The organism is Dactylosporangium sp. CS-033363 (assembly GCF_050942475.1).
Lineage (GTDB): Bacteria > Actinomycetota > Actinomycetes > Mycobacteriales > Micromonosporaceae > Dactylosporangium.
In genome coordinates, this window is sequence record NZ_CP192032.1 from 4,184,397 (window position 1) to 4,241,636 (window position 57,240).

General features: G+C 72.8%; 48 protein-coding genes and 2 pseudogenes (1 of these 50 cut by a window edge). 32 read left to right on the top strand and 18 right to left on the bottom strand.

Annotated elements, in window-relative coordinates; all coding sequences use genetic code 11:
* The first annotated feature begins 48 nt into the window (after positions 1-48).
* Complete coding sequence (locus ACQPZ4_RS19405) at positions 49-2,166, top strand: DUF6896 domain-containing protein (protein WP_433066578.1); 2,118 nt, start codon at positions 49-51, stop codon at positions 2,164-2,166.
* Here the strand turns inward: ACQPZ4_RS19405 and ACQPZ4_RS19410 are convergent, their stop codons facing one another.
* Positions 2,167-3,057 carry an SDR family oxidoreductase gene (locus tag ACQPZ4_RS19410; protein WP_433062868.1) on the bottom strand — a complete coding sequence of 297 codons (891 nt, stop codon included), beginning with the start codon at positions 3,055-3,057 and terminating at the stop codon, positions 2,167-2,169.
* An 85-nt stretch (positions 3,058-3,142) separates the two neighbouring features.
* On the opposite strand from ACQPZ4_RS19410, the gene ACQPZ4_RS19415 reads away from it, so the two are divergent.
* The 4 genes from ACQPZ4_RS19415 to ACQPZ4_RS19430 all read left to right on the top strand — a co-directional run bounded on the left by ACQPZ4_RS19415 (position 3,143) and on the right by ACQPZ4_RS19430 (position 7,826).
* Positions 3,143-3,979: a helix-turn-helix transcriptional regulator gene (locus ACQPZ4_RS19415; RefSeq protein WP_433062871.1), complete on the top strand. Its 837-nt coding sequence runs from the start codon at positions 3,143-3,145 to the stop codon at positions 3,977-3,979.
* Positions 3,980-4,067: 88 nt separating this feature from the next.
* Positions 4,068-4,604: a fascin domain-containing protein gene (locus ACQPZ4_RS19420; RefSeq protein WP_433062874.1), complete on the top strand. Its 537-nt coding sequence runs from the start codon at positions 4,068-4,070 to the stop codon at positions 4,602-4,604.
* A 147-nt stretch (positions 4,605-4,751) separates the two neighbouring features.
* Entirely contained in the window at positions 4,752-6,548 is a 1,797-nt protein-coding gene (locus tag ACQPZ4_RS19425; protein WP_433062877.1) for a ricin-type beta-trefoil lectin domain protein, read from the top strand.
* A gap of 93 nt (positions 6,549-6,641) precedes the next feature.
* A complete protein-coding gene (locus tag ACQPZ4_RS19430) occupies positions 6,642-7,826 on the top strand; it encodes an acyltransferase family protein (protein WP_433062880.1) in 1,185 nt (394 codons plus the stop codon).
* Here ACQPZ4_RS19430 and ACQPZ4_RS19435 read toward each other — a convergent pair.
* Positions 7,750-8,781, bottom strand: coding sequence for a fatty acid desaturase family protein (locus tag ACQPZ4_RS19435; protein ID WP_433062882.1), 1,032 nt, complete (start codon positions 8,779-8,781; stop codon positions 7,750-7,752). The genes ACQPZ4_RS19430 and ACQPZ4_RS19435 overlap by 77 nt on opposite strands.
* A gap of 109 nt (positions 8,782-8,890) precedes the next feature.
* Here ACQPZ4_RS19435 and ACQPZ4_RS19440 point away from each other — a divergent pair, with 109 nt between their 5' ends.
* The 5 genes from ACQPZ4_RS19440 (at position 8,891) to ACQPZ4_RS19460 (ending at position 12,864) form a co-directional block, all read left to right on the top strand.
* Positions 8,891-10,198 (top strand): sensor histidine kinase, encoded by a 1,308-nt coding sequence (locus ACQPZ4_RS19440; protein ID WP_433062885.1) that lies wholly within the window; start codon positions 8,891-8,893, stop codon positions 10,196-10,198.
* Positions 10,150-10,785, top strand: coding sequence for a response regulator transcription factor (locus tag ACQPZ4_RS19445; RefSeq protein WP_433062887.1), 636 nt, complete (start codon positions 10,150-10,152; stop codon positions 10,783-10,785). The genes ACQPZ4_RS19440 and ACQPZ4_RS19445 overlap by 49 nt, the downstream gene beginning before the upstream one ends.
* A gap of 92 nt (positions 10,786-10,877) precedes the next feature.
* Positions 10,878-11,330 carry a hypothetical protein gene (locus ACQPZ4_RS19450; protein WP_433062889.1) on the top strand — a complete coding sequence of 151 codons (453 nt, stop codon included), beginning with the start codon at positions 10,878-10,880 and terminating at the stop codon, positions 11,328-11,330.
* 44 nt (positions 11,331-11,374) lie between these two features.
* On the top strand, positions 11,375-12,094 hold the full coding sequence (locus ACQPZ4_RS19455) for a DUF4386 domain-containing protein (RefSeq protein WP_433062891.1): 720 nt from the start codon (positions 11,375-11,377) through the stop codon (positions 12,092-12,094).
* A gap of 44 nt (positions 12,095-12,138) precedes the next feature.
* On the top strand, positions 12,139-12,864 hold the full coding sequence (locus ACQPZ4_RS19460) for an SDR family NAD(P)-dependent oxidoreductase (protein WP_433062893.1): 726 nt from the start codon (positions 12,139-12,141) through the stop codon (positions 12,862-12,864).
* An 84-nt stretch (positions 12,865-12,948) separates the two neighbouring features.
* Here the strand turns inward: ACQPZ4_RS19460 and ACQPZ4_RS19465 are convergent, their stop codons facing one another.
* From ACQPZ4_RS19465 to ACQPZ4_RS19490, 6 genes are all read right to left on the bottom strand, one after another.
* Entirely contained in the window at positions 12,949-13,326 is a 378-nt protein-coding gene (locus ACQPZ4_RS19465) for a hypothetical protein (protein WP_433062896.1), read from the bottom strand.
* 9 nt (positions 13,327-13,335) lie between these two features.
* Positions 13,336-14,118: a restriction endonuclease fold toxin-2 domain-containing protein gene (locus ACQPZ4_RS19470; RefSeq protein ID WP_433062898.1), complete on the bottom strand. Its 783-nt coding sequence runs from the start codon at positions 14,116-14,118 to the stop codon at positions 13,336-13,338.
* A complete protein-coding gene (locus ACQPZ4_RS19475; protein WP_433062901.1) occupies positions 14,115-15,590 on the bottom strand; it encodes a PrsW family intramembrane metalloprotease in 1,476 nt (491 codons plus the stop codon). Before ACQPZ4_RS19475 ends, ACQPZ4_RS19470 begins: the two co-directional genes overlap by 4 nt.
* Positions 15,587-15,835, bottom strand: a complete 249-nt coding sequence (locus ACQPZ4_RS19480) for a hypothetical protein (RefSeq protein WP_433062903.1) — start codon at positions 15,833-15,835, stop codon at positions 15,587-15,589. The genes ACQPZ4_RS19475 and ACQPZ4_RS19480 overlap by 4 nt, the downstream gene beginning before the upstream one ends.
* A gap of 87 nt (positions 15,836-15,922) precedes the next feature.
* Positions 15,923-19,219: a BTAD domain-containing putative transcriptional regulator gene (locus ACQPZ4_RS19485; RefSeq protein ID WP_433062906.1), complete on the bottom strand. Its 3,297-nt coding sequence runs from the start codon at positions 19,217-19,219 to the stop codon at positions 15,923-15,925.
* A gap of 96 nt (positions 19,220-19,315) precedes the next feature.
* Complete coding sequence (locus ACQPZ4_RS19490; protein WP_433062909.1) at positions 19,316-20,623, bottom strand: esterase/lipase family protein; 1,308 nt, start codon at positions 20,621-20,623, stop codon at positions 19,316-19,318.
* Between the two features lie 158 nt (positions 20,624-20,781).
* Here ACQPZ4_RS19490 and ACQPZ4_RS19495 point away from each other — a divergent pair, with 158 nt between their 5' ends.
* Together ACQPZ4_RS19495 and ACQPZ4_RS19500 are read left to right on the top strand one after the other, a co-directional pair.
* Complete coding sequence (locus ACQPZ4_RS19495) at positions 20,782-21,987, top strand: C40 family peptidase (RefSeq protein ID WP_433062912.1); 1,206 nt, start codon at positions 20,782-20,784, stop codon at positions 21,985-21,987.
* 92 nt (positions 21,988-22,079) lie between these two features.
* Positions 22,080-23,093 (top strand): LacI family DNA-binding transcriptional regulator, encoded by a 1,014-nt coding sequence (locus ACQPZ4_RS19500; protein WP_433062915.1) that lies wholly within the window; start codon positions 22,080-22,082, stop codon positions 23,091-23,093.
* Here the strand turns inward: ACQPZ4_RS19500 and bglS are convergent, their stop codons facing one another.
* On the bottom strand, positions 23,094-23,849 hold the full coding sequence (bglS, locus tag ACQPZ4_RS19505) for a beta-glucanase (RefSeq protein ID WP_433062918.1): 756 nt from the start codon (positions 23,847-23,849) through the stop codon (positions 23,094-23,096).
* 204 nt (positions 23,850-24,053) lie between these two features.
* On the opposite strand from bglS, the gene ACQPZ4_RS19510 reads away from it, so the two are divergent.
* Entirely contained in the window at positions 24,054-25,055 is a 1,002-nt protein-coding gene (locus ACQPZ4_RS19510; protein ID WP_433062921.1) for a glycoside hydrolase family 26 protein, read from the top strand.
* A 127-nt stretch (positions 25,056-25,182) separates the two neighbouring features.
* On the opposite strand, the gene ACQPZ4_RS19515 is transcribed toward ACQPZ4_RS19510, so the two are convergent.
* Together ACQPZ4_RS19515 and ACQPZ4_RS19520 are read right to left on the bottom strand one after the other, a co-directional pair.
* Positions 25,183-25,665: an L-rhamnose mutarotase gene (locus ACQPZ4_RS19515; protein ID WP_433062923.1), complete on the bottom strand. Its 483-nt coding sequence runs from the start codon at positions 25,663-25,665 to the stop codon at positions 25,183-25,185.
* Between the two features lie 53 nt (positions 25,666-25,718).
* Positions 25,719-27,416 (bottom strand): RICIN domain-containing protein, encoded by a 1,698-nt coding sequence (locus ACQPZ4_RS19520; RefSeq protein WP_433062926.1) that lies wholly within the window; start codon positions 27,414-27,416, stop codon positions 25,719-25,721.
* Between the two features lie 150 nt (positions 27,417-27,566).
* Here ACQPZ4_RS19520 and ACQPZ4_RS19525 point away from each other — a divergent pair, with 150 nt between their 5' ends.
* From ACQPZ4_RS19525 to ACQPZ4_RS19540, 4 genes are read left to right on the top strand one after another with little or no spacing between them, the layout of a single operon-like run.
* Positions 27,567-29,027: a rhamnulokinase gene (locus ACQPZ4_RS19525; protein ID WP_433062929.1), complete on the top strand. Its 1,461-nt coding sequence runs from the start codon at positions 27,567-27,569 to the stop codon at positions 29,025-29,027.
* A 54-nt stretch (positions 29,028-29,081) separates the two neighbouring features.
* Entirely contained in the window at positions 29,082-29,909 is an 828-nt protein-coding gene (locus tag ACQPZ4_RS19530) for a DeoR/GlpR family DNA-binding transcription regulator (RefSeq protein ID WP_433062931.1), read from the top strand.
* On the top strand, positions 29,906-30,958 hold the full coding sequence (locus ACQPZ4_RS19535; protein ID WP_433062934.1) for a Gfo/Idh/MocA family protein: 1,053 nt from the start codon (positions 29,906-29,908) through the stop codon (positions 30,956-30,958). Before ACQPZ4_RS19530 ends, ACQPZ4_RS19535 begins: the two co-directional genes overlap by 4 nt.
* Complete coding sequence (locus ACQPZ4_RS19540; protein ID WP_433062937.1) at positions 30,955-31,995, top strand: LacI family DNA-binding transcriptional regulator; 1,041 nt, start codon at positions 30,955-30,957, stop codon at positions 31,993-31,995. Before ACQPZ4_RS19535 ends, ACQPZ4_RS19540 begins: the two co-directional genes overlap by 4 nt.
* Here the strand turns inward: ACQPZ4_RS19540 and ACQPZ4_RS19545 are convergent.
* Genes ACQPZ4_RS19545 through ACQPZ4_RS19555 form a run of 3 tightly spaced genes read right to left on the bottom strand, consistent with a single transcriptional unit; the run spans position 31,988 to position 34,777 of the window.
* Positions 31,988-32,923 carry a sugar ABC transporter substrate-binding protein gene (locus tag ACQPZ4_RS19545; protein WP_433062939.1) on the bottom strand — a complete coding sequence of 312 codons (936 nt, stop codon included), beginning with the start codon at positions 32,921-32,923 and terminating at the stop codon, positions 31,988-31,990. The two genes, ACQPZ4_RS19540 and ACQPZ4_RS19545, sit on opposite strands and share 8 nt — an antisense overlap.
* Positions 32,924-32,942: 19 nt before the next feature.
* Positions 32,943-33,743 (bottom strand): ATP-binding cassette domain-containing protein, encoded by an 801-nt coding sequence (locus tag ACQPZ4_RS19550; RefSeq protein ID WP_433062942.1) that lies wholly within the window; start codon positions 33,741-33,743, stop codon positions 32,943-32,945.
* A complete protein-coding gene (locus tag ACQPZ4_RS19555; RefSeq protein ID WP_433062945.1) occupies positions 33,740-34,777 on the bottom strand; it encodes an ABC transporter permease in 1,038 nt (345 codons plus the stop codon). Before ACQPZ4_RS19555 ends, ACQPZ4_RS19550 begins: the two co-directional genes overlap by 4 nt.
* Positions 34,778-35,247: 470 nt before the next feature.
* Here ACQPZ4_RS19555 and ACQPZ4_RS19560 point away from each other — a divergent pair, with 470 nt between their 5' ends.
* Positions 35,248-36,576, top strand: coding sequence for an enolase C-terminal domain-like protein (locus ACQPZ4_RS19560; protein WP_433062947.1), 1,329 nt, complete (start codon positions 35,248-35,250; stop codon positions 36,574-36,576).
* 50 nt (positions 36,577-36,626) lie between these two features.
* Here the strand turns inward: ACQPZ4_RS19560 and ACQPZ4_RS19565 are convergent, their stop codons facing one another.
* Together ACQPZ4_RS19565 and ACQPZ4_RS19570 are read right to left on the bottom strand one after the other, a co-directional pair.
* The gene (locus ACQPZ4_RS19565) at positions 36,627-37,883 is read right to left on the bottom strand and encodes a glycoside hydrolase family 27 protein (RefSeq protein ID WP_433062950.1); all 1,257 of its coding nucleotides are present in this window, start codon (positions 37,881-37,883) and stop codon (positions 36,627-36,629) included.
* 69 nt (positions 37,884-37,952) lie between these two features.
* Positions 37,953-38,687: a FadR/GntR family transcriptional regulator gene (locus tag ACQPZ4_RS19570; protein ID WP_433062953.1), complete on the bottom strand. Its 735-nt coding sequence runs from the start codon at positions 38,685-38,687 to the stop codon at positions 37,953-37,955.
* 182 nt (positions 38,688-38,869) lie between these two features.
* Here ACQPZ4_RS19570 and ACQPZ4_RS19575 point away from each other — a divergent pair, with 182 nt between their 5' ends.
* From ACQPZ4_RS19575 to ACQPZ4_RS19600, 6 genes are all read left to right on the top strand, one after another.
* Complete coding sequence (locus ACQPZ4_RS19575; RefSeq protein ID WP_433062955.1) at positions 38,870-41,071, top strand: glycoside hydrolase family 95 protein; 2,202 nt, start codon at positions 38,870-38,872, stop codon at positions 41,069-41,071.
* Complete coding sequence (locus ACQPZ4_RS19580) at positions 41,068-42,549, top strand: alpha-N-arabinofuranosidase (protein WP_433062957.1); 1,482 nt, start codon at positions 41,068-41,070, stop codon at positions 42,547-42,549. The genes ACQPZ4_RS19575 and ACQPZ4_RS19580 overlap by 4 nt, the downstream gene beginning before the upstream one ends.
* Before the next feature lie 264 nt (positions 42,550-42,813).
* Positions 42,814-44,136, top strand: a complete 1,323-nt coding sequence (locus tag ACQPZ4_RS19585) for an ABC transporter substrate-binding protein (protein ID WP_433062960.1) — start codon at positions 42,814-42,816, stop codon at positions 44,134-44,136.
* 2 nt (positions 44,137-44,138) lie between these two features.
* A complete protein-coding gene (locus ACQPZ4_RS19590) occupies positions 44,139-45,077 on the top strand; it encodes a carbohydrate ABC transporter permease (protein WP_433062963.1) in 939 nt (312 codons plus the stop codon).
* Complete coding sequence (locus ACQPZ4_RS19595) at positions 45,074-45,967, top strand: carbohydrate ABC transporter permease (protein WP_433062966.1); 894 nt, start codon at positions 45,074-45,076, stop codon at positions 45,965-45,967. The genes ACQPZ4_RS19590 and ACQPZ4_RS19595 overlap by 4 nt, the downstream gene beginning before the upstream one ends.
* Positions 45,964-46,812 (top strand): amidohydrolase family protein, encoded by an 849-nt coding sequence (locus tag ACQPZ4_RS19600; protein ID WP_433062969.1) that lies wholly within the window; start codon positions 45,964-45,966, stop codon positions 46,810-46,812. Before ACQPZ4_RS19595 ends, ACQPZ4_RS19600 begins: the two co-directional genes overlap by 4 nt.
* Here ACQPZ4_RS19600 and ACQPZ4_RS19605 read toward each other — a convergent pair.
* Complete coding sequence (locus ACQPZ4_RS19605; protein WP_433062972.1) at positions 46,801-47,484, bottom strand: FadR/GntR family transcriptional regulator; 684 nt, start codon at positions 47,482-47,484, stop codon at positions 46,801-46,803. The genes ACQPZ4_RS19600 and ACQPZ4_RS19605 overlap by 12 nt on opposite strands.
* A gap of 138 nt (positions 47,485-47,622) precedes the next feature.
* On the opposite strand from ACQPZ4_RS19605, the gene ACQPZ4_RS19610 reads away from it, so the two are divergent.
* From ACQPZ4_RS19610 to bioB, 8 genes and pseudogenes are all read left to right on the top strand, one after another.
* Positions 47,623-48,537, top strand: a complete 915-nt coding sequence (locus ACQPZ4_RS19610) for an aldo/keto reductase (RefSeq protein WP_433062975.1) — start codon at positions 47,623-47,625, stop codon at positions 48,535-48,537.
* A 17-nt stretch (positions 48,538-48,554) separates the two neighbouring features.
* A complete protein-coding gene (locus ACQPZ4_RS19615; protein ID WP_433062977.1) occupies positions 48,555-49,553 on the top strand; it encodes a zinc-dependent alcohol dehydrogenase in 999 nt (332 codons plus the stop codon).
* Positions 49,550-50,299 carry an SDR family oxidoreductase gene (locus ACQPZ4_RS19620; protein ID WP_433062979.1) on the top strand — a complete coding sequence of 250 codons (750 nt, stop codon included), beginning with the start codon at positions 49,550-49,552 and terminating at the stop codon, positions 50,297-50,299. Before ACQPZ4_RS19615 ends, ACQPZ4_RS19620 begins: the two co-directional genes overlap by 4 nt.
* A 5-nt stretch (positions 50,300-50,304) precedes the next feature.
* Positions 50,305-50,907 (top strand): annotated as a pseudogene (locus ACQPZ4_RS19625) (LacI family DNA-binding transcriptional regulator); the annotation flags it as partial.
* A gap of 43 nt (positions 50,908-50,950) precedes the next feature.
* Positions 50,951-51,346 (top strand): annotated as a pseudogene (locus tag ACQPZ4_RS19630) (substrate-binding domain-containing protein); the annotation flags it as partial.
* A 91-nt stretch (positions 51,347-51,437) separates the two neighbouring features.
* On the top strand, positions 51,438-52,814 hold the full coding sequence (locus ACQPZ4_RS19635; RefSeq protein WP_433062982.1) for a glycoside hydrolase family 30 protein: 1,377 nt from the start codon (positions 51,438-51,440) through the stop codon (positions 52,812-52,814).
* Between the two features lie 58 nt (positions 52,815-52,872).
* Positions 52,873-53,943, top strand: coding sequence for a diguanylate cyclase domain-containing protein (locus ACQPZ4_RS19640; RefSeq protein ID WP_433062984.1), 1,071 nt, complete (start codon positions 52,873-52,875; stop codon positions 53,941-53,943).
* A gap of 132 nt (positions 53,944-54,075) precedes the next feature.
* The gene (bioB, locus tag ACQPZ4_RS19645) at positions 54,076-55,152 is read left to right on the top strand and encodes a biotin synthase BioB (protein WP_433062987.1); all 1,077 of its coding nucleotides are present in this window, start codon (positions 54,076-54,078) and stop codon (positions 55,150-55,152) included.
* A gap of 4 nt (positions 55,153-55,156) precedes the next feature.
* Here the strand turns inward: bioB and ACQPZ4_RS19650 are convergent, their stop codons facing one another.
* Positions 55,157-57,240, bottom strand: partial view of an amino acid adenylation domain-containing protein gene (locus tag ACQPZ4_RS19650; protein ID WP_433062990.1) — the final stretch only. Its footprint extends 6,631 nt past the window's final position; 2,084 of the gene's 8,715 nt are visible here — the last part of the coding sequence; the start codon falls outside the window, past its right edge; it ends in the stop codon at positions 55,157-55,159.

The following is a 57,240-nucleotide window of genomic DNA, read 5'->3' on the forward strand; positions in this document are numbered from 1 at the left end:
ATGCGTCCGCGGAGCGTCGTTCTCACCTACGTTGCCGCGTTGAACACGGTGCTACCCATCGTGCGCGGCGCGGAGCTGACGGACCGCAAGGGCGTCGTCGCGGGCCTGGAGTACGAGCGGCACGGATTCGGCATCCTGGTCGTGGACGCGCGCGGCCGCATGGTCGACTTCGACCTCGCCGCCGACGGTACCGCCATCTTCGACGCCTGGCGGGTGGCCCAGTTCGCCGGCCGGTTCGCGGATCTGGAGGCCTTCGCGGCCGCGTGCCAGGATCTCGTCGAGGACCACGTCCTCGTCGAGGCGCGTCCCGGCTGGTTCTCGGCCCCGCCCGTCGACCCGCTGGCGGCCTCGCCGTCCGCGGCCGAGGCGGATGCCGCCTGGGACCGCATCTTCCAGCGGACCTTCGGTGCGAACACGTACTGGCCGGCGCTGGACTACCTGCGTCCCCGCGTCGCCGGAGCCGTGCCGCACTTCGTGGCGCTGGCCGAGTCGGCCCCGCATCGCCGGGCGACGGCCCTGGCCGCGGCCGGGCGGGCCGCCGACCCCGAGCGCTCGTTCCGGCCCTCGCCGGAGGCGCGCGCCGCGCTGCGGCCCCTCGCGGCGCGGATCGTGCCGCTGCTCGACGACCCGGACACCGAGGTGCGGGCCGCCGCCGTCTACGCCCTGCACCAGGCCGAGGGCGACCCGGCCGAGCTGTGGCGCCGGCTGGCGGTGGAGACCGAGCCGGAGGTGCGGGCCGCGTTGATCCTGGCGCTCGGACCGGCCGCGGTGTCCTCGCCCGTGCCGGACGGCCCGGAGGCGGCCGCGGCCGCCCTGGTGCGCGCCCGCGCCGGACTGCCGATCGAGCCCGGCGCGGCGGCGTTCGAGGTGCCCGTCGACTGGCGGCGGCGCGAGTCGACCCTGGCCGACCTGCTCCTCGCGACGAACGGCGGTCTCCTCGACGCACTCCCGCCCACGGTGCGGGTCGCGCGGGCGGTGGAGGACTGCGCGCGCTGGTACCGCTCGGCGCGGATCTGGGCGGCGCCCTGGGCCGGGCCACTGCTCCGGCACGACGACCCGGCGGTGCGGGCGGCGGCGGTCGACGCGATTGCCGCGACCGGTGAGCAGGCCGCGCCGTGGGCCGACGACCTGGCGCGGGTGGCCGAGTCGGACGCGGGTCGCGAGAAGGCGATCTGGGTGCTGGGTCGGCTGGGTGATCCCCGCTGGGCGACGCTCGGCGGCTGGACCGAATGGACCTGGCCCGAGCCGTCCGCCGCGCAGACCGAGGCGGTCGGCCGCGTGCTGGCGGCGGCGATCGAGGCCGGCGACGTCGAGTGCGTGACGACGATATCCTTGCGGGTGCGGTTCTCGGCGGCATGGGCCGCCGGCCTGGTGCCGCCGCTGCGAAGAGCCCGTGCCCTCGCGCCGAAGGAAGTGACGTGGACGCTGGTCTGCCAGAACGCGGCGGAGGCGGCCGACCTGCCCGCGCTGCGGTTGCTGGCGGCCGACGGGTTCGCGGCGGCGGCCGTCGTGTGCTGGCGAATGACCGGCGACCGCTCGGTGGTGGTCGCGGCGATCCGCAAGGCGATCGAGGACTGGGAATGGTCCCTGATCACCCATGGGCTGACGGCCGCGGCTGAGGCCGGTGTGGCCCTGCCGGAGCTGCTGGAGACGCTGCGGGACTTTCAGCGGACCGATGACGCCCCGGCGATGGTCCACGAGGCGAAGCTCGCCGCGTTCCGGGTCCTGCTCGCGGCCGGTGAGCCCGAGGATCGGATCCGGGCCAGTGTCCGCGCGATGATGGACCAGGACGGCAGCAGCGCCAACCGGGCCGCCGCGCTCGTCGTCGAGCGCGGCTGGACCGACCTCACCGGTGACCTGCTCGACGTCCTCCGCTGGACCATCCGTCCGGGCCCGGCGGCCGAGGCGCTGTGGCGGCTGGGCGTGCCCACCGAGGACCTGGTGCCGAGCCTGCTGGCGGTCGTCGCGAGCGGCATCGACCCGGTCGGGGCGGTGCGGGCCATGGTCACCATCGGCGCGACGGCGACCGGCCCGCACCTGGCCGAGCTGGCCGAGCGGGACCGTGCCATCGAGTTCGGCACCAGCTCCGAGCGCATGGCCTGGGACGACGAAGCCGTCTGCCGCACCCTGCGCGCCGCGGCCGCCGCCCTGGCCGCGCTCGGCTGACTACCGGGTCAGCTTCTCCGAGAGGTCCCAGAGGCGGGCCGCGTCCTCCTCGCTGCGCAGCGGGGCGTACAGCTCCTGCTCCGCCGGGGCGCCCGCGAGGTGTTGGAAGCCGCTCGGCCCGTACAACCGCCCGCCCTTGGCTTCGGGAGCGGTGGCCGCGTAGAGCGCCGGCAGCGCCGCCGACTCGATCGTCCCGAACAGGATTCCCCGGCGGCCCAGCGTGCGGATCAGCCGGCCGCCGAGGGTCGGGCGGGGGCGGCCCATGCCGGGCTGGGCCTGCAGGAGGTTGGTCGCCGCCACGCCCGGGTGGGCCAGGTTGCTCGTGATGCCCCAGCCCGCGGCCCGGCTGCGGCGGTCCAGCTCCAGGCCGAACAGGCCCAGCGCGATCTTCGACTGGCCGTAGGCGCGCATCCCGTCGTACGAGCGTTCCCAGTTCGGGTCGTCCCAGTTCACGGTTCCCTGGCGGGCGGCCACGCTGATCTGGGACGTGACCGTCGCCCGCCCCGCCTGCAGGAGCGGCAGGAGGTGGTTGACGAGGGCGAAGTGGCCCAGGTGGTTGGTGGCGAACTGCAGCTCGAAGCCGTCCGCGGTGGTCTGGCGGGACGGCGGGGTCATGACGCCCGCGTTGTTGACGAGCAGGTGGATCGGGCGGTGCTCGGCGAGCAGCTCCGCGCCCAGGGCGGCCACCGACGCCAGCGACGACAGGTCGAGCCGGCGCAGGGAGACGGCGCCCGGCATCGCCGCGATGGCCGCTTCGCCCTTGCCGGTGTTGCGGACGGGCATGATGACTTCCGCGCCGGCGCGCGCCAGGCGGGTGGCGATGCCGAGGCCCACGCCGTCGCTCGCGCCGGTGACGACGGCCAGTTTGCCGGAAAGGTCGGTGAGGTCCATGCGTCCAGGCTGCGCCGGCTACGCAGGGTTATCCACGGCCTCTCGATCCCAGGCTACGGGTCCGCGGCGGTGGTACAACGGAGCCATGATCGATCGGGCGGGGCTGGCCGAATTTCTGCGGCGGCGCCGGGAGGCGTTGCAGCCGGAGGACGTGGGGCTGCCGCGCGGGCAGCGGCGGCGGACCAGCGGGCTGCGCCGGGAGGAGGTGGCGGCGCTCTGCCACATCTCGGCCGACTACTACAGCCGGCTCGAGCGGGAGCGGGGGCCGCATCCGTCGGAGCAGATGATCGGGTCGATCGCGCAGGGGCTGCACCTGACGCTCGACGAGCGTGACCACCTGTTCCGGCTGGCCGGGCACCATCCGCCGAGCCGGGGGACCGGCGGGGACTACATCAGCCCGGGCATGCTGCGGATCTTCGACCGGCTCGCGGACACGCCGGCCGAGATCGTGACCGAGCTGGGGGAGACGCTGCGGCAGACGGCGCTCGGGGTGGCGCTGACCGGGGACAGCACGCGGTACACGGGGCCGGCCCGGAGCATCGGGTACCGGTGGTTCACCGATCCGGCCTGCCGGGCCATGTACCACCCGGACGACCACGGGCTGCACTCGCGCGTGTTCGCGTCCGGGCTGCGCTCGACCGTGGCGCTGCGCGGGCCCGAGTCGTGGGCGGCGCATCTGCAGCGGCTGCTGCTCAAGGAGAGCGCGGAGTTCCGGGCCGTGTGGGACGAGCATGAGATCGGCGTCCGGTACGCGCACACCAAGCGCTACCTCCACCCCGAGGTGGGGCTGCTCGAGGTCGAATGCCAGTCGCTGCTCGACCCCGACCAGGCCCACGCGCTGCTGGTGTACACGGCGATCCCGGGCAGCGAGAGCTACGAGAAGCTGCGGCTGCTGTCGGTGATCGGCACGCAGCTGGCCTGAGCCGGGAATCGGACAGATCCCTGCGATGGCACGGGATGGCACGCGTCCGGCCTTGAGGGTGCCGAGCGGCGCCCACGAGGGAGACATCATGAACATCCGCGGCAAGCTGCTCAGCGTGGTGGGTACGGTCACGGCCGCCGTGGCGGCGATCCTGGTGACGCCGTCCGCCGCGCACGCCGCCATCGATCCGTTCACGTGCTTCATCCAGACGGCCGACGGGCACTACGTCACCGCGGTCGGCGGGGGAGGCCGCACGACGGACGTCATGCATACCAACGCCACCCGGCCGAGCACGTGGGAGCGGTTCACCAAGGTGCCGCAGGGCGACCTGTTCGGCCACTTCGCGCTGCGCACGTTCACCGGCAACTACGTGACGGCGGTCAACAGCGGCGGCCTGAACACCACCCAGGTGTCGGACGTCCTGCACACCGACGCGACGCGGATCGGCACGTGGGAGCTGTTCTCCACGTTCAGCCTGTCCGACGGTACCGTCGGCATCCGGGTCTTCGACAACCACTTCCTGGCCGCGCTCAACGGCGGCAACCGCACGACGAAGGTCTTCGACTCGGACCGCGCGAACCTCATCATCCCGGACACGCACTTCCGCTTCACCTGCGGCGTCTGATCAATCTCTGCGAACACTGAACAAAGTTCAACAATTCACTGTTGGACATTGTTCGATGGCGATGAGACGCCACACACTGGGCATTCCTGACCCGTCCGCCAGCGGGAGATGTCCATGATTCGATTGAAGTTCAGGCCGCGACGCAGGGTGTTCGCCATCGTGGCGGGCGCCCTGCTCGTCGTCGGCATCGGTACCGCGCCCGCCTGGGCGCAGCAGCAACAGCAGCAGGGCCCGCCGGATCCCACGATCCCGGCCAACGATCACGCGCGGGGGCTCAACTACGACGGGTTCAAGGTCGGCACCGGGCGCTGCAAGGGCCTCTTCGAGGTCAAGAACGTCCCCGGCGCCTGTACCCACGGTCCGGACGCGGCGTTCGCCGGCATGGACGTGACCAAGTCGGTCGCGCCGCTCGCCGAGGCCAAAAGCGCAGTACAAGCCGCGAACATCGTCTGTGACGGGGACGGCCAGTCCGGCAACCGGGTGCAGGTCCTGTACGTGCGCGGGTCCAGCAACGCCGACCGGCTCGGGCAGTACCTCGGCTCGATCCGGACGTGGACGCAGGGTGTCGACGACATCTACAGCGCGTCCGCAGCCCAGACCGGCGGCACGCGCCATGTCCGGTTCGTGACCGACAGCTCCTGCAACATCTCGGTCACCAGCGTGGCGATCGCCAACAGCGCGCTGAGCGACTTCGGCGCCTCGGTGCAGGCCATCCAGGCCCAGGGCTACAACCGCAGCGACCGCAAGTACCTCATGTACGTCGACGCGACCGCGCTGTGCGGCGTGGCCTACGTGACCCTCGACGACCGCCCCGGCCAGGACAACTACAACAACTCCGGGGCGAGCTTCAGCCGCGTGGACTCGGGCTGCTGGAGCTCGGGGCCGGCGGCGCACGAGCTGACGCACGCGATGGGTGCGGTGATGAGCAGCTCGCCGAACCATACGGCGTACGGCCACTGCACCGACGACTACGACATCATGTGCTACAACGACGGGCCCGGCACCGTCATGCGCATCGTCTGCGGCGACCAGGCCCAGGACAACCGCCTGGACTGCAACAAGGACGACTACTTCAACACCAACCCGCCCGCGGGGTCGTACCTCGCGACGCACTGGAACACGGCCAACAACCGCTTCCTGATCACCAGCGGCGGAAGTTCCGGCGGCTCGGGCGCGGCGGGCACGATCACCGGGCCCGGCGGCAAGTGCGTCGACGTGAGCGGCGACGACACCGGCAGCAACGGCACCGCGGTGCAGTTGTGGGACTGCCAGTCCGGCGCGGTCGACCAGCGCTGGACGCACAACGCGAACGGCTCGCTCGCCACGCTCGGCCGGTGCCTGGACATCAACGGCAACGGTACGGCCAACGGCACGCAGGTCGAGCTGTGGGACTGCAACGGGGTCGGCGGCCAGAAGTTCGTTCAGCAGGCCGACGGCTCGCTGCGCAACCCGCAGTCCGGGCGATGCCTGGACGCGCCCAACGGCAACACGGGCAACGGTACGCGGCTGCAGATCTGGGACTGCAACGGTTCCGGGGCGCAGAAGTTCGCCGTGAACGGCGGCGGCACCGTCAACGGCCCCGGCGGCAAGTGCGTCGACGTGGCCGGCGACGACAACGGCAGCAACGGCACCGCGGTGCAGTTGTGGGACTGCCAGGCCGGCGCGGTGGACCAGCACTGGTTCCACAACGCCAACAACTCGCTGCGGACGCTGAACCGGTGCCTGGACATCATCGGCAACGGCACGGCCAACGGCACCCAGGTCGAGCTGTGGGACTGCAACGGGGTCGGCGGCCAGGCGTGGGTCCAGCAGGCCGACGGCTCGCTGCGCAACCCGCAGTCCGGCCGCTGCCTGGACGCGCCGAGCGGCAACACGGCGAACGGCACCCGGCTGCAGATCTGGGACTGCAACGGCAGCGCGGCGCAGAAGTTCGCGCTGAGCTGACGGAGGAAACACCAGGAGGCCGTCCCGAATCGGGGCGGCCTTCCTGCTGTGCCCGGAACTCATTAAGGTGTCCGCTACAACGGGGAGGTTGACGTGCGCCTGGAACAGGCCTACGAGCACCAGCGGGACAATGCGTTCGGGTTCCTGCGGCTGTGCTTCGCGCTGCTGGTCATGGTCGGGCACGCCGGCGTGATCGGGTGGGGGCCGGGGCACGAGCCGGTCCGGATGCTGCTCGACACCGGCGGCGTGGCGGTCACCGGATTCTTCGGGCTGTCGGGTTTCCTCATCTCGCGCAGCGGCCGGCGCACCGGCCCGGTGCGGTTCACCTGGCACCGGATGCTCAGGATTTTTCCCGGGTACTGGGTGTGCCTGCTGGTCATGGCCTTCGTGCTCGCGCCCCTGTTGTACTGGTACGAGCACAACACGGTCGCCGGCTTCCTCACCGCCGCGGACGGCCCGGTCGGCTACGTGCTCAACAACGTCCTGACCGACCAGGGCCAGGGCGACATCTCCGGCGTGACCCGCGAGGCCGCGTTCGCCGGCGCGATCAACGGCTCGCTGTGGACGCTGAAGACCGAGCTGACCTGCTACCTGCTGGTGCTCGGGCTGGCGGTGACGACCCTGCTGCGGCGAGCCCGCTGGGTCGTGCCGGCCTTCGCGGCGGTGCTGCTGGCGGTGATCGTGGCGGATACGGTACGGGGCCCGTCCGAGCCCGGCCCGCTCGCCGACGGCCACTCGGTGCACGTGCCGGTGCTCGGCTGGTTCCGCCTGTTCTACCTGGTCGTCTTCGTGCTGGCGTTCGTGCTGGGGATGACCGCCGACCTGTACCGGTCGGTCATCCCGCTCAACGACGTGCTCGGCGTGGCCGCGCTGGTGCTGGTGGCGGCGTCGCTGTGGCTGGACTGGCCGCTGTTCGGCCCGTGCATCGTGGCGTTCGTCTACCTGCTGCTGTGGGCCGGCGTCCGGCTGCCGAAGGTGCTGCGCCGGGTCGGCCGGCGCAACGACTACTCCTACGGCGTGTACATCTACGCGTTCCCGATCCAGCAGGCCCTCGCGATCGTGGGCCTGCCCCGGTTCGGCTGGACGGTGTACCTGCTGACGTCCGTGATCGCGGTGGCCGCGGTGGCCGCCGGCTCCTGGCACCTGGTCGAGAAGCCGGCGCTGGGGCTCAAGGACTGGACGCCCCGCCGCCGCCCGCCGGTCAGCGGCCGGCGTGCTCGGCGCGGGCCGGTGCCCCGACCTCGTGCAGGTACCGAAGCGCCTGCCGGTATGACGTGATCAGGCCGGTCTGGGCGTAGGGGACGCCGATCTGCTCGCAGTACTGCTGCACGATCGGCTGGGCCTTGCGCAGGTTGGCGCTCGGCATGCCCGGGAACAGGTGGTGCTCGATCTGGTAGTTCAGGCCGCCGAGGGCCACGTCGGTCAGCCAGTTGCCGTGCACGTTGCGGGACGTGAGCACCTGCTTGCGCAGGAAGTCCTCGTCGCCGGTCGGGTGCGGCATGCCCTTGTGGTTGGGCGCGAACGTCATGCCGAGGTAGACGCCGAAGATCGCCTGGTGCACGAGGACGAAGGCGAGCGCCTGCAGCGGGGACAGGACGAGCAGCAGCGCCCCGAGGAAGGCGGCGGCGTGCACGATCAGCAGGGCGGTCTCCAGGCGGCGCCGCTTCACGGTACCGTTGCGGATGGCCTTGATGCTCGAGACCTTGAGGTCGATGGCGAGCAGGGTGAGCAGCGGGAAGAACAGCCCGGCCTGGTGGCGGGTGATGAAGCCCTTGAGCCCGCGCCGCCCGAACGCCGACTCGGTGGCCCAGATGAGCACCTCGGGCGCCACGTCCGGGTCGAGGTCGTCGTGGTTCGGGTTGTTGTGGTGGCGGGTGTGCTTGTCCATCCACCAGCCGTAGCTCATCCCGATGCCGATGTTCCCGGCGACCATCCCGGCGATCTCGCTGGGGCGCTTGGTGCGGAACACCTGCCGGTGGGCCAGATCGTGGGCCACGAGCGCGAGCTGGGTGAAGGTGACGGCGAGGAACGCCGCGGTGACCAGCTGCCACCAGGACGAGCCGATGAGCACGAACGCGGTCCAGCCGCCGACGACCATGAGCGCGACGACGGTCAGCCGCGCGAAGTAGTAGGCGGGCCGGCGTTCCATCAGCCCCTCGGCGTTGATCCGGCGGGTCAGGACGGCGAAGTCGCTGCCGGCCGCCGTCCGCGTCGGCGTCATCGTGGTCGTCATGGCCCTAATCCAACCGGCGGCCGCCCCGCGCGTCAGGAGCGCTACGTCCTCCGGCATGGGGGTGCTACCACCACCATCCGAGGATGGGTGGGCAGGCACAATATGACAGGTGAGGGTTGCCGCATGGGGTGAACGCGCAGGCCAGTGGGCCCGGCGCGGGGTGCGCTCCGTGCTGTCCGGGATGGCCGTGGCCGGACTGGCGGTGACCAACCTGTTGCTGTTCGTGGTGGCCGTGGTGGCGCTGGCGCTGACGCCGGTGCCGTTCCTGGGCCTGGCGCTGGTGCCCTGGACGATGACGCTGGTGCGGATGCGCTGCGACCTGGAGCGCCGGTGCGCCTCGCGGGCCGGTGTCCTGGTGTCGCGGCCCTACCACCCGGCGCCGGAGCGGGCCGTCGCCGGCGGCTGGCAGCGCTTCCGGTGGACCGTGACCGACCCCGCCACCTGGCGCGACCTCGCGTGGCTGGTGCCGGGCGCGATCGTCGGCCTCGCGCTGGGCCTGATCGCCCTGGCGATTCCGTTGTACGGCCTGCTGGGCCTCACCCTCACGCCCCTGTGGATCTGGCTGGGTACCGGCTGGTACGGGTACGGCGCCCTCTGGTCGGTCGCCAACTTCGAGGAGGGCCTGCTCTGCCTCCCGCAGGGCCTCGTGATCCTCGTCGGCGGGCTGTGGCTGGCGCCGTGGCTGCGGCGGGTCGACGCGATGTTCGCCAAGCTGTTCCTCGCCCCGACCAAGGCGGCCGAGCTGCGCCTGCGGGTCGTGCAGCTGTCGGTGAGCCGGGCCGACACGGTCGACGCCCAGGCCGCCGAGCTGCGCCGCATCGAGCGCGACCTGCACGACGGCGTCCAGGCCCGGCTGGTCTCCCTGGGCATGATGATCGGCCTGGCCGACGCGCTGATCGACCGCAACCCGGCCGGGGCGCACCAGCTGCTGGCGGAGGCCCGCGAGTCCAGCGGCGCCGCGCTCGTCGAGCTGCGCCACCTCGTCCGGGGGATTCACCCGCCCGTGCTCGCCGAGCGCGGCCTCGGCGGCGCCGTCCGCGCGCTGGCGATCAGCCTGCCGCTGCCGATCACCGTCGAGATCGACCTGCCCGGCCGGCCCGACACGCCCGTGGAGTCGGCCGCGTACTTCGCCGTCGCCGAGACCCTCGCCAACATGATCCGGCACAGCCGCGCCCACAGCGGTTCGGTGGCCCTGCGGCACGCGGACGGCGTGCTGAGCATGGTGGTCACCGACGACGGCGCGGGCGGCGCCGACTCCGCCGCCGGCACCGGACTGCGCGGGATCGAGCGCCGCCTGGCCGCGTTCGATGGCACCATGGCGCTGTCGAGCCCGCCCGGGGGACCCACCGTCGTCACCATGGAGTTGCCGTGCGCGTTGTCATCGCCGAGGACCATGCCCTCCTCCGTGACGGATTGACCCGGCTGCTGCAGGCCTTCGACTTCGACGTCGTCGCGGTCGTGGACAACGGCCCGGCGCTGCTGCCCGCCCTCATCGCGCACAAGCCCGACGTGGCGGTGATCGACGTGCGCCTCCCGCCGACCTTCACCGACGAGGGACTGCAGGCCGCGATCGCCGCCCGCACCCAGGTCCCCGGCCTGCCGATCCTCATGCTGTCCCAGCACGTCGAGCCGCTCTACGCCCGCGAACTGCTCGGCACCCCGCAGGGCGGCGTCGGCTACCTGCTCAAGGACCGCGTCTCCGACGTCGGCGAGTTCATCGAGGCGGTCCGCCGGGTGGCCGAGGGCGGCACGGCCATGGACCACGAGGTGATCACGCAGCTGCTGGCCCGCCGCGAACCCCTGGCCGTGCTCACCGCCCGCGAGCGCGAGGTCCTCGGCGAGATGGCCGAGGGCCGCTCCAACGCCGCGATCGCGGTGAAGCTGCGGATCACGGAGAAGGCGGTCAGCAAGCACATCAACAACATCCTCACGAAGCTGGACATGCCGCCCTCCAACGACGACAACCGCAGGGTCCTCGCCGTCCTGGCCTACCTCAACGCCTGAGGCCCGCACTCCGAGGTAAAAAATTCTAGACACGGTGTCGGCCGTGCTTTACCTTCGACATGTCAAGTTTTTTGGACATGGGAGCGTGGGGCATGTCGTCCGAAGAGCAGCGCGCCTGGATCTACGCCGTCGTGGGCCTCGTCGTCCCGGCCGTCTACCTGACCACCGTGCTGTCGAAGGTGCCCGGCACCGACGTGGCCACGATCTCCTACGTGCGGCCGATGCTCATCGCGACGGCGGTCGCCATCGGCGCGAGCATCGTGCTGAGCATCCTGACCGCGATCTTCGCCGGGATCCTGACCGGGATCACGTCCGGGATGGCCGCGACGAAGGACCTGGGCCGGACCGACGAGCGGGATCGCGCGATCAACCGGCGGGGTGAGTACGCCGGGTTCTACGTCATGAGCATCGCGTCGCTCGTGCCGCTGGGCCTCGCCCTGGCCGAGGCCGAGCACTTCTGGATCGCCAACTCGCTCTATCTCGCCTTCGTGCTGGCCGCGCTCACGTCCGCCGTGGTGCGGATCGTCGCGTACCGGCGCGGCTGAGCATCAACAAAGCGGCCGATCGTCAAACAATTCGAGGAGGGGTCATGGAAACGGAACGCGTCCGCACCGCCCGCATGACCGGGCTGCTCTACCTCGGCGTGGCCATCGCCGGGTTCGGCTTCTACTTCGCGCTCCTCCCGCGGCTCTTCGCCCCCGGCGACCCGCAGGCGACGCTGGCCAACCTGGTCGCGCACGAGTCGCAGGCCCGCGCCATCGTCGCCGTGGAGCTCATGCTGGTCGTCACCCAGGCCCTCACCGCGCTGTGGTTCCAGCGCCTGTTCCACGCCGCACAGCCCCTCGCCGCCGCCGGCATCGCCGCCTTCGGCATGGTCAACGCGGTCGCGGGCCTGGTCAGCGCCGCGCTGCTGGCCACGGCGGCCGGCGTCGCCGCCGAGCCGTTCGGCGACGCGGCGGCCATGGTGCAGCTGCTGTACCAGATCAGCGACGACGTGTGGGGTGTCGCCGCGCTGTTCTTCGGCCTGTGGCTGATCCCGATGGGCTGGTGCGTCCTGCGTACCGGCTGGATGCCCAAGGTCCTCGGCTGGATCCTCGTCGGCGGCGGGGTCGGCTACGTGCTCAGCGCGTTCGTGCGCTACCTCGTCCCCGACCTGGGCGTCGTCGCCGAGGCGCTGGCCTACCCGGCGTCGGTCGGCGAGTTCTGGATGGTCGGCTACCTGCTGATCTTCGGCGTCCGCCGCCCGCGGACGGCGGACGCGGCGGCGGGATCGGCATCCAGCGCGGCGGCAGTGTCAGCGCCGTCATAAAGCGGGATCAGCTGGGTAGAGCCGGGCTCGGCGAGGAGGTCCGCATGAACGAGCTGAGTGGCAAGACGGCCCTGGTCACCGGGGCCACGAGCGGGATCGGCCGGGCGAGCGCCACCGCGCTCGCCGCACGGGGAGCCACCGTCGTCGTGCACGGACGAGACGCCGGGCACGGCGAGCAGGTGGTCAAGGAGATCGAGGCGGCGGGCGGCTCCGCTCAGTTCGTCGCGGCCGACCTGACCGACCCGGCGCAGGTCACCGCGCTGGCCGAGCGGGCGGGACCGGTGGACGTGCTGGTCAACAACGCGGGCCGGTCGTGGTTCGGGCCGAGCGGTGATCTCGAAACCGCGACCTACGACACGATGTTCGACGGCAACGTGCGCGCGGCGTATCTGCTCACCGCCGCACTGGCCCCGGGCATGGCCGCCCGCGGATCCGGATCGATCGTCAACGTCGCCAGCATGGCGGGCCTGGTCGGACTGGCTGGCGGCGCCGCCTACAGCGCGACCAAGGCGGCGCTGTCCGCGATGACGCGCTCCTGGGCGGCCGAGTTCTCGCCGGCCGGCGTGCGGGTCAACGCCGTCGCCCCCGGCCCGGTCTACACCAGCGGGACGTCGGCCGACCGTATCGATGGGCTTGCCGCCACCACGCTGCTTGGCCGGGCGGCCGATCCCGCGGAGATCGCCGAGGTCATCGCGTTCCTGTCCACCGACGGCGCCGGCTACATCACCGGCGCGACCATCCCGGTCGACGGTGGCCGCACCGCCGTCTGACCCATCCAGTGCAGGGATGCCCCGTCCGTCAAACGCCCGGACACAGTCCGCGCAGGGTCGCCTCGACGCCCGGCGCGTGCAGGCCTACACGCCCAGGAAGTCGCGTACCTGATCGGCGGTGAGCCCGGCCGTCAGCGGGAGGGAACGGTCGGCGTCGGACATCACGAACAGGTGCACCTCGGGCTCGTAGGACGGCAGCACCGACGCCCACCAGGCGACGAAGTCCGCGATCGCGTCGGGCCGCAGCGGCTCGAACGTGACCGTGCATCCGTCGCGCAGCAGCTCGACCTCCACGCTGCCGTCGCCTGCCGGCAGGACCGCGTAGGCGGCGGTCGCACGGTCGTCGCGGCCGATGACCGCCCCGGTCGCCCGGGGCCAGCGGCCGCGGACGGTCTCGAGCCACGCCCCCGGTTCGAACTGCCACGCTGGGGTTCCCATGGGCACCGCCGCAGCATCGCTCATGTCCACATCCTAGATCTCGACCCGGATGAATCCCGGCACGCCGACGGCGACCATCCGCTCACGCATGAACGTGGCGACCTCGATGTCGTTGGTGACGATCTCGAGGATCTCGAGCGGGTTCGCCGGGTCCTCGATGGCATCGAGGTACTTCTGCAGCCGCTTGTCGATGTCGACGACGGCGAAGTTGCGCAGCTTCTCCGGCATGGAGGGCGGATAGTAGAAGCTGCTGTTCTTGTGCGAGCCCCGGTACTTGGCGTCCTGCGCCGAGCCGCGCTGCCCGTCCAGGCCGTCGGCCCAGGTCTGCCGCCCGCCGCCGGGTGCCACGTTGTACTCGGTGGCGCCCAGTTTGTCGCGCTGGTAGTCGTACTGGGGACCGGCCTGGGTCACCGCCCGGGTCAGGTTGGCCGCGTCGAGCCGCTGCGCGTACGCCCGCATGCCCGCCTGACCGGCCGCGTCGAGCAGGACGCGTTCGGTGCCGTCGATGAGGGTGACCGTATCGCCGACCGCACTGCCGAGCTGGATCTGTTCGATCAGGTTCGCCAGCTCCGTGGCGGACATCGCACCGCTCAGGAAGGACCGGACGAGCCAGGTGCCGACCAGGGCCGCGGCGGCGGCACCGACCACGACGATGCCGGTGAGGGCGGCCGGTTCGGAGCAGCCGGCGGCGGGCGAGCCGGGGATCGTCTCGTAGCTGATGCCGCAGGCGAGGGCGGCGCCGGGGGACGCGAGCAGCAGCGCGGCGACGGCGGCGAGGAGGACCAGCGCCGCGCGGAACACCCGGGCCGGGCTCACGCGGCGACCGCCTGAGCGCGGGCGCCGGAGCGCTGGATGCCGGCGTCGCGGCGCAGCCGCAGGATCCGCATCCGGAGTTCGTCGTCGCCGGGTGCGTCGGGTGCGGTCTCGCCGCGGGTGCGGTGCCACAGCTGGGTCGCGAGCTCGAGCTGGGCCTGCTGCAGGCGGTCCATCGCCCGGTACGCGGCCCAGCCGTCCCGGCGCAGGAGCGTGATGCGCAACCAGAAGCGCCGGGCCGGGCTCAGCAGCACCGGGACCTCGGCGGCCCGCACCGTGCCGAACCCGACGTCCGCCTCGGTCAGCAGCTCGGCGGACAAGCCCGCCGCCTGGCTGCGCCCGCCGGCGCGGACGAGGAGGGTGTACATGACGACGATCGGGGCCTGGACGACGATCAGGATCAGCACCGGCAGCACCACCGTGTCGAGGGTCGGGGTGACGTCGAACCAGCGGGACTCGGCCCGGCCGAACCAGGGAAAGATGACGTCGCAGGCGAAGTGGCCACCGATGCCGGCGATGAGGCCACCCGCGACGGCGGCGATGCGCTGCCGGCGGTCGGCGAGCTGGCGCGCCACCCCCAGCCCGGCCCCGACCACGGCCGTGAACGCGGCGTGGGACGCCAGCAGGCCGACCGACTGGCGCATGAAGAACTGGAAGGAGGCGACCCCGCCGTGCGCGGCCGCGGTGTACTCGACGCTCTCGTTGAGGTTGAAGCCGAGCCCGATCGCCGCGCCGAGGACCACGCCGGACACGACCCCGTCGAAGTACCGGCGCAGGACCAGGAACACCAGGAGGATCCCGGCGCCCTTGCCCAGCTCCTCGAAGAGGCCCGCGTTGAACGCGAGCCCGACGTTGATGTCGTGCATGACCCGCATCGACGTGGTCAGGTCGCCGGCGTCGACGCCGGCCTCGATGGTGCTCTTGGCGTAGCGCGGGGCGTAGTCGAGGTACCAGATGTTCGTGGAACCGCCGAAGCCGCCCGCGACGAGCGCGCCCCAGGCGACACCGGCCAGCAGCAGCCAGATCGGCATCCGGCGGTACCGCTGCAGCCGTTGCACCGTCCACACCGCACCGGCGGTGCTGAGCAGGCACAGCACCAGGATGCCGACATCGCTGAACAGGAAGTACAGCGACAGCACCAGGTAGGGCGCCAGCAGCACGCCGGCGGTCACCACGACGGCGAGCGGACCGCGCCGTTCGCCGGCGAGCCGCGGGTAAGCCAGCCAGACGGCCGCGGCCAGCACCCAGCCGGCGATGAAGCACCAGAACTCGACCCTGACCACCGGCTGCTGCAGATCGCCGAACAGCCCGATCACCGGATCGGTGTCGACGACCCGGGGCGCGGCCGCGTCGAGCAGCATCTCGACCCCGTACCAGCCCGACATCGCGAGCGCGATCACCAGCACGGGCGCCGGCCGGATGCCGCGAAGCCCGGCGCTCAGCGCGGCGTCGGCCCGCAGGATCGCCGCCCTCATCGCCCGGCCCCCCGCGTCGGGAACTGCGGCAGCGGCGGCAGTCCGGTCGGGAAGTTGGTCGGGAGGTTGGTGGGCAGCCCCGGAACCGACGGGATCTGCGTCGACTGCTCGGTGTCCACCGCACAGCCGACCACCAGGCCCGAGGTTGCCAGCACGACGCCCAGGGCGCCGCAGACGATCATCATGCGGTACTGCGGCCGCCGCTCGTATCCCGGTGGACCCGGATCGCCGCCCGTCGCTGCCATGTCGTTACCCCCGCTCCGACTTCGACCTCCCGGTCGATCGACGGACACAAAGATACATGGTTGTCACTCCCCGTGGGGGGCGCCGGTTCACGGGTGCAGGCGGGCGTCCAGTTCGGCCGTCTGCTGGGTGGCGCCCAGCCCGGCGTACAGGTCGCGGGCCTCCGTCCACGCGGCGCGGGCGGCGGCCGGGTCGGTGGCGCGCTGGGCGTCGCCGAGGGTCTGCAGGGCGCCGGCGAGGAACGAGGACCAGCCGCGGGTACGCCACAGCCGCACCGACTCGCGCAGCCGTTCCAGCGCCTCGGCGGGCCGGCCCTCGGCCAGGTCGAGCTCGCCGAGCACCCCCAGCGCGTCGGCGACGTGGTGCGACATCGTGTACTCGCGGCCCAGGGCCAGGGTGGCCTCGGCGGCGGCGCGGGCGCGGGGGTCGGCCTGCTTGCTGTACACCCGGGAAAGGGCCAGCATCGTGAGGGCCAGGGCGTAGTGGTCCCGGTAGCGCTGGGAGATGACCCGGGACTCCTCCAGGAATCCGAGGGCCTCGTCAAGCCGGCCGGCCTCGCCGTGGCCGATGCCGAGGAACTGCAGGACGGCCGCCTCGTAGCGCGGGTTGCCCAGGGCGCGGGCGTCGTCGAGGCCGGCGAACAGGTGCTCCAGGATGCCCGCGGACCGGCCCTGTTCGCGCAGGGCGACGGCGATGGCCACGTGGGCGCGGGCGCGGCCGCCGAGGTGTCCGGCGTCGGTGGCCAGGCGCAGCCCGCGCTCGGCCGCGGCCAGGGCCTCCGCGTGCGCGCCGCGGGCCACGAGGCCCCAGGCGAGCATGACGGCCGCGTCGGCCATCCCGCGCGGCTCGGCCAGGGCGGTGAACAGGTCGGTGAGCCGGCGGGCGTCCGCCTCGAGGCCCGCCATCGCGCCGGGGCCGGCGCTGTTCCAGGCGCGCACCTCGGCCAGGCCGCGCAGCATGACCGCCTCGCCGAGGGTGTTGCCGGTACGCCGGCACAGCAGCATGACCCGCTCGTTGGTGGTTCGCCAGGACTCGTACATGCCGCGCAGGTCGAAGTACTTCTCCATGGTGCCGGCGAGGCTGAAGGCGAGGTCGTCGAGGTCGTGCTCGCACGCCTGGCGCACCGCGGCGAGCAGGGCGGAGCGCTCGGCGTCGAACCACTCCAGGGGGTCGAAGCGGCTCAGGTCGGGCACCGGCGGGCGGACGGCCGGGCCGGACAGCACCGCGAAGCACGGGCCGGGCACGCCGGGCGCCATCCGCTCGGCCAGGGCCAGCCAGCCGCCGAGGCCGCGGGTCAGCGCGCCGTCCGCCTCGTCCGGCTCGGCCAGGGCGAGCGAGCGGGCGTAGAGCCGGACGAGGTCGTGCAGCCGGTAGCGCACCTGCCCGATCGCGTCGGTCCGGGCGAGCATGAGCAGCTGCGCGTCGACGAGCGCGTCGAGGTGCTCGACGGCGTCGTCGGGCGGCGCCTCCAGCAGGCACGCGGCGAGCCACACCGGCACGTCGGGCGCGTCGAACAGGCCGAGCATCCGCAGCAGCCGCTTGGCGACGTCGCTGAGCCCGCGGTAGCTCAGCGCCAGCGACGCCCGCACCTCCAGGTCCCCGGCGGTGAGCCGGTCGAGGCGGCGGCGCTCGTCGGCGAAGTGCGCGGTGAGGTCGGCCAGCCGCCAGCCGGGCCTTGCCGCGAGGCGGGCGCCGGCGACGCGGACGGCGAGCGGCAGTTTTCCGCACAGGCGCACGAGTTCCGCCGCGGCGGCGGGTTCGGTCGCGACCCGCTCGGCGCCGGCCACCTCGCCCAGCAGGCGCAGGGCGTCGGTGAGGGCGAAGTCGCCGAGGTCGAACCAGCGGGCACCCTCCACGCCGGCCAGCCGGGCCCGTCCGGTGACGATGACCGCGCAGGTCGCCGAGCCGGGCAGGAGCGGGCGGACCTGGTCCTCGGCGGCGGCGTTGTCGAGGACCACGAGGATGCGGCGGCCGGCGACGCGGCTGCGGTACAACGCGGAGGCTTCGACCTCGTCGTCGGGCACGGCGTGGCTGTCGACGCCGAGCGCGCGCAGGAACCGGGCGAGCACCTCGATCGGCGTGGCCGGGGCCGGGTCGATGCCGCGCAGGTTCACGTAGAGCTGGCCGTCGGGGTAGCCGGCCGCGACGCCGTGCGCGAGGTGCACCGCGAACGCCGTCTTGCCGACCCCGCCCATGCCCGCGACGCCGACCACGACGAGCGCGTCCTTGCCGCCGGTGAGCAGCTTGCGGGCCGCGGAGAGCTCGGCGGCGCGGCCGGTGAAGTCGGGGATGTCCGGCGGCAGCAGGGCGGGGACCTGTGCGGCGGCCGCGGCCGGGGGCAGCTCGACGGTCTCGTGCGCCTGCGGCACCTCGTCGCGCAGTACCCGCACGTGCGCGGCCTGCATCTCCTGCGACGGCTCCACGCCGAGCTCGTCGACGAGGCGGGCGCGGACCTCGGCGTACAGGCGCAGGGCGGCCGCCCGCTCGCCCCCGCCGGCCAGCAGGAGCATCAGCCGGGTGTGCAGCCCCTCGTGGAACGGCTCGTCGCGGGCCAGGCGGGACAGCGGGGTCACGGCCCGCTCGTACAGCCGCAGCTCGATCGCCAGATCCGCCAGTCGCAGGGCCGCGGCGAGGCGCCGCTGGCCGAGCGCGGCGGCGGCCGGGTGCCCGCGCAGCCGGGGGTTGGCGTCGGCGAGCACCGGCCCGCGCCAGCACCGCAGCGCCTCCTCGAGCAGTCCCAGCGCGTCGCCGGGCACCGTCGCCCCGACCTTCGCGGCGCGGGCGACGAGCCCGGCGAACCGGGTCACGTCCACCGCGTCGCCGTCGATGCGCAGCCGGTACCCGTTGTGCGTCAACGGCAGCACCCCGTCCGCCGAGCGCCGGCCGTGGTCCGGTTCGAGGATCGCGCGCAGTTTTCCGACGGCGGCGTGGACCTGGGTGGCCGCGGTCTTCGGCGGCCGGGCGCCCCACAGCGTCTCGACGATCTCGTCCCGCGACACCGGCTGGTCGGCCTGCAGGGCCAGCAGGCCGAGCAGCCCGCGCTGGGCCGAGGTGGCGATGCCGATCGGCTGCCCGCCGCGGGACACGGTCAGCGGGCCGAGCACGTCGACCTCGGTCTTCTCGCGCCGCTCGCGGCCGTCCCGGTCGAGCACCGCGAGCAGTTCGTCGCGCTCCTGCTCGCTCAGCCCGAGGGCGGCGGCGAGCCGGTGCAGGGAACCGGCGTGGGGCGTGCGCACCCGGTCCCGTTCGATGTCGCGCAGGGCCCGGACGCTGATCCCGGTGCGCTCGGCGAGTAACTCCTGAGTTAGTCCGGCCCGCCGCCGGTGCCGTTCTATGAGCACGCCGATGGGGACCGATCGGGGCCCTGCCTGGGCCGATGCGTCCATGCGATGCCTCTGGACCGGGTGCCGGTAGGCGCGACTGCGGCAGAAATCTGCCGGCGTCGATTCTGCCGGTTCGGTGGCACCCGGTCCAGTGTCGGATCAGCGTCCATTGGCGTAATAGTTGCCCCACATCGCGACCTCGACCGGGGCGGTGCCGGCGCCGTTGGTGTTCCAGCCGCTCAGGTCGTAGTTGGGGTACGAGAACGGGTTGGCGAACGGCGGGGTCATGTTGCAGGGGTTGTAGTAGTCGCAGTAGTACATGCCGTAGGAGCCCGGTCCGGCGGTGCGCATGCCCGCGTGGCTGAGGCCCTGGCCGGGGTTGTAGAGGATCTTGTGCCCCATCTTGGCGGTGGCGTCGAAGTCCAGGGCGCTGTCGAAGTAGATGAGCCCGTCGTCGGCCGAGCCCTCGATCGTCCAGTCGGTGCCGCCCCGGCCGCCGCGCACCTGCGCCTGCGGGTTGGCCCGGCCCTGGATCCAGTCGCGCATGAACGGGTCGTCCTCGCTCATCTGCCGGCACTGCGTGTTGTGCCAGGCCGCGATGCAGGTGATCGAGGAGGACGCCCAGGCGCCGGCGTGCGGGGTGCTCAGCGTGCTGACGTCCTCGACGTACAGGTACGGCGGCCAGGCCTGGGTATTCGACGGCGACGTGCCCGGGTACTGCGTGCCGGTGATCGCCGCCCGCGTGACCAGGCCGCCCATCGAGTGCGCCACGACGTCGATCGACACCCCGAACTTGGACCACGTGTTCCAGATCAGCCAGGCGAGGGAGTTGCCGAGCTGCTCGATGGGGATGTCGCGGGTCCCGTTGCCGTAGAGGCGGTAGTCGCAGCCGGTGTAGTCGCCGTAGTAGGTGACGGTCTTGAGCTGCGCGTCGGTCCAGCCGTGGTTGCGGTACATCTGCTTGGCGTTGGCCCACACCGAGGAGCAGCTGTCGCCGGCGGTGTCGTAGCCGTGCACGAACAGCACCGGGCGCCGGCCGTCGGTGCGGGCGGGCGGGGAGAACGCCTCGGGGCAGGGGGCCATGCCGGGCCAGGGGTCGGTGCTGGTGTACACGTCGACGGCGGGCATGTACCCCCAGTTGCCGCGCGCCTCCATGCCGGGGAAGGGGCGGTCGCCGAGGGTGTAGTACCAGACGTCGTTGCCGCCGGAGTGCGCCTCACCGCGCCGGTAGCACAGGAACCAGCTGGTCGTGCTGTCCATGTAGGCGGTGGGCGTGCCGTAGGCGGCGTCGCCGTACAACCGCGCGCCTCTGGTGTTGCCGCACGTCCAGCGGCTGGTGAAGCGCCAGCCGGTGTTCGGGTCGACCGTGGTCGCGCTCGTCTGCCCGCAGGTCCCGGCGCTGGCGGGCAGCGCCGGGAGGACGACGAACGCGGCGCAGAGCAGCAGTAACGCCGCGATCCTTCTCATGGGCCGGACTCTATGGAGCGCGACCATATGCGGCGCTGAGTCGCGGCTATGCCTCGCGCGGACCCGTTGAGCTGGGCGTGCGGCAGTCCGGCGGCAGATTGCCGCCCGCTTAGTCCGCGCTTAGCCGGCGTATGCGTCGCCGTCCATACGTTCGGCGCATGACCAACACCTTGCACCGCCTGCGCTGGCCGGCCCTGCTGGTCGCGCTCGTCCTCGTGGCGACCGTGTTCTCGGTCGCGGGCCGGGCCACGCCCGCCGATGCGGCGACGGCCTGCAACATCAAGCAGTCCGGGGCCGCGGCCCAGGCCAACAATGCCGTCAACCAAGCCTGCGGACTCATCGGTACCCCGTACTCCTGGGGCGGCGGCCACGGCCCGACGCCCGGGTTGTCCTACGGGGCGTGCGACGCGTCGAACGGCGCCCCGAACGACTGCCACGTGCGCGGGCTGGACTGCTCGGGCATGGTGCGGTACGCCTACTACCTGGCCGTCGGCGCGGACGTCATCCCCGGCACGGCGCAGGGCCAGTTCGGCTCCAGCCGCGCGGTCGGGCGCTGGTACAGCGGCTCCGGCCTGGCCCCGCTGCTCCCCGGCGACCTGGTGTTCTTCGGCACCTCCGGCAACATCCACCACGTCGGCATGTACATCGGCCAGGGCTACATGGTGGAGTCGCCGAACTCGGGCTCCTACGTGCGGGTCTCGGCCGTGCTGGGCTACGGCGACTACTACGGCGCGATCCGGCTCTACAACCCCGACGGCAGCACGGTTCCGGCGCCGCCGCCGACCAACCCGGGCACCGCGTGGGTCGACACGTTCGCCGCCGCCCCGGTGTACTCCTCGCCGACGAGCACGACCCAGACCGGCACGCTGTACGCGGGCACGAACTACGTGTACTGCAAGGTGTGGGGCCGCCAGGTCGGCAGCGGCAGCTCCTACAACCACTGGTGGCTCAAGACCGACCCGGATGAGGGCCCGGCCAACCAGTACGTCTCCGCCTACTACCTGAGCCGCTGGGGCAACGACGAGGCGCGGGACAACAGCGGCGCGGTCATCAAGGACTGCACGTCGGCCCCGCCGCCCCCGCCGCCCGCCGGGAAGTACTGGGTCGACACGTTCGCCAACGCCCCCGGCTACGCGTCGGCGAGCAGCACGTCGCAGACCGGCACGCTGTACGCGGGCACCAACTACGTGTACTGCAAGGTGTGGGGCCGCCAGATCGGCAGCGGCAGCTCCTACAACCACTACTGGCTGCGCACCGACCTCGACGTCGGGCCGGCCGGGCAGTACGTCTCGGCGTACTACCTGAGCCGCTGGGGCAACGACGTCGCCAAGGACAACAACGGCGTCGTCATCCCGGACTGCTGAACGTTTCCCGCGCAACGGGGGGAGGCCGGTCACCGCTCGGTGGCCGGCCTCGCTGCTACCATGACGGGGCCCCGCGAGCGGAGGGACCAGCCATGCCGTCACCGGTCCCGTCCCGGCCGCCGACCCTCGACGAGGTCGCCGAGCGCGCCGGGGTGTCGCGCACCGTCGCCTCCCGGGTCATCAACAACGGCCCGAACGTGAGCCGGGCCAAGCGCGACGCGGTCGAGCGGGCGATCCGCGAGCTCGGCTACACCCCCAACCGCAGCGCGCGGGCCCTGGCCACCAGGCAGACCGGGGTGGTGGTGCTGGCCGTCTCCGGCGACGGGCCCGAGGTGTTCGGCGACCCGTTCTTCGCGCAGGTCATCGTCGGCGCGTCGGCCGCGCTGGAGAAGACCGACCTGCATCTCATGCTCAGCCTGGCCATCAACGACCACGGCCTGCGCCGGCTGCGCACCTTCCTGCAGACCCGCGGGGCCGACGGCGTGATGCTGGTCGCCACGCGCGGCGCCGATCCCCTGGTCGACATCGCCGCGAAGTCCGGCCTGCCGACGGTGTTCATCGGCCTGCCGGTGACCGGGACCCCGCCGTACTTCGTCGACGTCGACAACGCCGGCGGCTGCCGGACCGCGACCGAGCACCTCATCCGCGGCGGTCGGCGCCGGATCGCGATGATCGCGGGGCCGGAGGACACCGCCGTGGGCCGGGAACGGCTGCGCGGCTACACGGAGGCGCTGCGGCTGGCCGGGATCGAGCCGTGCGCGACCGCTCCCGGCGACTTCATGGAGGCCAGCGGCGCCGAGGCGATGCATGCGCTGTTGAGCGCACGACCGGACCTCGACGCCGTGGTCGCCGCGAACGACAACATGGCGGCCGGGGCCATGCGGGTGCTGCGCGAGGCCGGCCGCACGGTCCCCGGCGACGTGGCCGTGGTGGGCTTCGACGACATGCCGATCGCGCAGCACACCGACCCGAAGCTCACCACCATGCACCAGCCCGTGCAGTCGCTGGGCCGGGAGGCCGCCCGGATGCTGGTCGAGCTCCTCGACGGCGCCCAGCCGGTCTCGCTCATCCTGCCGACCGGGCTCGTCGTGCGGGAGTCGGCCTGATCAGTACTTCGTGTACTGCATCCAGTCGTAGGTGGCGGTCAGCGCATGGCCCGGGTAGGTGAACGGCTGCAGCCAGCCGTCGACGCCGATGCCCGGCCACAGGTTCATCATGATGCGCTGCGGGTGGGTGGGCAGCGGCCCGCGTGAGCCGGTCTCCTGGTGCACGAGCCGGCCGTCGACGAACCAGTTGATGGTGCCCTGGTTCCACCACTCGAACGCGTAGTTGTGGTACCCGGCCGAGGCGTCGAACCCGAGGTTGATGACGGTCTCGTGGCCGCCGACGCCGTTGGTGAAGTAGTTGGTCTGCAGCTGGGTGGTGTTCTTGCCGAGGATCTCCACGTCGATCTCGTCCCACGGCTGGCCGTCGCTGGGCCCGGTGTAGGTGAAGAACGACGTCACGGTACCGGGGTTCTTGACGGCCTTGAGCCGCGCCTCGAAGCGCCCGTAGGTGAACAGGTCGTTGGTGCGGTACTCGCCGGACGCGTAGGGCTTGCCGGAGCAGCCGCCCGGGCAGGGGGTCTTGTCGAGGTTGATGCCCATCACGCCGCCGCTGAACCAGACGTGGTCGGCGCGCCAGCCGGCGTTGAACATGCTGCCGTTGCTGTAGCCGTCGGCCTTGTGCCAGCGGCCGGTGTCGAAGCCGTTGAAGTTGTCCGTGAAGCTGGGGCCGATGGCGGCCTGTGCGCTGGTCGCGCTCAGCCCGGCGGTGATGCCGAGCGTCGCGATGACCAGCGCGGTCAATCGGGTCCTCCACATGGTGCGTCTCCATCTGGTACGGCGAACAGGGGATTTGGCGGGATCCCGTGCACGGCCGGATTGGAAGCGCTTCCAATCGCTCGGCCTAGGCTCAGCTTGGGCGGATAGGCCGCCGATTGTCAAGGATTGCTGGAAGCGCTACCAACGACTTTCGTCTATAGTCAGGCCGGACGGAGAGAGCGCTCTCATCACCATGGAGGCAACATGCGCAGACGAGCACTGCTGGGCGCGGCCGCCGCCGGGCTGGTGGTGTCCGGCCTCGGCGCCGGCACCGCCGAGGCGCACGCGGCGCCGCCGGCCCGGTTCTTGGGCATGTTCCGCGACGGCGACCCCACCGCGATCGCCGCCGAGGTCAAGAGCCTGTACGGCGTCACGCCCGCCAGCGTGATGTGGTTCGACAGCTGGGCGAGCGGCCGCCCGTTCCCGGTCGCGGAGGCCAAGGCCCTCTGGCGCCAGGGCATCATGCCGCACTACACCTGGGAGCCGTGGGACACCACCCTCGGCCCGGCCGACCCCGCCCAGATCCACCTGCAGGACATCATCGACGGTACGTGGGACGCCTACATCAGGGCCCGCGCCCGCGAGTTCGCCGCCGTCGGCCGCCCGATCCTGGTCCGCTGGGGCCACGAGTTCAACGGCAACTGGTACCCGTGGGGCATCGCGAACAACAACAACGACCCTTCGCTGTACGTGCGGGCGTACCGCCACGTGCACCGCCTCGTCACGGCCGCCGGCGCGCGCAACGTGCGGTGGGCGTGGGCCTTCAACAACGGCTCCTCCCCGGACGAGCCCTACAACGACCCGGCCGCCGCCTACCCCGGCGACGCCTACGTCGACTGGGTCGGCATCGACGGCTACAACTGGGGTTTCGGCCCGTCCTGGGACCCGGCCGCCGACCACTGGGCATCGTTCGACGCGACCTTCGGCGCCGCCTACGCCAAGGCCCGCGCCGTCGCCCCGCGCCGCCCGGTGATGCTCGGCGAGTTCGCCTCGACCGAGGACGGCGGCAACAAGGCCCAGTGGATCGACGACATGAACGCGCTGCTGCGCTCGGGCGCGTACCCGGCGGTCAAGCTGCTCACCTACTTCGACGTGATCAAGGAGGAGCCCTGGTCGCCGGGCTCGTCCCCGGCCGCGCTGGCGGCGTTCAAGTCCTGGGTCCGGCAGCCGTACATGAAGGGCCGCGGCGCCGACCTGGCCCGGTAGCCCGCCTCGGACGGCCGTCCCGCTGGGGCGGCCGTCCCGATCGCCTACGAGGGCGCCCTGCTGCTGGTCTCCCACGACGAGCGCTTCCTGGCCGGGATCGACGTGAACCGCCGGCGGGGCCCGGACCTCAGGGGCGTTCCTCGTGCAGGTGCCAGACCTGGCGCATCGGTGCCCACCAGGTTCCCGAGCCCTCCTCGGCCAGCGACTCCTGGCACGGGTCGGTCAGGGCCCACCACTGCCGGGTCACCGGGTCGGCGGCGATGCGGGCCTGGTCGGCCGCGTGGTCGTCGCCGTGGTACTCGTAGTAGCCGAACAGCAGGTCCTCGTGCAGGAAGATCGTGTAGTTGCGGATGTTCGCGCCGAGCAGGGCCTGCTCGACGGCCGGCCACACCGCGGCGTGCAGCCGCAGGTACTCGTCGCGGCGCTCGGGGCGCAGCCGGATGACGGTGCCGAACCGTTGCACGTGCGTCCTTTCCGCGGCGCTGTGCCGCCGGTGCTGGACCCCGCCGTCGGCGATGACCCGCGACGGGTCGTGCGTGCCCAGGTTGCCGGGCCTTGGCGGCGACCGGGTCGGGCCGCGAAGCGCCTCGGGATGCCGCCGCCCGTCCACGGAGTGTAGCCGGGACCGCGATCGACTCGCGGTCCCGGCCACGGCTGGTCGCGTCACAGCTGACGGATCGTCCACTGCTGGTTGGTGCCGCCGGTGTACGGCCACTGGATGACCGCGGCGCCGTCGGCGGTCGAGCCGCCGCTGACGTCGAGGGCCTTGCCGCTGTGCCGGGCGGTGAGCCGGTAGTAGCCGCCGCCGGCGTCGGTCACGCTCCACTGCTGGTTGGCCGATCCGCTGTAGGACCACTGCACGACCGTGGCGCCGTCGGCCGTCGCGGCCTGGTACACGTCGAGGGCCTTGCCGCTGCCGGCGTTGACGACCTTGTAGTACCCGTCGCCGGCGTCCTGCAGGTACCAGCGCTGCAGGGCGCTGCCGTTGTCGGTGCGCTGGTCGACGGTGGTGCCGCCCGCGGTGGCGGCCTCCAGGGACTTGCCGCTGCGCCGGTTGCCCAGCTGGTACGTGCGGGTGGGGTCGAAGCCGGATCCGGCGGTGACGACGACGTTGTAGGCGTTGGCGGCGGCCATGTTGGGCACGGTCACGGTGATCTGCCCGTTGGTGACCGCCTGGACGGTCCGCGACACCTGGGTCGGGCCGCTGGAGGCGTTCGCGCCCGAGTTCGCCAGGGCCGAGACAGTGACGGTCACGGTGCCGCCGAAGGCCGTCGACCCGAAGCCCTTGATGACCACGTCGGTGCTGCCGGCCGAGCCGCCGAGGATGACGCTCGCGCGGCGGGCCCCGTTGTCCAGCGACGCGAGCGCCTGCAGCGCGCCGTTCTGCGAGGGCGGTGTGGCCCGGACGGTGTTGCCGGTCATGCTGCCGTACCAGTTGTAGAGGTACCAGGCGCTGGCCTTGGCCCGGCCGCCCGGGGTGAGCAGCTCGTTGAGGGTGCCGGCCGGCGTCCAGTAGGCCAGGCAGGCGTAGACCTTGCTGTTCTCGAAGCGGGCCAGGTACTGCACCAGGTTGCCGGGGATGCCCAGGTCGCGGTTCTGCCGGCCGTACTCGTTGATGTTCACCGGCAGCTTGGCGATGCCCAGGTCGGACTCGATGCGGCGGTAGTCGTCGTAGTTGGCGTACCAGTTGCTGAAGTAGGCGTCGTCCAGGGCGTGCCACGTCGTCATCTGCGGCAGCACGTTGTTGGCCTTGGCGAACGTGAAGAACGAGCGCATCGCCGTGGCGTTGTAGGCCTCGAAGTTCGGCCCGGCGATGACAGCCGCCGGGTCGATCGAGCGGATCCTCTGGTAGGCGGCCTTCCAGTCGTTGAGGAACTGGGTGAACTTCGTGCCGCTGGTGGCGTACCAGATCCAGTCGGGCTCGTTGAACGGCACGTAGACGAAGCGGCTGCGGTTCGGGTTGGCGACGACCTTGTCGGCGATCGCGGTGACGTGGGTGAGGTACTCGTTGATGCCGTTGTTCGGGTACGGCCACTGGGCGTAGTCGTCCTGCATGTAGATCATGACGGCCTTGCCGCCGGACTGCAGGAAGTCGGGGGCGACCTCGAACGCGTCACCCTCGGCGTGCTGCTGGCCGCCGGGCGGCTTCTGCCCCGTGTACTGCGGCCGCAGTCCCGCGAGCATCGACGGGTCGGGGGCGTTGTCGTACGCGAGGCCGTACAGCCAGCCGGTCGCGCCGTACATGACGGGTCCGGTGCCGGCGGCGAGATCGACGCTCACCACGGGGTTGGCGGCGAAGCTCGGCCCGGCGGGGACGAGGAGGGCGGCGGCGGCCAGCACCGCGAGGATTGTGCGCCGCATCGGCGACGCTCCTTCCGGAAGGTGGGCTATTGGCGGATAGATCACCAACTTGGGCCCAACGAGCGTCGATGTCAAGTCAGACATCAGATGTTTGGCGGCGACCCGTGCTTGATGGCGTCACAAATCGGCTCTCGCGCCGAGATTGATGAGATGTCTACACTGCACGGCGTGGGCGTGTACCTGGCCGTCGATCTCGGCGCCGAGAGCGGTCGCGTGCTGCGCGGCGACCTGCGGGACGGCCGGCTCACGCTGCGCGAGGTGCACCGGTTCGCCAACCGGCCGGTCAGCCTCCCCGACGGCCTGCACTGGGACGCGCTGCGGTTGTTCGCCGACATCGGTGAGGGCCTCGCCGCGGCCGTCGCCGAACCGGGCGGCCGGAGCGCGGCCGGCGTCGGCATCGACGCGTGGGGCAACGACTTCGCGCTGCTCGACCGGGACGGACGGCTGCTGGGCAACCCGTACCACTACCGGGACCGGCGCACCGAGGCGAGCACCGCCGTCGTCCACCGGCGGGCCGGGCCCGCGGAGCTCTATCGCATGACCGGCATCGCGCCGCTGCCGATCAACACCGCCGGGCAGCTCGTCGCGATGGAGGGCTCGGCCCAGCTCGTGGCGGCCGAGCGGCTCGCGATGATGCCGGGGCTGTTCGGGTACTGGCTGACCGGGCGCCTGGTCAACGACCGCACGATCGCGAGCACCAGCCAGCTGTTCGACGTGACGGCCCGCACCTGGTCCGCCGCCGTCATCGAACGCCTCGGCATTCCCGCCCGCCTGTTCGCCGGCGGCGTCACCGAGCCCGGCACGTACATCGCCCCGCTGCGCGAACACCCCGGCATCCCGCTGTGGAGTGTCGCCGGGCACGACACGGCCTCAGCAGTCGCGGCCGTCCCCGCGGCCGGGCCGGCCTTCGGCTATGTCTGCGCGGGCACCTGGTCGCTGGTCGGGCTGGAACTCGGCGCGCCGGTGCTCACCGACGCGGCCCGGCTCGCCGGTTTCTCCAACGAGGTGGGCGTCGACGGCACGATCCGCTTCCTGCGCAACGGTACCGGCCTGTGGCTGCTGCAGCGGTGCCGGGCGGCCTGGGGCGCGGTGACCTATGTGGACCTGGTCGCCGCAGCGGCCGCCGCGCCGGCGTTCGCGGCGCTCGTCGACCCCGACGCGCCAGGGTTCGCCGACCCCGCCGACATGCCCGCGGCGCTGGCCGGGTTCTGCCGCTCGACCGGCCAGCCGGTTCCGGCCGGCCGCGCCGCCCTCGCCCGCTGCGTGCTGGACAGCCTGGCGTGCCGGCACCGCTGGGCGCTGGAGCGCGCCGAGGTGCTCGCCGGGCGGTCGGTGCCCGTGGTGCATGTCGTCGGCGGCGGTGCGGCCAACCCGTTGCTGTGTCAGCTCACCGCCGATCTGACCGGGCGTCCGGTGCTGGCCGGCCCCGTGGAGGCGACCGCGGTCGGCAACCTGCTCGTCCAGGCCCGCGCGGCCGGGGAGCTCGCCTCGCAGGCCGACCTGCGCGCGGTCGTGGCCCGGTCGCTGCCTGTCCGGACCTACGAGCCCCGCGCGGATTCGGGCGCCGAGGACGCCTACGCTCGGTTCCTGGCCGTGCTCGACACGGCCTGACAGGATCTGACATATTCTGCGTGACCAACTGCTTCGGCCCGGAGGTGCCCGTACGTGCTGATCGCCGAGCGCCGCCGCCGGCTGCTCGAGGAGGTCCGCGACCGCGGATACGCCTCGTTCCAGGAGCTCGCCGGCGCGCTGGACATCTCCGAGTCGACGGTCCGCCGCGACCTGCGCACGCTCATCGACGACGGCCTGCTCGCGGCGACCCGCGGCGGCGTGGGCCCCGTTCCCGCCGAGCCGTCCGAACCCGAGCCGGCCGCCTCAGGTCCGGCCGGACCCGGACCGGCCGAACCCCAGGCCGCCGCCCCGGGCGACCCGGCGCACCGCGAACGCGAGGCGATCGCGGCCCGGGCCGCGGCCCTCGTCGAGCCCGGCAGCGCGATCCTGCTCGGCCCCGGCCGCACGACCACCGCCCTGGCCCGGCACCTGTCCGCCCGCGCCGCCTCGCTCACCGAGCTCACCGTCGTCACCAACTCGATCACCGTCACCCAGGCCCTGGCCGGCGCGCCGCAGATCGAGGTGGTGCTCATCGGTGGAGCGCTGCGCCGTTCGATCGGCGCCGTGGTCGGCCCGATCGCCGAGCACAACCTGCGGGGGCTGCGCGGCGCCCAGGTGTTCCTGTCGGGCGAGGGCGTGACGCTCGAACGCGGCCTCACCACCCCCAACGTCTTCGCCGCCGCCACCGACCAGGCGCTGGCCGCCGCGGGGCGGCGGGTCGTGGTGCTCGCCGACCACGCGAAGCTGGGCCGGGACACGATGTGCCAGACGGTGCCCCCGGACCGGATCGGGGTGCTGGTCACCGGCGCCGACGGGTCCGAGGTGGCGGCGGGCCTGCGCGGCGCGGGCGCCGAGGTCCTCATCGCCGGCGGGCCGCGATGAACCGGGCGGCGGCGTTCGCGCCGGGCGTGCCCCGGCCGGTCGCGGCCACATCCGGGCCGCCGCTGCGGGTGGCCGTGGTCGGCACCGGCGAATGGTGGGGCCGCCAGCATGCCGAGCTGTTCGCCGGGCGCCCCGATACCGAGCTCGTCGCGGTCGTCGGCCGGGACCCGGCGCGCACCGCGGCCCGGGCGGCCGTCTACGGCGCGACCCCGTACACCGACCTCGACGGCATGCTCGAGCGGGAGCAGCCCGGGCTCGTGTCGGTGTGCCTGCCCAACGAGGAGCACTTCGCGCCGACGCTGCGCCTGATCCGGGCCGGCGTGCCGCTGCTGCTGGAGAAGCCGCTCGTCTTCACCGTGGCCGAGGCCGACGCGCTGATCGCCGAGGCGGCGGCCGGTGGCGTCTTCGCCGCCATCAACTTCAACCACCGCTATGCCCGTCCGGTGCGGATGGCGGCCGCGGCGATCGGCGCCGGTGACCTGGGCCGGCTGACCTTCGCCACCTGGCGCTTCGGCGGCGAGGCCGGCACGAGCGCGCATCCGCACGCCAATCTCATCGAGACCCAGTGCCACGGCCTGGACATGCTCGAACACCTCTGCGGCCCGATCGAGTCGGTGATGACCCAGGCGAGCGACGACCTCGGCGCCGGCCACGCGACCCTGGCCGTCGCGCTGCGTTTCGCCGGTGGCGCGGTCGGCAGCCTGCTGGGCAGCTACGAGTCCTCGTACGCCTACCAGGACACGCACCGGCTGGAGCTCAACGGCACCGCCGGGCGGATCGTCGTGCACGACACCGTGCGGCGGTACACCTTCCAGCGCGCCGGCGACGAAACCGCCCAGGTCTGGCAGGCCGGGTACTTCAACGACACCGATCGCGGCTTCCACGCCACCTTCGACCGCCACGTCGACGCCGTGCTCGACGCGCTGCGCCACGGCGGGCCGCCGCCGGTGCCGATCACGGCGGGGCGGCGGGCGGTCGTGCTCGCCGAGGCGGTCATCCGCTCGTCCGGAACCGGCGCACGGGTCGCCGTGCCGGACGGTGCCGCGTGAGCGAGGATCTCGGCGCCGCCGCCCCGCGCCGGCCCGGGCGTCCCGCCAGCATCCGTGACGTGGCGCAGGCCGCGGGCGTGTCGTACCAGACGGTGTCCCGCGTCATCAACAGCCATCCGCGGGTCGCACCGGTGACCCGCGAGCTCGTGCTGCGCTCGATCCGGGAGCTCGGCTTCCGGCCCAACCGCGCGGCCCGCGCCCTCGCCGGTGGCCAGATCGACTCGATCGGCGTGCTGACGTCCAACACGATGCTCTACGGCTACGCCTCCACGATCGCCGGCATCGAGCAGGAGGCCCGCCGCAACGGCCTGTCGATCGGCATCACGGTGCTCGCCGAGCCGCAGCCCGCGGCCGTGCGCGCGGCCGTCGAGCGCACCCTCATGCCGGGCGGGGCGGTGGTCGTGCTCGCCTTCGACCGCGCCGGCGAGCTCGCCCTCGCGGTCGTCGAAGAGCTGGCGCCGGCGCTCGGCGTGCGCGTCGCCGCGGCGCTGCAGAGCCGCGGCGACGCGCCCGATCCGGCGCGGCCCTGGTGCTGGCTGGACGATCGGGTGGCCGCCCGGGAGGCCACCCGGTATCTGCTGGACCTCGGCCATGCCACCGTGCACTACATCGAACTGCCGTCCTCGACCGGCGAGGCGCAGCGCACCGCCGGATGGCGCGAGGCGCTGCTGGAGGCCGGGATCGACCCGCCCGTACCGGTGCCAGGCGGCTGGGACTGCGCCGCGGGCTACCGGGCCGGGCGCGCGCTCGCGGCCGACCCGGCCGTCACCGCGGTGCTGTGCGGCAACGACGACCTCGCCGTCGGGGTGCTCTCGGCGCTGCGCGAGGCCGGCCGGCCGGTGCCGGCGAGCGTGAGTGTCGTCGGGTTCGACGACATGCCGCAGTCGGCCTATCTCGCCCCGGCGCTCACCACGGTGCGGCTCGACTTCGTCGGGCTCGGCCGGGACTGTGTCGCGCTGCTCGACCCGGCGGGCGGCTTCCTGCCGCCCATCCGCCGGGCCGAGCTCATCGTCCGCCGCAGCAGCGGTCCTAGCTGAACTTGGCGACGTTGTCCTTGGTCACCATCTCGGTGCCGGTGTCGACCGCCGCCGACACGGTCTCGCCGCGGGCGGCCTTGACGGCCGTCTCGATGCCGAGGCTGCCCATCTTGGCCGGGAACTGCGCGACGGAGGCCGCCTGGTCGCCCGCCGCGATGGACTTGAGTTCGCCGGGCGAGGCGTCGAAGCCGACCACGACCGGCTTCTTGCCGGACGCCTTGACCGCCTGCAGCGCGCCGGTGATCGGCGGGCCGCAGGCCCCGTAGATGGCGCTGACGCCGGGATTCGCGGTGAGGATGTCCTGGGCGGCGTTGAGGCCCTTGGTCTCGTCGCAGTCGGTGGCCGGCTCGGCGACGATCTTCGCCGCGCCGCCGAGGGCCTCTTTGAAGCCCTTGACCCGGTCGTCGAGGGAGGGGTTGCCGAGGCGGCCCTGCAGGATCGCGACGCTCGCCCCGGCCGGCAGCTGCTTGGCCAGCCACTGCCCGGCGAGCTTGCCGCCGGCGAGGTTGTCGGTCGCCACCACCGAGGATTTCCCGCTCCAGCCGGGGATGTCGTTGTCGATGAGCACGACCTTGATGCCGGCCTTGACCGCCTTGTCGAGCGCGCCCTGCACGTTGGGGCTGGTCGGCGTGATGGCGATCGCCTTCACCCCCTGCGTGATCATGTTCTCGATGATGCCGATCTCGCCCTCGTCGTCCGTGCCGCTCTTGCCCTGGCCGTAGACGACCTCGACGTCGGCGTGGGCGGCGTCGTACTGCTTGACGGCGTCGACCATGGTGTCGTAGAAGTCGACCGGGAACTTCGTGATCAGGCCGACCTTGACGGTCGAGCCGCCGGACGCGCTGTCGCTCGTGGCGTTGTCGCCACAGGCGGCCAGCGGTAATGCCAGCGCCACCGCCAGGGCGGCGAGTTTCGGCAATCGGTGCATGGGGTGTGGGTCCCTCCGGTCAGGTGGTGGCGCCGGCGGGCGGGGTCCCGCCGACGATCAGGGAGACGATGTGCTGCTGGTTGTCCGGCGTCGGCACGGCCTCGCCGACCTTGCGCCCGCGGCGCAGGACGACGGCGCGGTCGGCGATCTCCATGACGTGGTCCATGGCGTGCGACACGACGATCACCGCACGGTCCTCGTCGCGCAGGCGCAGGATCAGGTCGAGCACGCGGCGCGACTCGCGCAGCCCGAGCGCCGCGGTCGGCTCGTCGAGGATCACGATCCCGGCGGCGAACGCGGCCGCCCGGGCCACGGCGATGGCCTGCCGCTGGCCGCCGGACAGCAGCCCCACGCCGGCGTGCTGGTCCGGCAGGGCCACCTGGAGCCGGGCGAGCACCTCGGCCGTCGCCGCGGCCATGGACCGCCGGCGGACCAGGCGCAGCCCGCGCGGCAGCCATGCGGGCCCGGCGTCCTCGCGGCCGGCGTAGAAGTTCGCGGCCGGGTCGAGATTGTCGAACAGGGCCAGGTCCTGGTAGACGGTCTCGATCCCGGCGGCGCGCGCCGCGGCCGGCGAGCCGAGCTCGACCGGTGCGCCGTCGATCTCGACGGCGCCGCTGTCCAGGCGGTGCACGCCACTGATGCACTTGATGAGCGTCGACTTGCCGGCGCCGTTGTCGCCGAGCAGGGCGAGGACCTCGCCGTGGGCCACCGCGAGGTCGACGCCGTCCAGGGCCACGACGGCGCCGAAGCGCTTGACGGCGGCGGTGATGCGCAGGGCCGGAGCCCGGGTGTCAGCGGCGGTGCGGTGCGGCGCGCTCATTGGTGCACCGCCCGGCGCACCTGGAACCGCCGCTCCAGCGAGCCGCGGATCACGTCGAGCTCGACCGCGAGCAGGATGACCGCGCCGATGACGATCGGCTGGATGAAGGCGTCGACGTCGAGCAGGTTCATCGCGTTGCGGATCACGCCGATCATGAGGGCTCCGACCAGGGCGTTGACGACGCTGCCGCGGCCGCCGAGGAAGCTGGCGCCGCCGATGACGACCGCGGCGATGGAGTCGAGCTCGGCCAGTTCGCCGAAGGTCGGCGAGCCGGCGTTGAGGCGCCCGGCAGTGATGCACGCGGCGACGCCGGCCGCGAGACCGCTCATGACGTACACCGACACGAGCACCCCGTTCACGGGTATCGCGGCGCGGCGGGCGGCGTCGGGGTTGCCGCCGACCGCGTAGATCCAGCGTCCCCATACCAGCCGGGTCGTGAGCAGCAGCACGAGGAGGGCGACCGCCGCGACGAGCAGCGTCGAGTACGGCAGCCAGCCGATCGATTCGCCGCCGACGAGCTGGATGATCTCCGGCATGCCCCGGTGCGGCTGCCCGCCGGAGAGCCACAGCGCCAGGCCGTGGGCGACGCTGAGGGTGGCGAGCGTGACGATGAACGGGTGCGGCAGCCGCCCCCAGACCAGCGCGGCGCCGTTGACCGCGCCGACGGCCAGGCCGGTGCCGAGCATCGCGAGCACCACGACGGTGGCCGACGGCGCCGCCTCGAACACCAGCGCTCCGACGACGGCGGCGAGCGCCACCGTCGAGCCGACCGACAGGTCGATGCCGCGGGTGACGATGACGAGCAGCTGCCCGATCGCCAGCACCGCGATCACCGCGCTCTGGGCCAGCACGTTGCCCAGGTTGCGGGTGGTGAGGAAGACGGGGGAGAGGGTCGCGGCCGCCGCGAGGATCGCGATGAGCATGAGCAGCGGCCCGGTGCGGATCAGCCGGAGGGCCATCGTGGGGCCGGCGCCGCCGCGGCGGGGCGGGGGCTCGGCGGCGGTGAGGTCCGGTTCGGTGGTGCTGAGCGCCATCGGCTTCTCCTTCGTCGCGGCGGATGCCGGTGACAGAAGTTGCACGGAAGTGATGAGATGTCTTGATACCCGCGCCGGGCGTTGGCGTCAAGATTCGTCAAAGGAATGCGCGAACGAATGCGGCTAATTGCGGACAGAAGCTGCGTGCTCTGACCGCTCGCGAGCGCGATACATCAGATGAATGATCGAGGCTGCGCGACATTGATCGGCGGACGGAGCCGATGGCGCAGATCGTGGCACGTCCTGACGTCGGCGGGCCGACCGAGCGGCCGTCGAGGGCCATTCATCGGACATCTAGCCCGCCGACACCGGCACCGCTGAAGCAGATCTGCTGGTAGAGCTGCGATACGTCACCGGGACTGGACGCGTCAGGGTCCACCGAGTACAAATACATCAGATGTTCGACGCGACATCTTTGCCGGCGCCCGGTCTGGACGCCGTTCGACGAACCCCTCCTTGGAGCACCGACGGTGACAGAGCTGATCACATCCGTGGAAACCTTCGACGTCCGGTTCCCGACATCGCGCGAGCGCGACGGCTCCGATGCCATGAACCCGTTCCCGGACTACTCGGCCGCCTACGTGGTGCTGCGCACGAGTGCCGGCGCCGAGGGCTACGGCCTCGTGTTCACCGTCGGGCGCGGCACCGAGGTGCAGGTCGCCGGCGTCCGGGCGCTCGCCGCGCTGGTCGTCGGCCGGCCGGTCGACGAGCTGATCGCCGACCCCGGCGCACTGTCGCGCCGGCTGGTCGGCGACAGCCAGTTGCGGTGGCTCGGCCCGGAGAAGGGGGTCGTGCACATGGCCGCCGGCGGCATCGTCAACGCCGTGTGGGACCTCGCCGCCCGCCGGGCCGGCAAGCCGCTGTGGCAGCTGCTGTCGGAGATGACGCCGGAGCAGCTCGTCGCGCAGGTCGACTTCCGCTACCTGCGCGACGCGCTCACGGAACCCGAGGCGCTCGAGCTCCTGCGTGGCGCGCTGCCCGGCCGCACCGGGCGGGCCGCCCGGCTCGCCGAGGAGGGCTACCCGGCCTACACCACCACGCCGGGCTGGCTCGGCTATGACGACGAGAAGCTCGACCGGCTGTGCCGGGAGGCGGTCGGGGACGGCTACCACCTCATCAAGCTCAAGGTCGGCGCGAGCCTCGAGGATGACGTGCGCCGGCTGGGCATCGCCCGGCGGGCGGTCGGCCCGGACGTGCGGGTGGCGGTCGACGCCAACCAGATCTGGGGGGTCGGGCAGGCGATCGCGTGGATGGACCGGTTGCGTGAGTTCGACCCGTACTGGATCGAGGAGCCGACGTCGCCCGACGACATCCTCGGCCACGCCGCGGTGCGCCGCGCGGTCGCGCCGATCCGGGTGGCCACCGGCGAGCACGTGCACAACGCGGTGATGTTCAAGCAGCTGCTGCAGCAGGGGGCCGTCGACGTCGTGCAGATCGACGCGTGTCGGGTCGGCGGCGTGAACGAGAACATCGCGATCCTGTTGCTGGCGGCCAAGTTCGGGGTGCCGGTGTGCCCGCATGCGGGCGGCGTCGGGCTGTGCGAGCTCGTGCAGCACCTGGCGATGTTCGACTACGTCGCGGTCAGCGGCAGCACCGCCGAGCGGGCCATCGAGTACGTCGATCACCTGCACGAGCACTTCGTCGACCCGGTCCGCATCCACCACGGCCGCTATCTGGCTCCGACCGCGCCGGGCATGAGCGGCCAGCTGCGGCCCGCCTCGGTCGCTGCGTTCCGCTATCCCGACGGGCCGGAGTGGGCGGGCCCGGCGGCCGCCGAGCAGGTCGCGGCCACGGCATGACGGGAACGGCGGCATCGGCTCGTACCCGATGCCGCCGTTGTGGTGTTCGGCTACGGTTCCAGCCGCAGCAGGACGCTGCCGTGGACCGGCAGCTTCAGGGCGATGGCGCACTCCGGCCGTCCGAGATCGAGCCCGGTCCACAGGTCCGTGACGGCTGCGCCGGGCCGGACGCCGACCGACGACAGCGGCAGGTCGGCCGCGATCGGCTCCTCCCCGACCGCGAACGCCGCCACATAGCGGCCGCCGTCCGGGGCCTCGGCCGTCCAGACGACGAGGTCGTGCTCGCGCAGCACCTGGCGTGCGTCCCGGCCCCGCTTGAGCACCTCCAGGACGGCGTCGTTGGTGAGCAGCTCGAGCGTGCGCGGGTCGCTGCGCGGCAGGTCGCCGCCGAAGATGAGCGGCGAACGGGCGATGCACCACAGGGTCATGAGCGTGCGCTGCTCGTCCCAGGTGAGCAGCGAGTCGCGGTCGACGCCCCGCTCGGCCCGGATGCCGATCCGGCCCAGCGGCAGCATGTCGGCGTCCGGCCACGTCCCCGGCCCGGCGCAGCCGGCCCAGCGCGCGCAGCGCTCGAACTGGTCGTAGACGTCCGCCCAGCGGTCCCACAGGTCGTCGGAGATCCGCCACATGTCGGCGTGGGCGGCCAGGTGCGGCGCGTGCTCCAGGGACAGCGCCCGGCCGGGCGAGAGGCTCAGCACCATGTCCCGGCCGCAGCCGCGCACGGCGGCGGAGAACGCCGCGATCTCGCGGTCGTGGTACGGGCCGAGCATGTCGTCGACCTTGACGAAGTCCACGCCCCACTCGGCGAACAGCGCCAGCAGCGACGCGTAGTAGGCCGCCGCGCCCGGGTGGTCGTGGTCCAGCCCGAAGTTGTCGGTGTTCCAGTCGCAGGTGGAGCCGCGGTCGGCGACGTCCGCGGCGGTGTACGACGTGCCCAGCACCGGCAGCGACCGCTCGGCGGCCAGGCGGGGGATGCCGCGCATGATGTGCACGCCGAAGCGCAGGCCGAGGGCGTGCACGCGCTCGGCGAGCGGGCCGAAGCCGAGCCCGCCGGCGGCGGAGGGGAAGCGCGCCTCGACCGGCAGCGGCCGGCCGTGCGGGTCGAGGTGCAGCGGCGCGTGGTCGTTGTAGCCGCCGGCGCGGGCGGTGGGCTCGTACCACTGGATGTCGACCACGACGGTGTCCCAGCCGTGCGGCAGCAGGTGGGCCGCCATGAATTCGGCGTTGGCGAGCACCTCCGCCTCGGTGACCGTCGTGCCGTAGCAGTCCCAGCTGTTCCAGCCCATCGGCGGGGTGGGGGCGTTCAAGCGGATCTCCTGTTCGTGTGACCGGTCACACGACGGCCGCGCCGGAACGCCCGGCCGTCCGGAGCCGGGTTATACGGGTTGGTGGTCGGCCTGCCCGGCCAGCGGTGCGCGCCCGGCGCGCAGTTGCTCGCGCACGAAGTCCTCGACCCCGGCCACGTGCACCGCGGCGCGGACGCGGGCGAGCTCCGGGTCCCGGGCCGCGAGCGCGGCCAGGATCGCCCGGTGCTCGCCGAGCGTGCGCCGGGCGGCGCCGTCGTCGGCGAGCTCGCGCCACAGCCGGGCGCGCATCGTCTGCCCCGACAGGGATTCGATGAACGAGGACAGCACCGGATTGCCTGCCGCTTGCACGATCGTGCGGTGGAATGCCCGGTCGTGCTCGAGCAGCGCGTCGTGGTCGAGCGGGTCGGCGTCGAGCAGCAGCTCCGCCCGGTCGAGGATGTCCTGCAGGTCGGTGAGCGCGGACTCGTGCAGGCGGACCGCCGCCTGGGCCGTGGCGTGCGACTCCAGCGCCCGCCGGGTCTCCAGCAGGTACAGCTCGGCGCTGCCCTGATGCAGGTCCATGGTGAACGACAGCGACGCGAGCAGCATGTGCGGCTCGAGGCTGGTCACGTAGGTGCCGTCGCCCTGGCGCGTGTCGAGCACGCCGATGAGCGTCAGGGCCCGCACCGCCTCGCGCAGCGTGCCGCGGGAGAGCCCGAGCGTGGTGGCGAGGTCCTTCTCCACCGGCAGCCGATCGCCCGGCCGCAGCCGCCCGTCGAGGATCATCGCCTTGATCGCGCCGACCGCGTCGTCACTGAGCGCCATTGCGCACCGCCTTTGCCGTCGGGTTGATTCATTCGATGACTGGACGGTGCCGAGGCTAGGGTTGCCGCCGGTCTACTGTCAAGAATGCTGCTCAGCGACCAGAGGTAGCGCGGAGTGATCCTCAATGGTTGGATGACTGGGCCCTCACTGGTTCTCCCCCTTCAAGGCGATCGAGGACGCTCATGCTCTGGTACACCACACCCGCCCGCACCTGGATGGAAGCCCTCCCGCTGGGCAACGGCCGGCTCGGCGCGATGGTCTTCGGCGACGTCGGGACCGAGCGCATCGCGCTCAACGCCGACACCCTGTGGTCCGGCGGGCCGCGCTCGGCCGGTGTCGGCGACGGCCCGCGGGCCCTCGCCGAGGTCCGCCGGCACCTGCTCGGCACCGGCGACCGGGTCGCCGCCGGCGAGGCGTCGATCGCGCTGCAGGGACCCAACAGCGAATCGTTCGAGCCGCTCGGTGACCTGCTGCTGCACATCGGCGCCGAGCCGGGCCCCGGCTACCGCCGCGAGCTGGACCTGGCCCGGGCGGTCAGCGCCGTCACCGGCGACGGCGTGCGGATCGAGGCGTTCTGCTCGGCCCCGCACGACGTGCTCGCCGTCCGGGTGCGCACCGAGCGGCCGGTCGAGGTCGCCGTGCGCTCCCCGCACCCGGACGCCGTGGTGCGCACGGCCGGTGACGGCACCCTGCTGTGCACCGGCCGGGCCCCGGAACACGTGTCGCCGCCGCACGCCGGGCGGACCGATCCGGTGCGCTACGGGGGCGGCATGCGCTTCGCCTACGGCGCCCGCGTCGTGGATGCGGGCCCGGGCGAGGTCGTGGTGCTGGTCGCCGCGGCGACGGCGTTCCGCGGCTGGGACACCCCGCCGGACGAGGACGCCGCCGCGTTGAGCGCGGCCGTCGTGGCCACCCTCGATGCCGCGCCCGGCTTCGAGGAACTGCTCGCCGCGCATCTGGCCGACCACGCCGCGCTGTTCGACCGGGTGCGGCTCGATCTGGGCGCGGATGCCGCGGTACCGACGGATCGGCTGCGGCCCGAGGACCCGGCGCTGGCCGCGCTCTACTTCGATTACGGCCGGTACCTGCTCATCGCCTCGTCGCGGCCCGGCACGCAGCCGGCCAACCTGCAGGGCGTGTGGAACGAGGACGTCCAGCCGTCCTGGAGCAGCAACCTCACCACGAACATCAACGTCCAGATGAACTACTGGCCGGCCCTGACGACCAACCTCGCCGAGTGCCACGAGCCGCTGCTGACCATGATCGGCGAGCTGGCGCAGAGCGGTGCGCGGACCGCCCGCGACCTCTACGGCTGCGAGGGCTGGACGGCCCACCACAACGTCGACATCTGGCGGACCAGCTGGCCGGTGGGGGAGGGCGAGGGCGATCCGATGTACGCGATGTGGCCCATGGGCGGCCCGTGGCTGTGCCGGCACCTGGTCGAGCACGCCGAGTTCGCCGGCGAGGACGCCGGCCGGTTCGCGCCGCTGCTGCTCGGCGCGGCCCGCTTCGTCCTGGACTTCCTCGTCGAGCACGAGGGCCGGCTGGTCATGGCCCCGTCGACGTCGCCGGAGAACACCTTCGTAGACGAGCGGGGCCGGCAGGTCGCCCTCGACGTCACGGCGACCATGGACCGGTGGCTGGTCCGCGAGGTGCTCGGCGCGGCCCGGCCCTTCGCCGGCGACGAGCTTGCTTCCCGCATCGACGCCGCGCTACCCCTGGTGCCGCGCCCGGCGGTCGGGCCCGACGGGCGCCTCGCCGAATGGTCCGGGCCGTTCCCGGAGTTCGAGCCCGGCCACCGGCACGTGTCGCACCTGTACGGGCTGTACCCCGGCGACCAGATCGACGCCACCGACGACCCTGAGCTGGCCGACGCGGCCCGCGCCGCGCTGCGCGGCCGCCTCGAGGCCGGCGGGGGCAGCACCGGCTGGAGCCGGGCGTGGGCGATCTGCCTCTGGGCCCGCCTCGGCGACGGCGCCGCCGCCGAGGCGAGCCTGCGGGAGCTGCTGGCCTCCTACACGGCCCCCAACCTCTTCGACCTGCACCCCCCGCGCATCTTCCAGATCGACGGCAACTTCGGCGCCACCGCCGGCATCGCCGAGATGCTGCTGCAGAGCCACCGCGACCGGCTGCGGCTGCTGCCGGCGCTCCCGCCCGCCTGGCCGGACGGCTCGGTGCGCGGCCTGCGCGCCCGCGGCGGCGTCGAGGTCGACCTCGCCTGGCGCTCCGGCCGGCTCACGGCCGCGACGCTTCGCAGCAGCGCCGACCGGGACGTGCGGCTGGTCCTTCCGCCCGGCGTCGCCGGCCCGGCCGCGGTGCGGCTGACGGCCGGGGTCGCCCGGCCGCTCACGTTCACGACCGACCGGCCGGGAGTCCCCGCATGAACGAGGCCACGCTCGCGATCCACCCGCGCTACACCGTCGGGCCGGTGCGCCCGCGGCTGTTCGGCTCCTTCGTGGAGCACCTCGGCCGCTGCGTGTACGGCGGCATCTTCGAGCCCGGCCACCCCACCGCCGACGCCGACGGTTTCCGCGGCGACGTGCTCGAGCTGGTCCGCGAGCTGGGCGTGACGGTGGTGCGCTACCCGGGCGGAAACTTCGTCTCCGGGTACCGCTGGGAGGACGGTGTCGGCCCGCTCGAGGACCGCCCGCGCCGGCTCGACGGGGCGTGGCGAAGTATCGAGTCGAACCGGGTCGGACTCGGCGAGTTTCAGCGCTGGGCGGCTCGCGCCGGCGTGGAGACGATGCTCGCCGTCAACCTCGGCACGCGTGGCGTCCAGGAGGCGCTCGACCTGCTGGAGTACGCCAACCACCCGGGCGGCACCCGCCTGTCGGACGCGCGGGGCGGGGAGCCCTACGACATCCGCCTGTGGTGCCTGGGCAACGAGATGGACGGGCCCTGGCAGACCGGGCACAAGACCGCCGCCGAGTACGGCCGGCTGGCCGCCGAGACGGCCCGCGCCATGCGCTTCCTCGACCCGGGCCTCGAGCTCGTGGCCTGCGGCAGCTCGCACGCCGCGATGCCGACGTTCGGCGCCTGGGAATCCACCGTGCTGGAGCTCGCCTACGAGCAGGTCGACCACGTCTCCGCGCACGCCTACTACGAGGCCGACCCGGACGACCCCGGCGGCTTCCTGGCCTCCGCGGTGGACATGGACCGCATGATCGAGGCGGTGACGGCCACCGCGGACGCCGTGGGGGCGCGGCTGCGCAGCCGCAAACGGCTCACGATTTCGTTCGACGAGTGGAACGTGTGGTACCAGAGCCGCCTGCCGCAGTGGCTGCCGGCGGACTGGACCGAGGCGCCGCCGATCAGCGAGGACGCCTACACCGCGGCCGACGCGGTCGTGGTGGGCAACCTGCTGATCTCGTTGCTGCGCCATGCCGACCGGGTCGCCGCGGCCTGCCAGGCGCAGCTGGTCAACGCGATCGCCCCGATCCGCGCCGAGCCGGGCGGGCCGGCCTGGCGGCAGAGCATCTTCCATCCCTTCGCGCTGACCGCCCGGCTGGCCCGGGGCGAGGTCCTGCGGGTGGCGATGGACAGCCCGGACTACGACACGGCCCGCTACGGCCGGGTGCCGGTGCTGGACGCCGTGGCCACGCACGACCGGGACGCGGGCGAGGTCGCGGTGTTCGCGGTCAACCGCGACCGGGCCCGGCCGTTGCGGCTGCGGCTCGACCACGCCGCCTTCGCGGGCCATCGCGTGACCGGTCACACGACCCTGGACGATGCCCTGCCTGGCGCGACGAACAGCGCGGATGCGCCGGACCGGGTCGCGCCGCGAGCGGTCCCGGTCGGCCCGGACCTGGTCCTGCCGCCCGTATCGTGGAACGTCATTCGGCTTGCCAGAAATCGGTCATAACGGTTAGTCATTCGATGAATCGAAGGGCCTGTGCGACCGTCACGGAACAGATACCTGATGAACGTTGACAGGCCGAAGGCAAAGATCTAACGTTCGGTGCAGTCGTCGGATGAATTCAACACCCCGGATTCGCCGATGTGAACGCTCACACACTGCGTGACGGTGTCACCCCCCTCGTATTTCCCGTCGCATGCACGCGGTGTCGCGCCATGATCGGCAGAATCGGCGCGGGCACCCTGCTGAGATCGTCAAGAAAGGCACCTGATGGCTCTCACGACTGTCGTTGGCCGGCGCCGCTTCCTGGCCGGCGGCGCCGGCGTCGCGGCCGGCACCGTCCTGCTGGCCGCCTGTGGCTCACCGGGCGAGGACAAACCGGCCGCCGGCGCGGGCGAGCAGGACGTCGACAAGCTGGTCCTGCTGACCAACGCCGACGACCCGACCGCCAAGCCGATCGCCGAGAAGTGGAACGCGTCGAACAAGGTCAAGGTCGAGGTGCGCCAGACCGACTCGTCGACCTACTCCGAGAACTTCCCGCGCATCGCGACCGCGTCCGACGCGCCGAACATCGCCGGCTTCTTCATCGACGGCGGGCGCTTCACCGACCTGGCCAAGGGCGGCAAGCTGCTGGACCTCACCGCCTTCTGGGAGAGTTCCGGGCTCAACGCCAACGTGCCCGACCTGGTGAAGAAGAAGTATCTGGAGTTCACCGGCGACGGCAAGGTCTACGGCGCGCCGACCAACACCAGCCGGTACGGCTGCCTGTTCTACCGCAAGTCGGTGCTCCAGGTGGCCGGCGTCACCCCGCCCAAGGACCACGTCTGGGAGTCGGAGGCGGAGTGGAACGCCGCCTGCGACAAGCTCAAGGCGGCCGGCATCGAGCCGATCAGCGTCGGCGGCAAGGACGGCTACCCGCTCTCGCACCTGCAGGACGGCCTGCTGTCGTCGGTCATGCAGCCCGACCAGATCAACTCGCCGCTGACGATCGACTACACCTCCAAGGAGTGGCGGGCGCCGATCGAGAAGCTGGTCGAATGGAACACCAAGGGGTACTTCTCCCGCGGGTTCCTCGGCCGCTCCACCGACCAGGGCAACACCCTCTTCGGCCAGAAGAAGGTCGGCTTCTCCACCGGCATGAACGTGTGGCAGCCCCTGGTCGTCAAGGCCGGCACCCCGCTGGAGGACCTCGACTGGTGCCTGCTGCCGCCGATCGGGCCGCTGCCGGCGAAGATGTCCGTCTACGCCGGCGGCGGCGTCGTGATCCCGGCCATCGCGGCGGGGCACAAGCAGGCCCTGGAGTTCATGAAGTACCTCGTCTCGCCCGAGGCGGCGCTGGAGTCGGCGAAGATCGGCCAGGCCGTCCCGGCCCGCACCGACGTGCCCGGCCTGGTCGAGGCGCTCGGACCGATCGGCGGCTCGATGGTCACGTTCGCCAACCAGAAGGACCGCTCGCAGTTCGGCTGGGACGACCCGGCACCGACCGACATGATCACCTACGATCGCACCAACCTGCAGGCCGTGCTCGCCGGCACGCTGACCGTCGACGCGTTCTGCGGGGAGCTTGAGAAGCTCAAGGCCAAGAAGCGCTGAACATGATCCTTTCTGACCAACGCCCCAGCGTCGCCGCGACCCCGCCCCGGGGCCCGCGGCGGCGCGGGGGTGCCCGCCGGCGGCCGCTGCTGTTCGCCACCATGTTCGGGCTGCCCGCCATCGCGCTGATGGCGGTCTTCCTGGTGTACCCGACCATCCAGAGCTTCCGCTTCAGCGTTTACGACTGGAACGGCATCGGCGCGGCCACCTGGGTGGGCCTGGACAACTACCGGGAACTGCTCACCGACACGCTGTTTCGCAAGGTCGTCGGCACCAGCCTGATCCTCGCCGTCGCCGGCACCGCCGGCTCGATGCTCATCGGCCTGCTGTGGGCCTACGGCATCGAGCGGCGCCTGCCCGGCTGGCGCTCCTACCGGTTCCTGCTCTTCGTGCCGGTCATCATGCCCACGACCATCTCGGCGCTGCTGTGGGCGCTGCTGCTGGACGTGGGCGGGCCCGTCAACCAGGCGCTGGGCTGGATCGGCGTCGACGTGCCGCCGGACTGGCTGGGCGACTTCCGGGTCGCGCCGTGGGTCGTCGTCTTCGTCGCCGTGTGGCAGGCCAGCGGCTTCACCATGCTGCTCATTCTCGGCGCGATGGAGGACGTGCCGGCCGAGCTGCACGACGCGGCCTCGCTCGACGGCGCCGGAGCGCTGCGGCGGCTGGTGTCGATCGTCGTGCCGTACATCCGCGGCACCCTCGGCACGCTGACCATCGTGCAGTTCATCGGCCTGCTCAAGGCGTTCGACATCGTCTTCGCGCTGACGCAGGGCGGCCCCGGCCACGCCACCGACGTACTGGGCACGTACCTGGTGCAGAAGGCGTTCACCGAGGGCCGCTACGGCTACGGCTCGGCCGTCGCCGTCGCCATGACCGTCATCATGCTGGCGATCAGCTTCGTGTTCTACCGCCGCCTGCTGGGAAAGGACGCCCAGTCGTGACCGCTCTGGACGCCAACGCCCGCCGCCGGCGCGGCGCCGCGGCCGCCGACGCCCGGGCCGGCTCGCGGGCCGCGCGCCTGGCCGGCGTCGCCGGGCTGGTGCTGTGCTCCGCCGCGACGGCCCTGCCGCTGCTGCTGCTCGTGGCCAACGCGCTCAAGGACAGCGCCGGCATCCTGTCCGACCCGACCGGGCTGCCCTGGCCGCCGCACTTCAGCAACCTCGCCGACGCGTGGCACGGGGCACCCGCCGGCACGGCCCTGGCCCAGAACTTCCTCAACAGCGTCATCGTCACCCTCGGCACGACGCTCGTGGTGACGGTGGTCGCCGCGTTCGCCGGCTACGCCCTGGGCAGCTTCTCCTTCCCCGGTGAGCGGTGGGCGACCCAGGCGATCCTGCTGCTGCTCGCGGTGCCGGTGCAGGCGACGCTCATCCCGGTCTTCGAGATGCTCGACGACGCCGGCCTGCGCAACACCTACGCCGGCATCATCCTCGTGTACTCCGCGTTCTGGATGCCCTTCAGCGTGCTGCTGCTGCGGGCGTCGTTCCGCGCGTTCCCGCGTGAGCTCATCGAGGCGGCCCGGGTCGACGGCGCGGGTGAGGCGACCATCTTCGCGCGGGTGGTGCTGCCGGTGCTGCGCGGGCCGATCGCCGGGGTCGCGATCGTCAACGCGATCGGCATCTGGAGCGAGCTGCTGTTCTCCTACGTGCTGCTCACCGACCCGAGCAAGCAGACGCTGCCGGCGGCGATCATCGCCTATCAGGGTGTGTACATCACCGACTACCGGCTGCTGTACGCGGGCCTGCTGATCTCGGTCGCCCCGGTGCTGGTGTTCTACGCGGCGCTGTCGCGCGTGATCCGCAAGGGGATGAGCGCGGGGTCGTTCCGGTGATCGTCGACGCGCACCATCACCTGTGGCGGCCCGAGCGCGGCTACCGATGGCTGGACGAGCCGGCGCTGGCGGCGATCCGCCGCCCGTTCGTCCCGGCCGACCTGGTGGCCGAGCTCGCCGCCGCGGGCGTGGACCGGACCGTGCTGGTCGAGGGCGGCCGGTGCCACCCCGCCGAGGCGGCCGAGTTTCTGGGCTACGCGGCCGACACGCCGCAGATCGCCGGCGTGGTCGCCTGGGCCGACGTCACCGATCCCGGCCTCGAGCGCACCGTCGCCGGATACCGCCGCGAGCGGGGCGGGGAGCTGCTCGTCGGCGTGCGCTCGCAGGTGCAGGGCGAGGCGGATCCGGACTACCTCGACCGCCCGGACGTCCGGCGCGGGCTGGCGGTGCTCGGCGCCGCCGGCCTGGCGTTCGACCTGGTGATCCGGGTCGACCAGCTGCCGGCCGCGGCCCGCGCGGCCGCCGCCGTGCCCGGCGTCCGCCTGGTGCTCGACCACCTCGGCAAGCCGCGCATCGATCGGGGAGCCGTCGGCCTGGCTCGATGGCGGGACGCGCTCGCGGCCTTCGCCGACCGGCCGAATGCGACCGCGAAGCTCTCCGGACTGGTGACGGAGGCCGGGCCGGGCTGGAGCGCCGCGGCGCTGCGGCCCTTCGTCGGGCATGCCGTGGACCGCTTCGGCCCGGATCGGCTCATGTTCGGCTCGGACTGGCCGGTGTGCCTGCTGGTGACGGACTACAGGACCGTGCGGAGCACGCTCGAGGCCGCGCTGCCGGAGCTGCCGGCGGCGTCAAGAGCGGCGATCTTCGGCGGTACCGCGCGGCGCGTCTACGGGCTACGCCTGTGACAGCACCGCACGCAGCCACGACTCGGAGGTGTTGACGTGCATGAGCGCGCTGGCCTGGGCGAGTTGCGGGTCCCGGGCCCGCAGCGCCTTGTAGATGGCCTCGTGCTCGCTCAGGGTGACGTGGGCGGAGTTGCCCTCGATGAGCCCGCGCCACACCCGGGCCCGCAGCGTCTGCCCGGACAGCCCGTCGAGCAGCGAGGTGAGGGTCTCGTTGCCGGTGGCCGCGATGACCGTGCGGTGAAACGCGGCGTCGTAGCCGATGAGCCGCTCGGCGTCGTCCTGGGCGGCCCGCATGTCCTCGAGGATGTTGCCCAGCTCGTCGAGTTCGGCGTCGGACATGCGCTGCGCGGCGACGCCGGTGGCGACCGGCTCGAGCATCCGGCGCACCTCCATGACCTCCAGCAGGGTGTCGTCGCGCAGCAGTTCGACGGCGAGGCCGACGCCCTCCAGCAGCAGCCGCGGCGCGAGGCTGGTCACGTAGGTGCCGTCGCCGCGGCGCACGTCCAGCACGCGGGCGGCCTCGAGCACCTTGACCGCCTCGCGGACGCCGCTGCGCGAAATGCCCATCTCCGCTGACAGCTGCGCCTCGGTCGGCAGCCGGGACCCGGGCGGGAGCTTGCCCGCCTGAATCGAGGCGCGCAGCCAGGTGATGGCCTGGTCGGTCAGTGCCACGTCGCTTCCCCTCGTCGGCAGACATCTTATCTTCCGGCCCGTACAGAACGGGTCATCAGATGAATGGCGCTCCAGGCGGCGCACACTGGCACCCCGAAGGCGCTTCGACTATAAAGTCATCAGATGTTTGGAGGTTTGATGGAGTATCGCACGCTCGGCGGCACGGGCCTGCGGGTCTCGATGCTCGGCTACGGCGCCTCCTCGCTCGGCGGGGTGTTCGAGCCCATCGACGAGGCACTCGGCATCCGCGCGGTGCGCACCGCGCTCGACCTCGGCGTCAACATCATCGACGTGTCGCCGTACTACGGCAACACCGCCGCGGAGTCCGTCCTCGGCCGGGCCCTGCGCGGCGTCGACCGGTCCTCGTACGTGCTGGCGACCAAGTGCGGCCGCTACGGCCGCGACGACTTCGACTTCTCCGCGGCCCGGGTCGTCGCGAGCGTCCAGGAGAGCCTGGCCCGCCTCGGCACCGACCACCTCGACCTCATCCAATGCCACGACATCGAGTTCGGCGACCTCGACCGGATCGTCACCGAGACGCTCCCGGCGCTGCGCGGCCACGCCCGCTTCGTCGGCATCACCGGCTACCCGCTGGGTGCCCTGGCCCGCGTCGCCGCCGCCACGCCCGTCGACACGGTGCTGTCCTACTGCCGCTACACACTGCTGGACCGGGCACTGCTCGCCGCCGTACCGGCGTTCACGGCCGCCGGCGCCGCCGTCATGAACGCCTCCCCGCTGGGCATGGGCCTGCTCTGCGAGCGCGGCGCGCCCGCCTGGCACCCGGCTCCGGCCGCCGTGCGCGCGGCCGCGGCCCGGGCGGCCGAGCTGTGCGCGGCCCGAGGCGTCGACATCGCCCGCGTGGCCGTCCGGTTCGCCTGCGCCCCGGCCGAGTTCGCCACCACCTTCGTCGGCACGGCCGACCCGCTCGACATGGCCCGCAACGTGCGCTGGGCCGTGGAGGACATCGACCCCGACCTGCTCGCCGACATCGAACGCGTCCTCGGCCCGGTGCTCGGCCACGCGTGGCCCAGCGGCCGGCCCGAGAACGCCTGAACACGAGGAGACTCCGGATGACCAGCACGGTCAACTACCTGGGCGGCGGCCAGTTCGCCCTCGCCGCCGCCGAGCCCGAGCCGCCCGGCCCGGGCCAGGTCCGCATCGACGTCGCCTACACCGGCATCTGCGGCACGGATCTGCACATCGCCCACGGCGCGATGGATCACCGGGTGCACCCGCCGCAGCCGATCGGTCACGAGATGTCGGGCCGGATCGGCGCGCTCGGCGCCGGCGTGACCGGATGGTCGGCCGGCGACGCGGTCACCGTCATGCCGCTGTCCTGGTGCGGCGAGTGCCCGGCCTGCCTCGCCGGGCACCGCCACATCTGTCACCGCCTGGTCTTCGTCGGCATCGACGCGCCCGGCGCCATGCAGAGCTCCTGGACCGTACCCGCCGAACTCCTGGTCCGGCTGCCGGACGGCCTGGCGCTGGACCGGGCCGCGCTCATCGAACCCACCGCCGTCGCCGTGCACGACGTGCGCCGCTCCCGCCTGCGCGCGGGCGAGCGGGCCGTGATCGTCGGCGCGGGGCCCGTCGGCCTGCTCATCGGCTGCGTGTCCCGGGCGGTCGGCGCCGAGGTGCTGGTGGTCGAGATCGACCCGCACCGCCGGGCCGTAGCCCAGGACCTCGGATTCGCCACCGCCGACCCCCTGCGGGACCTCGAATGGTCGGACGCCGACGTCGCCTTCGAGGTGTCCGGCTCGCCCGGCGGCGTTCGCACGGCCACCGACGTGCTCGCGGTGCGGGGACGCCTGGTGGTGGTCGCCATCCACGCCAAGCCGCGCGAGGTCGACCTGCACCGGGTGTTCTGGCGCGAGCTGGAGCTCATCGGCGTGCGGGTCTACGACCGCGGCGACTTCGAGGAGGCCGCCCGGCTCGTCGCGGCGGGCGAGGTCCCGGCCGACCGGCTCATCTCGCGGGTGGTGCCGCTGCAGGAGGCCGCCACCGCGTTCGACGCCCTCGAGGCCGGTGGCGTCGTCAAGGTGCTCGTCGACTGCGGAGGCGCGTCATGACCCTCTTCGACCTCACCGGCCGCACGGCCGTCGTCACCGGCTGCCGGCGCGGCATCGGCCTGGCGATGGCGGACGCGCTCGCCGCGGCCGGAGCCGACATCATCGGCGTGAGCGCCAGCCTCGAACAGCACGGCAGCACGGCGGCCGGCCGCGTCGAGGCCCACGGCCGCACGTTCACCCCGCACCGCGTCGACCTGGCCGACCGGGCCGCCGTGTCCGCCTTCGCCGCATCGCTCGGCCCGGTCGACATTCTCGTCAACAACGCCGGCACCATCCGCCGGGCCCCCGCGGCCGAGCACACCGACGAGGACTGGGACCACGTGCTCGAGGTCGACCTGTCGGCCCAGTTCGTCCTCGCCCGTGAGGTCGGCCGCGGCATGCTGCAGCGCGGCCGCGGCCGCATCATCTTCACCGCTTCGATGCTGAGCTTCCAGGGCGGCATCACCGTGCCCGGCTACGCCGCCGCCAAGTCGGGCATCGCCGGGCTCACCCGCGCTCTGGCCAACGAGTGGGCCGGCCGCGGCGTGAACGTCAACGCGATCGCGCCGGGCTACATCGCCACCGACAACACGCAGGCGCTGCAGGACCAGCCGGAGCGCAGCAAGGCGATCCTGGACCGCATCCCGGCCGGGCGCTGGGGCCGCCCCGAGGACCTCGGGGGTGCGGCGGTCTTCCTCGCCTCCGACGCCGCCGCGTACATCCACGGCTGCATCCTGCCGGTCGACGGCGGCTGGCTGGCACGCTGAGTCCGATGAGCGCATCGCCGCGGCAGGCCCGGCGCGGCGTCGCCACGGGCCCGGTGCTCAAGGACGTCGCCCGGCTGGCCTGCGTGTCCAACCAGACCGTGTCCCGCGTCCTCAACGACCACCCGAGGGTCAGCGAGCCGACGCGGGCACGGGTGCTGGAGGCCGTGCGGAAACTCGGCTACCGCCCCAACGCCATGGCCCGCGGCCTGGCCGGCCGGCGATCGCGGGTGATCGGGGTGGTCAGTCTCGGCACCATCCTGTACGGACCGGCCGCCACCCTGCACGGCATCGAGCGGGCCGCGCGCGGGGCCGGCTACGGCGTCAGCATCGCCTCGCTCGAACGGCCGGCCCGCGACGACGTCCGGGCCGCCCTCGACGCCCTCGCCGACCAGTCGGTGGCCGGGGTCGTGCTCCTCGCCCCGCTGGCCGCGATCCCCGTCCCGGCGACCGGCCGTCCCGCGGCCATGGTCACCGCGTCGGCGCCGGCCGAACCGGGCGAGGGCGTCCCCGCGATCGGCGTGGACCACGCCGCCGGCTCGGCGCTGGCCGTCCGCCACCTGCTCGGCCTCGGCCACCGCACGGTGTGGCACGTCGGCGGCCCGCCGGACTGGCCCGAGGCCCGCCGGCGGCTGGACGGCTGGCGCGCGACGCTCGAACAGGCGGGGCGCCGGCGTCCGGCTGGCCGGGCCGGTGTCCCGCGGAGAAGCGAGCGCGGTCTTCGCCGCCAACGACCAGACCGCCCTGGGCGTCATGCGGGCGTTCCACGAGCACGGCGTGCGGGTCCCCGACGATGTCAGCGTGGTCGGTTTCGACGACATCCCCGAGGCGGCGTTTCTGTGGCCGCCGCTGACGACGATACGGCAGGACTTCGACGAGATCGGCCGCCGCTGTGTGGCCGCACTGTTGCGGATGCTGGAGCCGGACCAGCCCGGCAGCCCCGGCCGGCCGGCCCCGGACGCCCTGATCGCACCGGCGCTGGTGTTGCGCAACAGCACCGGTCGTGCCGCAGATCCCGGCACGACCGCCGGTGCCGCACGCCCGTCGTGAAATGCCGGCCCGGCCGATTGCGCGCCTCCGGCCGCGGCGAGCCCGCTGTGAGATCGTGGACGGAACGGTACGAGGTGGAGGGCACGAGCGTATGGACGCCACCTGGATCGTCACCACGAAGGACGCCGCCTGGCAGGCCCGCGACGGGCTGCACGTCAGCGGCGTCACCGGCGTACCGGACGTCATGGTCAAGGCCGGCGCGCAGCAGACGATCGAGGGGTTCGGCGCCTGTTTCAACGAGCTCGGCTGGACCTCCCTGGCGCTGCTCGACGACGCCGACCGGGACGCGGTACTGCGCGAGCTCTTCGCGCCCGGCGTCGGCGCCGGCCTGTCGCTGTGCCGGATGCCGGTCGGCGCGAACGACTTCGCCCGCGACTGGTACTCCTACGACGAAACCCCCGGCGACCTCGGCCTGGACCACTTCGACATCGGCAACGATCTCGACACCCTGGTCCCGTTCATCCGCGCGGCCCGGGACCGGCAACCCGGCCTGCGCCTGTGGGCATCGCCGTGGAGCCCGCCGACCTGGATGAAGACGAACGGCCACTACGCCGCCGCGATGCCGGGTCCGGCGAGCCACGACGTCGACAACGGCCTGCGGCCCGAGCAGGCCGGCGCCGAGGGCACCGACATGTTCCGGATCGACGACGCCCATCTGCGCGCCTACGCCGCCTACTTCGGCCGGTTCATCGACGCGTACCGGCAGCTGGGCATCCCGATCGAGATGGTGATGCCGCAGAACGAGTTCAACTCCGCGCAGGTGTTCCCCAGCTGCACCTGGACCCCGGACGGGCTCGCCCGGTTCCTCGCGCACCTCGGACCCGAGATGCGCGGCCGCGGCGTCGAGATCTTCCTCGGCACCCTCGAACGCGGCGACGACCGGCTCCTCGGCGACGTCCTCGCCGATCCCGCGCTCGCCGCCCACGTCACCGGGCTCGGCGTGCAGTGGGAGGGCAAGAAGGCCGTCGCCGTGCTGCACCGCCTGTACCCGCGGCTGCGGATCTACCAGACCGAACAGGAATGCGGCGACGGGCGTAACGACTGGCGGTACGCCCGCTACACCTGGACCCTGATGCGCCACTTCCTGCGCAACGGCGCCAACGCCTACATGTACTGGAACATCAGCCTGCCCGACGGCGGCCGCAGCCGGTGGGGCTGGACCCAGAACTCCCTGGTCGTCGTCGACCCGCACACCCGTGCCCACCGGTTCACGCACGACTACCAGGTCCTCAAACATATTGCCGCGCACGTCCGCCCCGGCGCCCGGGTCCTCGACACCTGGAGCCTGGCCGGCTACGACAACCAGCTCGTCTTCGCCAACCCGGACGGCAGCACCGTCATCGTGGCACAGAACGACCTCGGCGAGGACCTGCCCGTCCGGTACCTGCTCGGCGACCGGACGATCTCAGCGGTCCTGCCCGCCGACTCGTTCAACACCCTGGTCGTCCCGCCCGACGCGACCCCTTGACCCCCAGGCGGTACCGCAGAACCCATAGGGTCGGCGCCGCCCGGCCGATGGTAAGGCGATGAGCACGCACGCCCGCACCGAGGCCGGCGACCCGGCCGAGCAGCGGCGGCGGCGTACGACCGAGCGTACCGGGATCGTCATCCGCGCGATCGGCTTCGTCGCGGTGGCGATGATCGGGTTCAGCAAGCCGCCGGGCGCGCCGGTGCTGCTGCACCCGCGCCGCGAGTTCGTGGTGGCCGCGCTCGTGGCGCTCGTCGCGGCCAATGCATTCGCGTTCGGGGCGCTGCGGTCGGGGCAGGACGACCGGCGGTACCGCCGCTGCGGCATCGTGCAGGTGGTGCTGGACACGGTCGCGATGGTCGCGCTGACCGCGTTCATGTCGGCGCTGCCCCAGGCGGCGACGTGGCCGCTCATGCTCATGCCGATCCTCGTCGCGGCGGTGCGCCTGCAGCTGCTGGGCACCATGCTCACGTGGGCCGGCGTCTCGGCGTCCTACGCGGCGCTGTTCGCGTTCACCCCGCGCCTGTACGACCGGCCGATGCCGGTGGACAACCTGCTGGCCGGGGTCGGGCTCGGGCTCGTCATCGCGCTGCTGGACGGGATGCGGTCGCGGGCGGCGGCGCGGTACCTCGCCGAGCTGCACGCCGCCCGGGCCGAGCTGCGCCACCAGAGCCGGCACGACCCGCTGACCGGCCTGGGCAACCGCACGCTGCTGCAGGAGCACGCGGCCCGTACCGCGGGCGGCGGGCCGCCCCCGCCGGTCGCCGTGCTCAACCTGGATCTCGACGGCTTCAAGGACCTCAACGACACCATGGGCCACGCCGCCGGCGACGAGCTGCTGCGGATCGTCGCGCAGCGGCTGCGGGGCTGCGTCAAGGCCTCCGACGTGGTGATCCGGCTCGGCGGCGACGAGTTCGTGATCCTGCTCGACGACGCCGGCCTCGACGCGGCACACGCCGTCGCCGGCCGGGTCCGCGCCGCCCTCGCGGCACCGGCGGACATCGACGGCACGGCGGTGCCGATCGGGGTGAGCATCGGCGCGGCGGTCGGCGGCGCACTGGAAGAGGTCCTGCACCGGGCCGACGCGGCGATGTACGCGGACAAGGCGACCCGCCGACCCCGGCGCTGAACGGCCCCGTGCGGCGGGCCGGTCACCAGGGACCGAGTCGAAGGCGGGCCGCGCTTGTCTTTGTATACTCGTTTGTCCTTCGCGGTTACGCCGGCAGGCGCCGACACCCCTACGGGAACGGAGTTCGTCGCAGTGCTGAGTTCAGCGGAATCCTTGCTCGCCGGCCTCGTCGCGAAGGGCCTGCGCCGCGAGCGGCCGGACCGCGAGGAGCTCCTCGCCGTGCTCGGCACCGCCGACGAGCAGATCATGGACGTGCTCGCCGCCGCGTTCCAGGTCCGCCGGCGCTACTTCGGCCGCCGGGTCAAGCTCAACTACCTGGTCAACCTGAAGTCCGGGCTGTGCCCCGAGGACTGCGGCTACTGCTCGCAGCGGCTCGGCTCGACGTCCGAGGTGCTGAAGTACTCGTGGCTCAGCGCCGCCGACGCCGCCACCGCGGCCGCGGCCGGCGTCCGGTCCGGGGCCAAGCGGGTCTGCCTCGTGGCCAGCGGCCGCGGCCCCAGTGACCGGGACATCTCCCGGGTCGCCGGCGTCATCGACGCGATCAAGCAGGAGTCTCCCGACGTGGAGATCTGCGCCTGCCTCGGCCTGCTCAAGGAGGGTCAGGCGGCGAAGCTGCGCTCGGCCGGCGTCGACGCCTACAACCACAACCTCAACACCGCCGGCGAGCGCTACGAGGAGATCTGCACCACCCACACCTACGCCGATCGCGTCGGTACCGTCGAGCAGGCCCGCGGCTCCGGCCTGTCGGCCTGCTCCGGCCTCATCGCGGGGATGGGCGAGACCGACGCCGACCTGGTCGACGTCGTGCTCGGCCTGCGCGAGCTCGACCCCGACTCGGTACCCGTCAACTTCCTGATGCCCTTCGAGGGCACGCCGCTGGCCGGAACCTGGCAGCTCACGCCGCAGCGCTGCCTGCGCATCCTGGCGATGGTGCGCTTCGCGTTCCCGGACTCCGAGGTGCGCCTGGCCGGCGGCCGCGAGATCCACCTGCGCAGCCAGCAGCCGCTCGCGCTGTACGTCGCCAACTCGATCTTCCTGGGCGACTACCTGACCAGCGAGGGCCAGCCGGGCCAGGGCGACCTGGACATGATCGCCGACGCCGGCTTCGAGGTGGAGGGCGCCGAGCAGGAGACCCTGCCGGAGCACCGGCGGAGCCAGGTCCGGCTGCGCCGCCGCGGCGCCGGCACCGACGTGGCCGCCAACGCCTGAGCCGTCACGACCTGGCCGACGCCAGTTCGCGGTCCGCCTCGGCCTGTACCCGGTCGAGATCGCCCTCGATCGTCGCGCCCGCCACGGCGTCGGGCAGGTCGTCCTCCATCCGGTGCAGCGGCCGGTAGCGCAGGCCGAGCGCGGCCCATCCCATGAGCACTGCCCCGACGACCACGAGCAGCAGGCTCATCCCGTGTACCGCGCCGATCCCGGTCCCGGCGATCCGGTCGGCCAGCCACGGCGCGCTGACGTAGCCGGCCGGGGCCATCGCGACCGCGAGCATCTGGTTGGTCGCCAGCACCCGGCCCTGAAGCTCGAGCCCGACCTTGATCTGGATCAGCGCCAGCCAGTGCGCGTTGAGGATGCTCGTCGACGCCCACCAGACGAAGATCCCGGCGCTGATGCCGAGGACGGTGGGCTGCAGCCCCATGATGAGGATGCCGGCGCCGACGCCGAGGACGAACCCGACCATGCCGGTGGCCCGCCGGCGGGTGCCGCCCCACACGACCATGACGACGGCCCCGAATGCCGCGCCCAGTCCGCTCGCCGCTGTCACCAGGCCGACGTCCGTGGCGTCGCCGATCGACAGTACCAATGGGACCACCACCACCGTCGCGAGCGAGCTGAGGTAGTTGTCGACCAGGAAGAAGACGATCATCACGACGAGCGGGCGGCGCCGGACGATGTACCGCCAGCCGCCCACGATCGCCTCGCGGAACGTCTCCTCGCGGCGGCGGAAGAGCCGGTCCGGGAAGCGCACGACCAGCAGCGTGGCCAGGCCCAGGACGAATGTGAGCACGTCGATGGCCACCACGGCGGGCAGCCCGAACGCGGTGATCAGCGCGCCGCCGGCCAGCGGGGCGAGCAGCATGCCGAGTCCGGTGCCGAGCTGGGCGACGGCGTTGGCCTGCGGCAGGTACGGCTTGGGCACGAGTTGCGTGATGGCGGCCAGATACGCGGGACGGTGGAACGCGGTGACCAGCGACCCCGTTCCCACGATCACGGCGACGTGCCACAGTCGCAGGTCGTCCAGCCACAGCAGGGCGACGAGGGCGGCGACGGTCAGCCCGGCGACGGCGTCGCAGACCAGCATCACGCGGCGCCGGTCGAACCGGTCGGCGACCGCGCCGCCGACCGGCGCGCCGAGGATGGCCGGCATCACCGCGAGCAGTGTGATCAGCGCGTAGTCGGCGATGCGGCCGCTGGCCTGGTACGCCCAGACGCCGAGCGCGAACGCGCTGAGTGCGCTGCCGATCAGCGAGGCCGTCTGGCCGGCGGCGACGAGGGAGAACGCGCGGAGGCTGCGGCGGGCCGCCGATCCGGCGACCGCCACGTCGGCGACCGGCGGCGGGACGCGCCCGGCCCGCCACGCCGCCAGCCGCTCGCCGATCAGCTCGGCGACGCGTGTCGCCTGGTGCTTGAGGAAGTAGTGGCCGGCGTCCGGCACCACGGCGAGCTCGACCCGGTCGGCGTACGCGCCCCACTCCCGGTAGCGCTCCTGGTAGAGCTCGGTGCTGCGGTCGCGCTCGCCGACGACGCACAGGACCGGGACGGACAGCCGGGCCCGGTCGGCGCGGGCGAGTTCGGCGGTGTGGAACAGCTGGGCCTGCCGGGCGTCGTGGCGCAGGCTGTTCATCATCGTCCGCAGGTCGGTGTCGTCGAGCTCGTCGAGCATCCCGCCCATGGCCCGCAGCACGTCGCGGTAGTCGCGGTCGGACATCCACCGGTCGCTGGGCAGCACCCGGTTGAACCACGCGGAGACCCGTCCGGGCAGCCGCGCGCTCGGGAACGCCGCCGCCAGTACCACGCCGGCCAGTTCGGCGCCGTCGGCCTGGAGCCGCTGCGCCAGCGCGACCGCCGACGCGGTGCCGACGCAGTGCCCGTACACCACCACCGGCCCGGTGACGTGCTCGGCGACCTCGGCGGCCACCCGGTCGACGAGCTGCGGCAGCGGCAGCAGCGGCTCGCCGGGGCGGGCCGGGTCGTGCCCCGGCAGCTCGATCGCGTACGTCGCCACGCGCGGGCCGAGCGCCAGCGCCAGCGGCCGGTACGCCGCCGCCGACCCGCCGCCGTACGGGACGCACACGA

Coding starts and splice junctions, on each gene's coding strand:
- ACQPZ4_RS19615 (WP_433062977.1), top strand. CDS start 48,555: ATGACCAGCACGGTCAACTACCTGGGCGGCGGCCAGTTCGCCCTCGCC.
- ACQPZ4_RS19415 (WP_433062871.1), top strand. CDS start 3,143: ATGATCGATCGGGCGGGGCTGGCCGAATTTCTGCGGCGGCGCCGGGAG.
- ACQPZ4_RS19500 (WP_433062915.1), top strand. CDS start 22,080: ATGCCGTCACCGGTCCCGTCCCGGCCGCCGACCCTCGACGAGGTCGCC.
- ACQPZ4_RS19435 (WP_433062882.1), bottom strand. CDS start 8,781: ATGACGACCACGATGACGCCGACGCGGACGGCGGCCGGCAGCGACTTC.
- ACQPZ4_RS19640 (WP_433062984.1), top strand. CDS start 52,873: ATGAGCACGCACGCCCGCACCGAGGCCGGCGACCCGGCCGAGCAGCGG.
- ACQPZ4_RS19555 (WP_433062945.1), bottom strand. CDS start 34,777: ATGGCGCTCAGCACCACCGAACCGGACCTCACCGCCGCCGAGCCCCCG.
- ACQPZ4_RS19460 (WP_433062893.1), top strand. CDS start 12,139: ATGAACGAGCTGAGTGGCAAGACGGCCCTGGTCACCGGGGCCACGAGC.
- ACQPZ4_RS19525 (WP_433062929.1), top strand. CDS start 27,567: ATGTCTACACTGCACGGCGTGGGCGTGTACCTGGCCGTCGATCTCGGC.
- ACQPZ4_RS19490 (WP_433062909.1), bottom strand. CDS start 20,623: ATGAGAAGGATCGCGGCGTTACTGCTGCTCTGCGCCGCGTTCGTCGTC.
- ACQPZ4_RS19550 (WP_433062942.1), bottom strand. CDS start 33,743: ATGAGCGCGCCGCACCGCACCGCCGCTGACACCCGGGCTCCGGCCCTG.
- ACQPZ4_RS19420 (WP_433062874.1), top strand. CDS start 4,068: ATGAACATCCGCGGCAAGCTGCTCAGCGTGGTGGGTACGGTCACGGCC.
- ACQPZ4_RS19510 (WP_433062921.1), top strand. CDS start 24,054: ATGCGCAGACGAGCACTGCTGGGCGCGGCCGCCGCCGGGCTGGTGGTG.
- ACQPZ4_RS19535 (WP_433062934.1), top strand. CDS start 29,906: ATGAACCGGGCGGCGGCGTTCGCGCCGGGCGTGCCCCGGCCGGTCGCG.
- ACQPZ4_RS19575 (WP_433062955.1), top strand. CDS start 38,870: ATGCTCTGGTACACCACACCCGCCCGCACCTGGATGGAAGCCCTCCCG.
- ACQPZ4_RS19585 (WP_433062960.1), top strand. CDS start 42,814: ATGGCTCTCACGACTGTCGTTGGCCGGCGCCGCTTCCTGGCCGGCGGC.
- ACQPZ4_RS19475 (WP_433062901.1), bottom strand. CDS start 15,590: ATGAGGGCGGCGATCCTGCGGGCCGACGCCGCGCTGAGCGCCGGGCTT.
- ACQPZ4_RS19485 (WP_433062906.1), bottom strand. CDS start 19,219: ATGGACGCATCGGCCCAGGCAGGGCCCCGATCGGTCCCCATCGGCGTG.
- ACQPZ4_RS19495 (WP_433062912.1), top strand. CDS start 20,782: ATGACCAACACCTTGCACCGCCTGCGCTGGCCGGCCCTGCTGGTCGCG.
- ACQPZ4_RS19620 (WP_433062979.1), top strand. CDS start 49,550: ATGACCCTCTTCGACCTCACCGGCCGCACGGCCGTCGTCACCGGCTGC.
- ACQPZ4_RS19610 (WP_433062975.1), top strand. CDS start 47,623: ATGGAGTATCGCACGCTCGGCGGCACGGGCCTGCGGGTCTCGATGCTC.
- ACQPZ4_RS19410 (WP_433062868.1), bottom strand. CDS start 3,057: ATGGACCTCACCGACCTTTCCGGCAAACTGGCCGTCGTCACCGGCGCG.
- ACQPZ4_RS19465 (WP_433062896.1), bottom strand. CDS start 13,326: ATGAGCGATGCTGCGGCGGTGCCCATGGGAACCCCAGCGTGGCAGTTC.
- ACQPZ4_RS19450 (WP_433062889.1), top strand. CDS start 10,878: ATGTCGTCCGAAGAGCAGCGCGCCTGGATCTACGCCGTCGTGGGCCTC.
- ACQPZ4_RS19480 (WP_433062903.1), bottom strand. CDS start 15,835: ATGGCAGCGACGGGCGGCGATCCGGGTCCACCGGGATACGAGCGGCGG.
- ACQPZ4_RS19545 (WP_433062939.1), bottom strand. CDS start 32,923: ATGCACCGATTGCCGAAACTCGCCGCCCTGGCGGTGGCGCTGGCATTA.
- ACQPZ4_RS19580 (WP_433062957.1), top strand. CDS start 41,068: ATGAACGAGGCCACGCTCGCGATCCACCCGCGCTACACCGTCGGGCCG.
- ACQPZ4_RS19455 (WP_433062891.1), top strand. CDS start 11,375: ATGGAAACGGAACGCGTCCGCACCGCCCGCATGACCGGGCTGCTCTAC.
- ACQPZ4_RS19590 (WP_433062963.1), top strand. CDS start 44,139: ATGATCCTTTCTGACCAACGCCCCAGCGTCGCCGCGACCCCGCCCCGG.
- ACQPZ4_RS19635 (WP_433062982.1), top strand. CDS start 51,438: ATGGACGCCACCTGGATCGTCACCACGAAGGACGCCGCCTGGCAGGCC.
- ACQPZ4_RS19520 (WP_433062926.1), bottom strand. CDS start 27,416: ATGCGGCGCACAATCCTCGCGGTGCTGGCCGCCGCCGCCCTCCTCGTC.
- bglS (WP_433062918.1), bottom strand. CDS start 23,849: ATGTGGAGGACCCGATTGACCGCGCTGGTCATCGCGACGCTCGGCATC.
- ACQPZ4_RS19570 (WP_433062953.1), bottom strand. CDS start 38,687: ATGGCGCTCAGTGACGACGCGGTCGGCGCGATCAAGGCGATGATCCTC.